This window comes from Shewanella sp. 1311 (genome assembly GCF_059338235.1).
In genome coordinates this window covers 749,728-807,398 of the sequence record NZ_CM181686.1, presented here as the reverse complement: position 1 = coordinate 807,398, position 57,671 = coordinate 749,728, and the positions used below count along the sequence as shown (strand labels likewise).

47 protein-coding genes (1 of these 47 running past the window's edge) are annotated in these 57,671 nt (G+C 46.5%); 25 read left to right on the top strand and 22 right to left on the bottom strand.

Annotation, left to right across the window (positions count from 1 at the left end; all coding sequences use genetic code 11):
- The first annotated feature begins 56 nt into the window (after positions 1–56).
- From AC5YB3_RS03590 to AC5YB3_RS03545, 10 genes are all read left to right on the top strand, one after another.
- Positions 57–266 carry a hypothetical protein gene (locus tag AC5YB3_RS03590; protein WP_006082279.1) on the top strand — a complete coding sequence of 70 codons (210 nt, stop codon included), beginning with the start codon at positions 57–59 and terminating at the stop codon, positions 264–266.
- Positions 267–329: 63 nt separating this feature from the next.
- Positions 330–1,367 carry a tRNA preQ1(34) S-adenosylmethionine ribosyltransferase-isomerase QueA gene (queA, locus tag AC5YB3_RS03585; RefSeq protein WP_259566906.1) on the top strand — a complete coding sequence of 346 codons (1,038 nt, stop codon included), beginning with the start codon at positions 330–332 and terminating at the stop codon, positions 1,365–1,367.
- Between the two features lie 162 nt (positions 1,368–1,529).
- A complete protein-coding gene (tgt, locus tag AC5YB3_RS03580) occupies positions 1,530–2,654 on the top strand; it encodes a tRNA guanosine(34) transglycosylase Tgt (RefSeq protein WP_006082277.1) in 1,125 nt (374 codons plus the stop codon).
- Positions 2,655–2,680: 26 nt separating this feature from the next.
- Positions 2,681–3,013, top strand: coding sequence for a preprotein translocase subunit YajC (gene yajC / locus AC5YB3_RS03575; RefSeq protein WP_006082276.1), 333 nt, complete (start codon positions 2,681–2,683; stop codon positions 3,011–3,013).
- Positions 3,014–3,030: 17 nt separating this feature from the next.
- On the top strand, positions 3,031–4,881 hold the full coding sequence (gene secD / locus AC5YB3_RS03570) for a protein translocase subunit SecD (protein WP_011847205.1): 1,851 nt from the start codon (positions 3,031–3,033) through the stop codon (positions 4,879–4,881).
- Positions 4,882–4,893: 12 nt separating this feature from the next.
- Positions 4,894–5,841 (top strand): protein translocase subunit SecF, encoded by a 948-nt coding sequence (secF, locus tag AC5YB3_RS03565; RefSeq protein ID WP_006082274.1) that lies wholly within the window; start codon positions 4,894–4,896, stop codon positions 5,839–5,841.
- Between the two features lie 234 nt (positions 5,842–6,075).
- Positions 6,076–6,393, top strand: a complete 318-nt coding sequence (locus tag AC5YB3_RS03560) for a putative signal transducing protein (RefSeq protein ID WP_006082273.1) — start codon at positions 6,076–6,078, stop codon at positions 6,391–6,393.
- A gap of 128 nt (positions 6,394–6,521) precedes the next feature.
- Positions 6,522–6,881 (top strand): rhodanese-like domain-containing protein, encoded by a 360-nt coding sequence (locus tag AC5YB3_RS03555; RefSeq protein WP_311906907.1) that lies wholly within the window; start codon positions 6,522–6,524, stop codon positions 6,879–6,881.
- Positions 6,882–6,900: 19 nt separating this feature from the next.
- Positions 6,901–7,812, top strand: a complete 912-nt coding sequence (locus AC5YB3_RS03550; protein ID WP_259480943.1) for a precorrin-2 dehydrogenase/sirohydrochlorin ferrochelatase family protein — start codon at positions 6,901–6,903, stop codon at positions 7,810–7,812.
- A 176-nt stretch (positions 7,813–7,988) separates the two neighbouring features.
- Complete coding sequence (locus AC5YB3_RS03545; RefSeq protein WP_006082270.1) at positions 7,989–8,531, top strand: YaeQ family protein; 543 nt, start codon at positions 7,989–7,991, stop codon at positions 8,529–8,531.
- A gap of 83 nt (positions 8,532–8,614) precedes the next feature.
- Here the strand turns inward: AC5YB3_RS03545 and AC5YB3_RS03540 are convergent, their stop codons facing one another.
- A complete protein-coding gene (locus AC5YB3_RS03540) occupies positions 8,615–11,065 on the bottom strand; it encodes a S8 family serine peptidase (RefSeq protein WP_494526580.1) in 2,451 nt (816 codons plus the stop codon).
- A gap of 1,016 nt (positions 11,066–12,081) precedes the next feature.
- Here AC5YB3_RS03540 and AC5YB3_RS03535 point away from each other — a divergent pair.
- The gene (locus tag AC5YB3_RS03535) at positions 12,082–12,573 is read left to right on the top strand and encodes a GNAT family N-acetyltransferase (protein ID WP_494526579.1); all 492 of its coding nucleotides are present in this window, start codon (positions 12,082–12,084) and stop codon (positions 12,571–12,573) included.
- A 337-nt stretch (positions 12,574–12,910) separates the two neighbouring features.
- Here AC5YB3_RS03535 and AC5YB3_RS03530 read toward each other — a convergent pair whose 3' ends face one another.
- From AC5YB3_RS03530 to AC5YB3_RS03455, 16 genes are all read right to left on the bottom strand, one after another.
- Positions 12,911–13,327, bottom strand: a complete 417-nt coding sequence (locus AC5YB3_RS03530) for a rhodanese-like domain-containing protein (protein WP_494526578.1) — start codon at positions 13,325–13,327, stop codon at positions 12,911–12,913.
- 125 nt (positions 13,328–13,452) lie between these two features.
- Positions 13,453–13,665, bottom strand: a complete 213-nt coding sequence (locus tag AC5YB3_RS03525) for a YgaP family membrane protein (RefSeq protein ID WP_006082265.1) — start codon at positions 13,663–13,665, stop codon at positions 13,453–13,455.
- A 43-nt stretch (positions 13,666–13,708) separates the two neighbouring features.
- Positions 13,709–16,951 carry an efflux RND transporter permease subunit gene (locus tag AC5YB3_RS03520; protein ID WP_494526577.1) on the bottom strand — a complete coding sequence of 1,081 codons (3,243 nt, stop codon included), beginning with the start codon at positions 16,949–16,951 and terminating at the stop codon, positions 13,709–13,711.
- A 36-nt stretch (positions 16,952–16,987) separates the two neighbouring features.
- Positions 16,988–18,001 (bottom strand): efflux RND transporter periplasmic adaptor subunit, encoded by a 1,014-nt coding sequence (locus AC5YB3_RS03515; RefSeq protein WP_494526576.1) that lies wholly within the window; start codon positions 17,999–18,001, stop codon positions 16,988–16,990.
- A 171-nt stretch (positions 18,002–18,172) separates the two neighbouring features.
- Positions 18,173–18,889, bottom strand: a complete 717-nt coding sequence (locus AC5YB3_RS03510; RefSeq protein ID WP_006082262.1) for an SIMPL domain-containing protein — start codon at positions 18,887–18,889, stop codon at positions 18,173–18,175.
- Positions 18,890–19,035: 146 nt separating this feature from the next.
- Positions 19,036–19,422 (bottom strand): VOC family protein, encoded by a 387-nt coding sequence (locus AC5YB3_RS03505; RefSeq protein ID WP_006082260.1) that lies wholly within the window; start codon positions 19,420–19,422, stop codon positions 19,036–19,038.
- 103 nt (positions 19,423–19,525) lie between these two features.
- Positions 19,526–20,836 (bottom strand): OmpP1/FadL family transporter, encoded by a 1,311-nt coding sequence (locus tag AC5YB3_RS03500; protein ID WP_311999742.1) that lies wholly within the window; start codon positions 20,834–20,836, stop codon positions 19,526–19,528.
- A gap of 354 nt (positions 20,837–21,190) precedes the next feature.
- On the bottom strand, positions 21,191–22,642 hold the full coding sequence (gene putP / locus AC5YB3_RS03495) for a sodium/proline symporter PutP (protein ID WP_011847196.1): 1,452 nt from the start codon (positions 22,640–22,642) through the stop codon (positions 21,191–21,193).
- A 157-nt stretch (positions 22,643–22,799) separates the two neighbouring features.
- Entirely contained in the window at positions 22,800–23,504 is a 705-nt protein-coding gene (locus AC5YB3_RS03490) for a DUF3379 domain-containing protein (RefSeq protein ID WP_494526575.1), read from the bottom strand.
- Positions 23,497–24,060 carry a sigma-70 family RNA polymerase sigma factor gene (locus AC5YB3_RS03485; RefSeq protein WP_006085483.1) on the bottom strand — a complete coding sequence of 188 codons (564 nt, stop codon included), beginning with the start codon at positions 24,058–24,060 and terminating at the stop codon, positions 23,497–23,499. The genes AC5YB3_RS03490 and AC5YB3_RS03485 overlap by 8 nt, the downstream gene beginning before the upstream one ends.
- Before the next feature lie 72 nt (positions 24,061–24,132).
- Positions 24,133–25,827 carry a BatD family protein gene (locus tag AC5YB3_RS03480; protein WP_494526574.1) on the bottom strand — a complete coding sequence of 565 codons (1,695 nt, stop codon included), beginning with the start codon at positions 25,825–25,827 and terminating at the stop codon, positions 24,133–24,135.
- Positions 25,821–27,902 (bottom strand): vWA domain-containing protein, encoded by a 2,082-nt coding sequence (locus AC5YB3_RS03475; protein ID WP_494526573.1) that lies wholly within the window; start codon positions 27,900–27,902, stop codon positions 25,821–25,823. Before AC5YB3_RS03475 ends, AC5YB3_RS03480 begins: the two co-directional genes overlap by 7 nt.
- Positions 27,902–28,921 carry a vWA domain-containing protein gene (locus tag AC5YB3_RS03470; protein ID WP_220777847.1) on the bottom strand — a complete coding sequence of 340 codons (1,020 nt, stop codon included), beginning with the start codon at positions 28,919–28,921 and terminating at the stop codon, positions 27,902–27,904. Before AC5YB3_RS03470 ends, AC5YB3_RS03475 begins: the two co-directional genes overlap by 1 nt.
- Positions 28,915–29,571 (bottom strand): DUF4381 domain-containing protein, encoded by a 657-nt coding sequence (locus AC5YB3_RS03465; RefSeq protein WP_494526572.1) that lies wholly within the window; start codon positions 29,569–29,571, stop codon positions 28,915–28,917. Before AC5YB3_RS03465 ends, AC5YB3_RS03470 begins: the two co-directional genes overlap by 7 nt.
- A 2-nt stretch (positions 29,572–29,573) precedes the next feature.
- On the bottom strand, positions 29,574–30,527 hold the full coding sequence (locus AC5YB3_RS03460) for a DUF58 domain-containing protein (RefSeq protein WP_006085478.1): 954 nt from the start codon (positions 30,525–30,527) through the stop codon (positions 29,574–29,576).
- 24 nt (positions 30,528–30,551) lie between these two features.
- Positions 30,552–31,508, bottom strand: a complete 957-nt coding sequence (locus AC5YB3_RS03455) for an AAA family ATPase (RefSeq protein WP_427649077.1) — start codon at positions 31,506–31,508, stop codon at positions 30,552–30,554.
- Between the two features lie 262 nt (positions 31,509–31,770).
- Here AC5YB3_RS03455 and fadI point away from each other — a divergent pair, with 262 nt between their 5' ends.
- From fadI to AC5YB3_RS03440, 3 genes are all read left to right on the top strand, one after another.
- Positions 31,771–33,081 (top strand): acetyl-CoA C-acyltransferase FadI, encoded by a 1,311-nt coding sequence (fadI, locus tag AC5YB3_RS03450; protein ID WP_006082247.1) that lies wholly within the window; start codon positions 31,771–31,773, stop codon positions 33,079–33,081.
- A gap of 5 nt (positions 33,082–33,086) precedes the next feature.
- Positions 33,087–35,207, top strand: coding sequence for a fatty acid oxidation complex subunit alpha FadJ (gene fadJ, locus AC5YB3_RS03445; RefSeq protein ID WP_494526571.1), 2,121 nt, complete (start codon positions 33,087–33,089; stop codon positions 35,205–35,207).
- 368 nt (positions 35,208–35,575) lie between these two features.
- Positions 35,576–35,776: a hypothetical protein gene (locus tag AC5YB3_RS03440; protein WP_006082241.1), complete on the top strand. Its 201-nt coding sequence runs from the start codon at positions 35,576–35,578 to the stop codon at positions 35,774–35,776.
- A gap of 281 nt (positions 35,777–36,057) precedes the next feature.
- On the opposite strand, the gene AC5YB3_RS03435 is transcribed toward AC5YB3_RS03440, so the two are convergent.
- The 3 genes from AC5YB3_RS03435 to AC5YB3_RS03425 form a co-directional block, all read right to left on the bottom strand.
- A complete protein-coding gene (locus tag AC5YB3_RS03435; protein ID WP_006085474.1) occupies positions 36,058–36,489 on the bottom strand; it encodes a hypothetical protein in 432 nt (143 codons plus the stop codon).
- Between the two features lie 109 nt (positions 36,490–36,598).
- Positions 36,599–40,858, bottom strand: a complete 4,260-nt coding sequence (locus tag AC5YB3_RS03430) for an EAL domain-containing protein (protein ID WP_494526570.1) — start codon at positions 40,856–40,858, stop codon at positions 36,599–36,601.
- 283 nt (positions 40,859–41,141) lie between these two features.
- Positions 41,142–43,931, bottom strand: a complete 2,790-nt coding sequence (locus tag AC5YB3_RS03425; RefSeq protein WP_259524299.1) for an insulinase family protein — start codon at positions 43,929–43,931, stop codon at positions 41,142–41,144.
- Between the two features lie 169 nt (positions 43,932–44,100).
- On the opposite strand from AC5YB3_RS03425, the gene sixA reads away from it, so the two are divergent.
- Positions 44,101–44,571, top strand: a complete 471-nt coding sequence (gene sixA / locus AC5YB3_RS03420) for a phosphohistidine phosphatase SixA (protein ID WP_006082236.1) — start codon at positions 44,101–44,103, stop codon at positions 44,569–44,571.
- Between the two features lie 115 nt (positions 44,572–44,686).
- Here the strand turns inward: sixA and smrB are convergent, their stop codons facing one another.
- Entirely contained in the window at positions 44,687–45,217 is a 531-nt protein-coding gene (gene smrB, locus AC5YB3_RS03415; RefSeq protein ID WP_494526569.1) for an endonuclease SmrB, read from the bottom strand.
- Positions 45,218–45,297: 80 nt separating this feature from the next.
- Here smrB and prmB point away from each other — a divergent pair, with 80 nt between their 5' ends.
- The 6 genes from prmB (at position 45,298) to AC5YB3_RS03385 (ending at position 51,021) form a co-directional block, all read left to right on the top strand.
- On the top strand, positions 45,298–46,242 hold the full coding sequence (gene prmB / locus AC5YB3_RS03410) for a 50S ribosomal protein L3 N(5)-glutamine methyltransferase (RefSeq protein WP_006082234.1): 945 nt from the start codon (positions 45,298–45,300) through the stop codon (positions 46,240–46,242).
- 124 nt (positions 46,243–46,366) lie between these two features.
- Entirely contained in the window at positions 46,367–47,461 is a 1,095-nt protein-coding gene (aroC, locus tag AC5YB3_RS03405) for a chorismate synthase (RefSeq protein WP_283628319.1), read from the top strand.
- A gap of 78 nt (positions 47,462–47,539) precedes the next feature.
- Complete coding sequence (locus AC5YB3_RS03400; protein WP_012587326.1) at positions 47,540–48,715, top strand: MFS transporter; 1,176 nt, start codon at positions 47,540–47,542, stop codon at positions 48,713–48,715.
- A gap of 98 nt (positions 48,716–48,813) precedes the next feature.
- Positions 48,814–49,992 (top strand): ATP-NAD kinase family protein, encoded by a 1,179-nt coding sequence (locus tag AC5YB3_RS03395; RefSeq protein ID WP_494526568.1) that lies wholly within the window; start codon positions 48,814–48,816, stop codon positions 49,990–49,992.
- A 5-nt stretch (positions 49,993–49,997) separates the two neighbouring features.
- Complete coding sequence (locus AC5YB3_RS03390) at positions 49,998–50,282, top strand: YfcL family protein (protein ID WP_259212812.1); 285 nt, start codon at positions 49,998–50,000, stop codon at positions 50,280–50,282.
- A complete protein-coding gene (locus AC5YB3_RS03385) occupies positions 50,272–51,021 on the top strand; it encodes an RNA methyltransferase (protein WP_494526567.1) in 750 nt (249 codons plus the stop codon). Before AC5YB3_RS03390 ends, AC5YB3_RS03385 begins: the two co-directional genes overlap by 11 nt.
- 95 nt (positions 51,022–51,116) lie before the next feature.
- Here AC5YB3_RS03385 and mnmC1 read toward each other — a convergent pair whose 3' ends face one another.
- Positions 51,117–53,243, bottom strand: coding sequence for an FAD-dependent 5-carboxymethylaminomethyl-2-thiouridine(34) oxidoreductase MnmC1 (mnmC1, locus tag AC5YB3_RS03380; RefSeq protein WP_494526566.1), 2,127 nt, complete (start codon positions 53,241–53,243; stop codon positions 51,117–51,119).
- 138 nt (positions 53,244–53,381) lie between these two features.
- Here mnmC1 and fabB point away from each other — a divergent pair, with 138 nt between their 5' ends.
- The 4 genes from fabB to AC5YB3_RS03360 form a co-directional block, all read left to right on the top strand.
- On the top strand, positions 53,382–54,593 hold the full coding sequence (gene fabB / locus AC5YB3_RS03375) for a beta-ketoacyl-ACP synthase I (protein WP_494526565.1): 1,212 nt from the start codon (positions 53,382–53,384) through the stop codon (positions 54,591–54,593).
- Positions 54,594–54,753: 160 nt separating this feature from the next.
- Positions 54,754–55,884 carry a 4-phosphoerythronate dehydrogenase gene (locus AC5YB3_RS03370; RefSeq protein ID WP_494526564.1) on the top strand — a complete coding sequence of 377 codons (1,131 nt, stop codon included), beginning with the start codon at positions 54,754–54,756 and terminating at the stop codon, positions 55,882–55,884.
- A gap of 2 nt (positions 55,885–55,886) precedes the next feature.
- The gene (locus tag AC5YB3_RS03365) at positions 55,887–56,903 is read left to right on the top strand and encodes an aspartate-semialdehyde dehydrogenase (RefSeq protein WP_006085463.1); all 1,017 of its coding nucleotides are present in this window, start codon (positions 55,887–55,889) and stop codon (positions 56,901–56,903) included.
- Between the two features lie 178 nt (positions 56,904–57,081).
- Positions 57,082–57,671, top strand: the 5' portion of a protein-coding gene (locus AC5YB3_RS03360) for a FimV/HubP family polar landmark protein (protein WP_494526563.1). The gene runs 2,851 nt beyond the window's last position; the window shows 590 of its 3,441 coding nt (coding positions 1–590); the start codon lies at positions 57,082–57,084; its stop codon lies off the right edge, out of view.

Below are 57,671 nucleotides of genomic sequence, written 5' to 3'. Positions count from 1 at the left end.
CTTAGGAAAGCACGGAAGCTAAAAATGCAGTATTTTTTCACTTTTTAGGATCATGGATGATGTGGAACTGGTTCACCAAAATGCTTGGTAGAGACGAGCAGCCGAAGCGCAAAAAAGTGCTGGTAGAAATCCCCTTTGAACAACACCGTTTTAGCATGGATGATTTCAGCCGTTCACGGCTTAAATTCGATGCCGATGACAATCAGCCCCAAGATGGCGTCAATCCTGTGGATCCCGAGCAAGAAGTGGACGCTGGCAATAAGTAATCTTGATATTCTTGGCCTCTAACCATAGACTAGCCGCCGTTCTAAGCTACCTAGAGGCCAATCATGCGCGTTGCAGACTTTTCTTTCGATCTCCCCGATGAGCTGATCGCTCGTTATCCTATGGCGCAGCGTAATGCATCACGTCTGTTAACCTTAGACGGCAATTCTGGCGCGTTAGGCGACAAACAGTTTACCGATCTGTTGGGGATGATTAATCCCGGCGATTTAATGGTGTTCAACAATACCCGAGTGATCCCCGCGCGTATGTTTGGCCAAAAGGCCAGCGGCGGTAAGTTAGAAATCTTAGTTGAGCGTATGCTCGATGATAAGCGCATCCTCGCCCATGTTCGCAGCTCTAAATCCCCGAAAGTCGATTCGTTCATTCTGCTCGACGGTGGCTATCAAATGAAGATGGTCGCCCGTCACGATACCTTGTTTGAACTTGAACTGTTATCCGAGTTGACCATTCTAGAGGTGCTCGAAGCCGTAGGGCACATGCCGTTACCGCCTTATATCGACAGACCCGATGAAGATGCTGACAAAGAGCGCTATCAAACTGTGTATAACCAAAACCCAGGCGCCGTTGCCGCGCCAACGGCGGGGTTACATTTTGACGATGCCATGCTCGATGCATTAAAAGCCAAGGGTGTGAATATCGCCTTTGTGACTTTGCATGTGGGCGCGGGAACGTTTCAACCGGTGCGTGTTGATACCATTCTTGAGCACAAGATGCATTCTGAGTGGGCCAATGTGCCGCAGGATGTGGTCGATTTAATCGCGCAAACCAAAGCGGCGGGTAAACGCGTCGTGGCTGTTGGTACAACATCTGTACGTTCCTTAGAAAGTGCGGCACGCGCCAGCCAAGGTGAACTCAAAGCCTTTAGCGGTGATACCGACATCTTTATTTATCCCGGTTATCAATTCCAAGTGGTCGATGCCATGGTGACGAACTTCCACCTCCCTGAATCGACCCTCATCATGTTAGTCAGTGCATTTGCGGGTTTTGATCATGTTATGGCGGCGTATCAACATGCTATCGCGCAAAAATATCGCTTCTTTAGCTATGGCGATGCCATGTTTGTGACGAAAAAAGCCCACTAGACCAAGATTTTGTTTTAAAATAGCCGCCCAAAGTGAGTATGGGCGGCAACTTTTTTTCGTCAAAAGGTTGAACCTTTTAACGCTGTCCCCATCTCTATTGTTAATCAAAATGGCATTAGCCATTAAAAATGTAGTCAGACTGTTTATCTGGCGAGGTGAATTATGAAATTTGAATTAGATACTACCGACGGCCGTGCGCGCCGTGGTCGGTTGATTTTTGACCGTGGCACTGTAGAAACCCCAGCATTTATGCCTGTGGGAACCTACGGCACAGTTAAAGGTATGACGCCAGAGGAAGTACGTGCCACAGGCGCGGACATTCTGCTCGGTAACACTTTCCATTTATGGTTGCGCCCAGGCGAAGAAATCATGCGTAAGCACGGTGACTTGCATGATTTTATGAACTGGCAGCGTCCGATTTTAACTGACTCGGGTGGTTTCCAAGTATTCAGTCTTGGCGATATCCGTAAGATCACCGAAGAAGGTGTGCATTTCCGTTCGCCAATCAATGGCGAGAAAATCTTCTTAGATCCTGAAAAATCAATGCAAATCCAAGATGCATTGGGCAGTGATGTGGTGATGATTTTTGACGAATGTACGCCATATCCCGCAACTGAAGACGAAGCACGTAAGTCAATGCAGATGTCTCTGCGTTGGGCGAGACGTTCACGTGATGAATTTGACCGTCTAGAGAACCCTAACTCTCTGTTCGGTATTATTCAGGGCGGTGTGTATGAAGATTTACGCGACGAAAGCTTAAAAGGCTTAGTCGATATTGGTTTTGACGGTTATGCCGTCGGTGGTTTGGCCGTAGGTGAGCCTAAAGCGGATATGCATCGCATTCTTGAGCATATTTGCCCGCAAATTCCTGCAGACAAACCTCGCTATCTGATGGGGGTCGGTAAACCAGAAGATTTAGTTGAAGGTGTACGTCGTGGTGTTGACATGTTTGACTGTGTGATGCCAACCCGTAATGCCCGCAACGGTCATCTGTTTACGAGTGAAGGTGTGATCAAAATACGCAATGCGCGTCATAGAGATGACACGTCACCACTTGATACTAAGTGTGATTGTTATACCTGTAAAAATTATTCACGGGCGTACCTTTACCACTTAGATCGTTGTAATGAGATTCTGGGTGCGCGTTTAAACACCATTCACAACTTGAGATACTATCAAATGTTAATGGAAGGTTTGCGCGGTGCGATTGAGACGGGTACATTAGACGCCTTTGTGGCGGACTTCTATACCAGTCAAGGTCGCGAAGTACCAGAGTTAGTCGATTGATTTTTTGCTAATAAGAAGAGAAAACTATGTTTATTTCAAATGCATACGCAAGCGCTGCCGGCGCACCACAAGGTGGCGGCACGATGGAATTGATTTTCATGCTGGCAATTTTCGGCCTGATTTTCTATTTCATGATTTTCCGTCCGCAATCAAAACGCGTTAAAGAGCACAAAAACCTGATGTCATCAATCAGCAAAGGCGACGAAGTGCTGACCAGTGGCGGGATTTTAGGCAAGATTGCAAAAATCAGCGACGAAAGCGATTACGTGTTACTGAGCTTAAACGACACGACTCAAATCACGATCAAAAAAGACTATATTGCAGCTGTATTGCCTAAGGGCTCTATCCAGTCGTTGTAAGCCAAGAGGGCTCAGGCGTGTTAAATAAATACCCAATGTGGAAAAACATTATGGTGATGCTCGTCATCGCCATAGGTTGTTTCTATGCCGTACCGAACCTTTTTGGTGAAGATCACGCGGTGCAAGTGGTGGCGACTCGAGGTGCTGAAGTCACGGCATCAACCCAAGCCAGTGTGAACGAGCTGTTAGCCAGTAAGGGCATTGCGGTAAAGCGCTCTGAGCTTGAAAAAGGTCAGTTGTTGGTCCGTGTGCAAAATGCGGATCAACAGCTACTGGCGAAAGAATTAATTGCTGACAGCTTAGGTGACAAGTTCACTGTGGCGCTCAACTTAGCCCCAGCGACGCCTAAATGGCTCGAGTCTATGGGCGGCAGCCCAATGAAACTCGGTCTCGACCTTCGCGGCGGTGTGCATTTCTTAATGGAAGTGGACATGGGCGAAGCGATTCGCAAGATGGAAGAGGCTAAAGTTGCCGATTTCCGTTCACAACTACGCGAAGAGAAAATTCGTTATGCTGGTATTCGTAGCAATACCACTGGTATCGAAATCAAGTTCCGTGATGCTGAAAGTCTCGCGAGTGCCGAGCGTTTTCTTAAGTCTCGCAGTAAAGATATGGTGTTCACTGATGCTAGCCGTGGCGAAGATTTTGCCCTGCAAGCTGTGATGAGTGACGTGTATCTTAAGCAGATTAAAGAAGAAGCACTGCAACAAAACATTACGACCATTCGTAACCGTGTAAACGAGTTAGGTGTGGCTGAGCCTGTAGTACAACGTCAAGGCGCCGAGCGCATTATCGTTGAGCTGCCAGGTGTGCAAGATACGGCTCGCGCCAAGGAAATCTTAGGTGCAACCGCATCGATTGAATTCCACATGGTCGATGACAAAGCTGATCCTAATGCTGCGCAATCAGGCCGTTTACCAGCGGGTTCTGAAGTGTACCAGCGCCGCGAAGGTGGCACTGTGATATTGAAGAAAGAAGTTATGTTGACCGGTGATCATATCACGGGCGCACAACCTAGCTTTGACCAGTACAGTCGTCCACAGGTTAGCATCAACCTTGATGCGAAAGGCGGCACCATTTTCTCTGACGTGACCAAAGACAATATAGGCAAGCCTATGGCGACATTGTTCATCGAATATAAAGACAGTGGTGAGCGCAATGCCGACGGCAGCGTTAAGATGCAGAAAATCCAAGAAGTGATTTCTGTCGCGACCATTCAAGCGCGTTTAGGCCGTAACTTTGTGATCACTGGCTTAAGCCATGGTGAAGCTCAAAACCTCGCACTATTACTGCGTGCGGGTGCCTTGATTGCCCCAGTGTCGATTGTGGAAGAACGTACCATTGGTCCAAGCTTAGGTGCTGAAAACATTCAAAACGGTGTGCAAGCTATGGTTTGGGGTATGGCGGTTGTCTTACTCTTTATGCTGGTTTACTACCGTGGCTTTGGTCTTATCGCCAACATAGCGTTAACCGCAAACTTAGTCATGGTGGTGGGCGTAATGTCTATGATCCCTGGCGCAGTGTTAACCCTACCGGGTATTGCCGGTATGGTGTTGACTGTGGGTATGGCGGTTGACGGTAACGTGCTGATCTATGAGCGTATCCGTGAAGAATTACGTGCGGGCCGTAGCGTCCAGCAGGCCATCCATGAAGGTTATGGTAACGCATTCTCCACCATCGCCGATGCGAACATCACCACTTTCCTAACGGCGCTGATTCTGTTTGCCGTAGGTACAGGCGCTGTTAAAGGCTTCGCGGTGACCTTGATGATAGGTATTGCGACTTCCATGTTTACCGCAATCGTGGGTACTCGCTCAATCGTTAACGCGATTTGGGGTGGTAAGCGCGTGAAGACTCTGTCTATCTAAGGGGAAGTGACAATGCTTGAAATTTTATCTTTAAAACATACGGTAAACTTCCTCCGTCATGCACTGCCTATCAGTATTATGTCGGCTGTATTGGTGCTGGGCTCGCTGGTTTCGCTCGCGACCAATGGCATCAACTGGGGTCTTGATTTCACTGGCGGTACCGTCGTTGAAATGGAGTTCACAAATCCGGTCGATTTAAACGCCCTGCGGGTGCAACTGACGACGCCTGATTCTGAAGGCGCCATTGTGCAAAACTTCGGTTCTAGCCGTGACGTATTAGTACGTTTACAGGTGAAAGAAGGCGTTAAGAGTGACGTGCAAGTTAAGTCTGTCATGGAAGCTGCGCAGAAAGTTGATCCACAGGTTCAGCAGAAGCGTGTTGAGTTCGTTGGCCCACAAGTGGGTAAAGAACTGGCTGAGCAAGGCGCTTTAGCAGTATTAGTCGCGCTTATCTGTATCATGATCTATGTGTCATTCCGTTTCGAATGGCGGCTAGCATTTGGTTCAGTGGCTGCACTGGCGCACGACGTGATCGTGACTTTAGGCGTGTTTTCGGTATTCCAATTGGAATTCGACTTGACCGTTCTGGCGGGTCTATTGACGGTTGTGGGTTACTCACTCAACGATACTATCGTGGTATTTGACCGTATCCGTGAAAACTTCCTTAAGATGCGTAAAAGCGACCCTGAAGAAGTGGTGAATACTTCAATTACTCAAACCATGAGCCGTACAATCATTACTACAGGTACAACCTTAGTGGTGGTCGTGGCCTTGTTCCTTAAGGGCGGCACTATGATCCATGGCTTTGCTACTGCATTGCTGATGGGTATTTTTGTGGGTACGTATTCTTCTATCTATGTGGCCAGTTTCTTGGCCATCAAACTGGGTATCAATCGTGAACACATGATGCCAGTTGAGATTGAGAAAGAAGGCGCAGACCAGCCTCCTATGATGCCTTAAAGGTTACATTCGAGTTAAAAAGCCACCGACGAGGTGGCTTTTTTTTAGCTCGAATTTGAGATAGTTCTGACATTCTGCTAGCAAACTCACAAAGTTATAGTCAGTTATGCTGTAAAAATGGAATGTTAATTAAATTAACAACTGGTGTAAAAATCAGCGCTCGACAGGCTCGGCTATTTAGCAGTAGGATGTCGGCAACCCATATTCCAGAGAGTTGTAGCCGTAGGATGTCGCATGGAAGAACGTAAAGTGTTAGTTGCTGGTGGTAATTTATTGCAAGCCCACACATGGAAAGGTTTATTAGAGGCCTGTGGTATTCATGTTGAGCTCAGAGGTGAAGCGCTATTGGGCGGGATTGGTGAGCTTCCGACAGGGATGCAAAACGTCGAGTTGTGGGTGGGCGAGTCCCAACATGCGTCGGCGCAAGTGCAACTGAATGCGTTGGATGTCGAAAGCCCACAGTGGCAATGTGTGCAGTGCCATGAAACCAATGAAGGCAGTTTTGAGCTGTGCTGGCAATGCAGCTCTGAGCGCAGCGAAAGCCACAATTAGCCTTGGATAGGCAATCACCTTCGCTTTGTGCTGTGGCTGAAAGATTGCGTCTACTGGATGAGAAGATTACACTTTGCTGATAAGCTGACATTCATCATGTCATTCAATATCTTATCTAGGAGTCAGTGATGCCGCATCTCAGTGCTTTTTCCGCCCTTGTTGACGCAATTCTGCCTAACATCACCGAAGTGACCATTGAAGCCTATCAGGCCGATGACAGCTGGCATCTTGTGGATGTGCGTGAGGATCGCGAGTGGCTGCAGGATCATTTACCCCAAGCGAAACATTTAAGCCGGGGTATTTTAGAGCGTGATATCGAAGCACGTTTCCCCGATAAGCATACCCCCATATTACTCTACTGCGCAGGTGGTGCGCGCTCAGCCTTGGCGGCCCATAATCTGCAACTCATGGGCTACACCCGCGTTGCCTCTTTGATAGGTGGCTATAAGGGCTGGGTACAGCGTCAACTGCCAGTCGTGCAGGATTAAGCGTTCAGGATCTCATTTAATGCAATATTTCCCCTTGTTTGTCGATACGGTTAACTTAAATGTTTTGCTGGTGGGGGCGGGTGATGTGGCGAGCCGTAAGCTGGCGCTGCTAACACGTACCGAAGCCAGTATCCATGTGATAGCCCCTGAGGTGAATCCTGAAGTGCAGCGTTATGCCGATACGGGTCGTATTCTGCTATCCCAGCGTGAAGTGGTCCACGCCGATATTCAAAATTATGATCTGGTGTATTTAGCCACGGCAAACGATAGTCTTAATGCCGAGTTGGCGACTCTAGCCACCGCGCGCGGTATTTGGGTTAATGCCGTTGATAATCCGGCATTTTGCCGTTTTATCACCCCTTCGATTGTCGATAGAGGCCGTTTAGTCGTGGCGATCAGCACTGCGGGCGCAGCACCGGTATTTGCACGCACGATTCGCTCGCGCTTAGAATCCAGCCTACCGCAATCACTCAAGCCTTTATTCGACTTTGTCGCCGATAGACGCGTCGAAGTGCAAGACAAGCTCGATTCAACCTCGAAACGCCGTTTATTTTGGGAGCGTTTTTTCGATACCAATGGCGACCGTTTCGATAGTCGTACCGCCGAACATTACCATAATGCGTTTAATCATTTAGTTAGCCGCGGCGAAATCCTTTTGCTGGATGATTCAGCCTCTGTGGACTTACTGCCGCTCGCCGCCATGCCATTATTGCAGCGCCTCGATTGGATCTATAGCCAAGGCGATTTGAGCGATGAATTGGCCGAATTAGTTCGCCGAGATGCTAATCGTGGTGAGTTACCCGCACTCAGTGAATTGAGTCAGCAGTACGAGCAGGGCACTCGCATGTTGCTAGTGGCCGATACGCAAAAAATCAGTCTGTTGAAGGCGCATTTCCCGATGGCTAAGCATCTGCGACCCGGCGCGATTTAATTTCTTATCGATTTTGCCTTGGGTTCGATTTAATCTTCTGTCCGATTGCACTTTCTGTTCGATTTGATGGGCGTATCCTATTGTTCGTTTGAGCTAATGCCGAGTCTGAGGTAGACTCGGCAGCCTTATTTTAGGATTTCGCTGTTTCAGGATTTCACTCTGCATTTAGGATGACTATGGCCCTCAAAGCGACCGTGTTTAAGGTCAATTTACAGATAGCCGATATGGATCGGAATTATTACCAAGACCATCAATTGACGCTTGCCCAGCATCCTTCCGAAACCGATGGCCGCATGATGGTGCGTTTACTGGCGTTTATTGTGAATGCCAGCGAAACCTTAAGTTTCAGTAAAGGTTTGTGCGTCGATGACGAGCCAGAGCTGTGGGACAAAACCTTATCAGGCGAAATTGATCTGTGGGTTGAGTTTGGTCAGGCCGATGAGAAATGGCTGCGAAAGGCCAGTGGCCGTGCCAAAGTTGTGCAGTTATTTACCTATGGTGGCCGCAGTGTACCCATTTGGTGGAAACAGAATCAGCAGGCGTTAGAGCGTTATCAGAATTTAAAAGTGTGGAATATTGCCGAAGAGTCAGTCACGGCAATGGAAGCCTTTGTTGGGCGTAATATGGCATTGCAAGTTTCGATTAGTGAAGGCCAAATTTGGTTATCGGATAATGAAACCAGCGTGTTGATCGAACCTGAAATTCTCAAAGATATTTAACGTATCTTGTAAAAAAAGAGCCTGCGATTGCAGGCTCTTTTCATTTATTACTTTCATTTCTCAGTAAGCGTATCGATTTGGATTTATTGGAAGCTCAGTTCCCAGCTATCGATATAACCCACATCACCACGGCCACTGTCTACGGCTTTCAACTTCCATACGCCGTTCGAATTCGCACCCGTCATATCAGCGGTATAGCTCTTGTTGATATTGGCAGCACCTGAACCTGTGTTGCTATGCAGAGTGACGGTTTTACCAGAAGGGCTGATCAACTGCACTTTCAAGTCACCAATGTAAGGGTGGACTATGTTCACTACCGCAGTCACAGTGCCTGAATCACCGGTGCGAGTGACTGTGATTGGGCTAGTGATCCCAGCAGCTTTGTTATCTGGGATGTTGTAGTTATCAGTGTTGCTATAGCTTGCAGGCGTAGTACCGCCGCTAGATGCTGTGTAGCTTGCTGTTAATGACACACCAGTGAAGGCAGAGTAGCCTTTCAGCATGGCGTAGTAAGTGCCTGATTGGACATTGGTGATTGGGCAAGACTCGCTATTGCCACTTTTATATGGACGGCAATCATAGTTAGCTGTAGTCGGCGCTGCACCATATTGCACATACAAGTCCGCATCACCTGTTCCACCGTTCATCACAAAGCCTAAGTTAGTTGCGCCTTGTGGTACGTCAAAGGAGAAGTGCAGTTCTTCACTCGCTGCGCCGCCTAAGCCCGTTTTAGCCACACCGTTAACCAACACGCCATCGGTTGGAGTTGGATCAACAGGACCCGTTGGGCCAGTACAAGAGGCATCTAAGAAGGTTTTCGCGGCAACAGCGTTGACTAAACCATAGCCATAGTAGTTATCACGGCCCGCAGTACCAAGATCTTCGGCGGTCATTTTCAATGCGTTACGAACCTGCGCCGCACTACACTCAGGGTGATAGCTCCACACTAAGGTTGCAACACCTGACACATGTGGCGTCGCCATCGAAGTACCGTTGTAGTACTCGTAATCTTTATTGCCTTGGTTGCTGACTGTTGCTGTCGCACCCAGTTGATTACGCAGTGCTAAACCTGTTGCGCGATCCACTGATACGGAAACCATATTGATTTCACTGTTTGCATCGACAAGGAAGGGGTTTTGTAAGCCAGGTAATGCCGCGTTACTGTAAACAATCGCCGCACTGGCACCGGCATTTTTACAGGCTTTAGCCGCATTGATTTCAGGGTAACTTGTGCCTTGATTGCCAACACGTTCCACTAAACAAATCTTATTGGTCATGTTGCCGCAGTTGAAGCTAGTTCCGCTGACGCTACATTCGGCAAGCGTAGCTGTCGCTGTACCATTGTATGGTGCTGCCACATAGTTGCCGCCCGATGAAATGAGGCGATTATGTGGCACGACACCTGAATCAAAGTAAGACTGACCACCGATAGTAATATCGGCTAAACGGCCTTCGCCACGGGTAACCGTCGACAGAATCGCTTCACCTGGGCCAGATATTTCCACTTGGTTGGTGTATTGGGAAAATGCCGAGTGATCTTTATGATTATCCACAGAGGCAACAGACATCACGCCATCGTAAGATGCAGGGTAGCTGTGAGTGCTGTCACCCGCGTTACCCGCAGCGGCAATCAAGAGCACGCCATTGTTATAATGTGCAGCCAGAGCGTTACGCTCAGTGGTGCTTGACCCCGCGCCACCTAAACTCATAGTGACAACATTAGCGCCGCTGGCAACACAAGTATCTACTGCGGCCACTAAAGATGAAGAGTAACCCCAGCCCGATTCGTTAAACACTTTTACGACATGAATATTGGCAGTTTGATTTGGCATTACGCCGATCACGCCGTCATTGTTAGCAATCGCCGCAATCGTGCCCGCAACGTGAGTACCGTGGGCGTTGTTGTTGCCCGGCTCAAACCAGTTGCCTGTACCTGAGTTATTGGTACCCGTGACATTATTGCCACCTAATTCGCTGTGGCTTCGGTCGTAACCAGAATCGATAATACAAATCGTGCGGTTGCCCGCTTGGCTATCGCTTAGCTGAGTCGCCCCTACAAAGGTTTGGCCCCAAGGTGTGCTTTCACTCAGTAAGTGACGCGGCATGTCTTCTTCAACATATTCCACATCGGCGCGTTTCTTTAAGGTATTGATGCCGTTAGCATCGAGTTTGACCGAGTAGCTGTTACTGCGGCCGATACGTTTCATTTCCTTCGCTTGTACTTTGTTCAATGCAGTGTGTTGAGCACTGATTTCCGCCATTTGGGGCTGATAATTCATTGTGGTTGGCAGCGTATCAGTTGCCGCGTCACTCGATTGCTGATCACTCATTGATTGCACATTACTGGCCGACATTATGGTAGCAGCATCGGCATTTTTAAATTTCACTATGTAACGCTTTGGCAGTGGAGAGGTTTGTGCTTGTAATGCCGCGGCAAAACCTGGTGCTTGTGGTGCTGCTTGTACACCGGCTGAGATCGCAATAGCTAAGCTTGAAAGACTTAACGCTATTTTAGTGGTTCTGTTGATTGTCATGTTCTTCTTCCATGGTCAATTTAGTGTTAATCATTATTATTTTATGTTTCATAAGAATAACTACGACTCAGATGCTACTCGGTTAGTGAATCTATCTGCGACTAAAGTATTTGTAAACTAATTGTTAATAGCATGGCCGCTTGTAAAAAAACCAGGCTTTATAAGCAGTTAATGTGAATATAAATTCAATATGTAACGAGTTGTAACTAGGTTTTATTCAATTTCTTGTTTTTTTATGTGGTAAAAATGAATAAGTGAATACGAATTTACGGTCAATATGAGTACTTTATACTGATTTATCTGTTTATACGTAATTGAAATTTTTACATATATTTTTTTGTGATTACAAATAACTAAATTTAGCTTTAAAGTTTAAGGATAATAATGAGATTTTCTCAAGTGATTGATTATGCGAAATTGTTGCAAAATCCTGTCAAGGGAGTGGCGGTTGCCAATTCATTGACGACGGTTAAGCCATTCACGCTAATTTGTTGACGTGTTTTTTGAAGGGGAATGTGAGCGGCAAAACGAGAAGTGAAAGCATGCGATGTGGCTGATAACGGAAAATACTGAGTGTTACATTATCCAAAATAGCGGTACAGGATATGAGCTACCACTGCAAACTCGTACATGCTTCAATTATGTTTGTGAGGCTAATTATGTCGATAACTTTCAATTAAAAATTTTAAATAATCTGATTTATTTTTCATCGTTAGAACAGTCTAAAAAATATATTCATTTAAATTATTATCACGCCCATTAGTGTGGCGCTTTACTTCTAATAATCTGCATATATAAGTTTGATTTTTCGCATTTTCACAAAATTTAACATATAAGCATTTTGCCTAATAGCGTGTCTATTGGATGGGTGGTAAGTTAAATTAATTCATGAGGTTAAGTTGTTTTCATGTGGCATGGTTTAAGCGAGTGAGTGCACGAATTTAAGGCTGTGCACTATAAATCCTAAATTGGAGTAAATAAAAATTATAAAAAATATAACATCTAAGCGGATCGTATTGATATCTTCTTCAGCTGATCATCTTCATATAGAGCTTGAAACACCACAGTTACTTGCTGAAAAATTAAATGCAATTGTTTCAAATGCTTGGCCTTGTGGCGAATACGATTATGATGCAATGGCGTTTTTCCTTGCTTGCTATGAAAATGGCGGTGAAGCAGCAAAAGGTTGGTATGGCTGGTATGCAATTGATATTAATCCTGTTTCAGGAGAAAGAACGCTAGTTGGCTCTGGTGGTTATTTTGGACCTCCAGATAGTCATGGGATGGTTGAAATTGGTTATTCAGTGCTACCTGAGTGGCAGCGTCGTGGCTATGCTACTGAAATTGTTAATGCACTCGTTTCCCATGCTTACTCTTTTGAAAAAACAAAGAACATTATTGCTCATACTTCAGCGGAAAATGAAGCATCAAAAAGGGTTTTGATTTCCAATGGTTTTAGTGAGACTGGCGTTAATGAAGGTCATCTACGTTTTGAACATGTTAGATAGTTAATTTTTTGCCATACATCAGCTCATTGATGTTACTTGTGTAGCAGCGAAAACGATTACTAATTTTTATCTGAATCGATTTACGCTAATAAGATACTTCAATATCTCGCCATTCGCCCGCCATCTTAGAAGTCTAATGTTGGGGTGGATAAAAGCTTTTTATATAAAGCAATGCTGATTGATAGGCTATTGCGTAAAGTAAGCTTATTCACTTAGAAAATAAAAAAGCGCCAAAGGGCGCTTTTAGCCGTTAAACCTTGAATGACTTGAGCGAGGTGACAGTGCTTAAGTGATTAACACTTGCTTCCCGCACTAGAGCCTAGTCGATGGCGGTGAATTACTTAGCGGGCGTTTTTTGCGCCTCAATTAAGGTGGAATAACCGCCACCATTATAGGTTTGAGTATATCCTGCAGCTACTAAGGCTTCGGTTGCGATACTGCTACGGCGGCCACTGCGGCAATACAAGACAACAGGGGCATCTTTGGCGATGCCGCGCTTAGCAAATTCCTCTGCCACTTGCTCAAAGGGAATATTTACCGCATTGGCTAGATGACCTTCGGCAAATTCTTCAGGCGTTCTGACATCGAGCACTATAGCACCTGCGGCAATTTTATCCCATGCGATTACAGGATCTTGGTTGGCGGCGCTGGCCATCATGGGCATTAGTAGCAGTGGCATGAGTACCAGCGACTGCAGGCTTAACAGGGCTAAGCGCATTAGGCTTTGGCCCCGGGTTACTAGGTTGTGGGTCACTTTATCTCTCCTTGACGACTTTTTTGGCACACTTGTATTAGCCAAGCGGGTACTTACTCACCTAAATCTTAACTCTTAACTCTTAACTCTTAACTCTTAACTATTAAGTAGTGACTTTGTGTGGCTTAGCTTTGCTTGGCAATTTCAGCCTCTGATTTTACACCCAATTTGCGTAAAACCATGGCGGCAGGGCAAAAACCAGTAAAAGCACTTTGGAACAGGTTAGCGCCAACAAATGCGGTTAGCCACAGAAAGTTGTGGTGCACATAGGCGGTTAACACCAGTGACAGTAACACCATAAATCCGGCAAAAGCCATAATGCTGCGTTCTAATGACATACCTTACTCCTTGAGGCTATCTTGGTGATGGCCTTTGTTGTGGTTAGTTTTGTGTTTGTATCTGAACAGTATTCATGCGGTTTTTCATTGCTGTGTAGTACAGCACTGGGATGACAACTAAGGTCAGTATGGTCGAGATAAAAATACCAAAGATCAGACTGATCGCTAAGCCATTGAAAATCGGATCATCAAGGATAAACAGCGCCCCTATCATGGCCGCTAATGCGGTGAGCATAATGGGTTTGGCTCGCACGGCACCCGAGTGGATCACTGCCCGCTCAAAGGGCACGCCGGATGCAGTTTCTTGATTGATAAAATCGACCAATAATATCGAGTTACGCACAATAATCCCCGCCAGCGCTATCATGCCTATCATGGACGTCGCGGTGAATTGCGCTCCGAGCAGGGCATGGCCTGGCATTACACCAATCACAGTTAATGGGATTGGCGCCATGATGATGAGCGGCACGAGATACGATCTAAACTGCGCCACTACCAAGAGATAAATGGCGATCATGCCGACCGCATAGGCGATGCCCATGTCTCTAAAGGTTTCGTAGGTGATTTTCCACTCGCCATCCCACAGCACGGCGACCGAGTCTAGCCCTGTGGGTTGGTGAATATAATGCTGATCAAAGCCTAAGCCATCGGCGCCATCAATTTTGCCCGCCATGTCGAACATGCCGTAGAGCGGGCTGTCCAGTGGCCCCGACATATCGGCGACGACCATGATCATAGGGATCATATTCTTATGGATAATCGGTGCATCGATTTTGCCGCGTTTGATGGTTACCAGCTCAGACACCGGCACGGATTGCCCCGTTTGGCTCAGTAACTTCATATTCAGCACTTGCTCTAAATCGACTTTCGCGCCTTCGTTTAATTGCAGGCGGATCGGTATCGGTTGTTTTTGCTGGGCTTGATGTAAATAACTCACATCTTTGCCGCCTACGGAGGTGGCAACCAAGTCGACAATATTGCTGTAGGGCACGGCCATCAGGCTGGCTTTACTGCGGTCGATCATCACCTGCCATTTTTGCTGGGCAGCGGGCAAGAAAATATCGATATCGACCACATCTTTGGTTTCATGGAACAGCGCCTGCATCTCGTAAGCGGCTTGCTCGCGGATTGCGGGGCTTGGGCCATACACTTCTGCAACCAGCGGCGACCACACTGGCGGTCCAGGTGGCACTTCAACTACTTTGATATTGGCTTGATATTGCTCGCCAATTTGCTGCAGATCGTCACGCACCGATACCGCTATGGTGTGGCTGTCGCGTTTGCGGTGTTTTTTATCCACTAAGTTAACTTGAATGTCGCCAAGCTCTTGGCTGTGACGCAGGAAGTAGTGACGCACTAAGCCGTTAAAGTTCATTGGCGCGTTAGTGCCCGCATACAACTGCAGATGCTCGACTTCAGGGACTGTCGTCAGATAGCGACTCAAATCCTGTAGCACTCTTTGGGTTTGCTCTACGGGAGTGCCTTCGGGCATGTCCACCATGACTTGAAACTCGGACTTATTATCGAAGGGCAGCATTTTCAGCACCACGAGCTGACCCACGGGGAGCGCGACGGCGATGCCAATTAACACAAATACGCCGGCAGCCAGTCCCACTCTTGCCTTACGGGCATTTTTACCCAGCAGGAAAGGGCCAATTAAGTGGGTGAAGAGGCGCACCATTTTAGTTTCGGCTTCATCCTCGTGTGAGGCTTGGGCGCTATCGTGCTTGTCATTGTGTTTCAGCAGTTTACGACTGAGCCAAGGGGTGACGACAAAGGCAACCACTAGAGAAATCAACATGCCCATACTGGCGTTGATAGGGATCGGACTCATGTAAGGCCCCATTAAGCCCGATACAAAAGCCATCGGCAGCAGTGCCGCGATAACAGTGAACGTCGCCAGAATCGTCGGGCCACCGACTTCATCGACCGCCACAGGGATAAGCTCACTAAATGACTTTTTGCCGAGCGCCATATGCCGGTGGATGTTTTCTACCACGACTATGGCATCGTCGACCAAGATGCCGATGGAGAAAATCAAGGCGAACAAAGACACGCGGTTTAAGGTAAATCCCCATGCCCAAGAGGCGAAAAGGGTGATCGCCAGCGTGACAATAATGGCCACACCTACGACTAAGGATTCGCGGGCACCCATGGTTAAAAAGACCAATACGACTACGGCGCTGGTGGCGAAAATCAGTTTTAAAATAAGGGTGTTAGATTTATCCGCCGCGGTTTCGCCATAGTTACGTGACACTGTGACTTCGACATTCGCGGGGATCAACACATTGTCGACCTTAGCAATCCGCTCAATCACACTGTCGGCGATATCGACGGCATTTTGGCCCGCTTGTTTACCAATTGCGATAGTGACGGCGGGATAAATATCGGTTTTATCCGCGTGCCAAACACTCTGCTTAGGAATATCACTTTTTAAGCTGATTTCGGCAATATCCGCCAAATAAATCGGAATATGCTTGCCTTGTTTATTCTGATAGACACTGACAACTAATTGTTTGAGATCGTCTATGGATTGTAAAAATTGCCCAGCCTGAACTTTAATCTCTTGATTACCTTGCACTAAGGATGCAGGCATAGAGACCATATTATTATCATTTAGACTCTGTCTTAACTTGTCGTAGGTCAGATTAAAGCTGTTCATCTTGGCGGGATCGATACGTATGTTGGCCACCATGTCGTGCTGACCTACGGTATAGATTTCGCGGGTACCGGGAATGCGCTTAATTTCGGTTTCTAATCCAAGGGCGACATGGGTCAGTTGCTCGGCAGAGACTTGTCTGTCCTTTGACCACAAGGTCAAACTGACAATGGGCACATCATCGATGCCGCGGGGTTTAATTAGCGGATCGCCCACGCCTGCGCCCCTTGGCAATTTATCCATATTGGAATAAATCTGGTTGTACAGGCTGACGATGGCATCATTGCGCGCGACGCCGACCTTAAAGATGACGATAATCAGCGCGCCATCGGGTTGGGAGAACGAGTACAGAGTATCTATGCCTTTGATTTCGGAGATCACTTGTTCCGCTGGCAAGGTGACTAAGTTTTCAACTTCGGTAGGTGTCGCGCCGGGAAAAGGAATAAACACGTCGGCAAAGGTGACATCAATCTGTGGCTCTTCTTCCTTTGGCGTCACCAAAATAGCGAATAAGCCAAGCAAGAGTCCGAGAAGCGCTAATAGCGGCGTGATGGCGCTATTTTGGAAGGCGGCGGCAATTCGACCGGAAATCCCAAGTGTGGTCTGTGGTACTGGAGCATGTTTCATAAAACAACCTCGACAAAGCTTAAGTCGCTAGGGAATTTATTGCTTTTTGTTGAGCAACACTTGGTAGGCATCAATGGCAACCTTATCACCCGACTTAAGGCCCGCCAGCACTTCGACCTCGCCATCTAAGGGATTGGCGACACGGACTTGGGTGAGTACAAATTCTTCGCCCTTTTTAAGGTAAACGCTGCTCAGTTCGTTCATTGTGAGTAATGCTGAGGTAGGCAGTTGGATTTTTTCTCGCTCGCCATTTTTAAAGGAAGCCTTTGCCCAAGTACCGGGTTGAAGATTGGCTTCATTTTCAGGCAGATTAATGCGTACTTGATAGCTGTGGCTGACGGGATCGGCAAAACTAAAAATAGTGAGATCCTTTGAGATTAACTCGCGGCCATCACTTAAACGGACGAGGAATTCGGGGGCGTTTTTCAACTGATTGATATAACGCTGCGGCACTTGGGTAATTGCGCGCATTTGACTCGCGGAAAACCCTGAAAGTAGTGCTTGTCCTGGGCTCACGGTTTCGCCCAGTTCTACAAAACGCTCTGTGACTACACCACTAAAAGGTGCTGATACCACAGTGTATTTTAAGGATTCGCTGGCTTTGATGACGCGGGCTTGCGCTGCGGTTACGGCTTGCTCTGTGGCCTTAGCATTGGCGGTGGCTTCATCCATCGCGCCCTTAGAAATCGCGCCTTGGGGGAATAACTCTTTATAACGTTTGTATTGCGCCTGTGCTTCAACATTCAAGGCTCTGGCTTTGGCTAAATCGGCCTCAAAGCTTGCGAGTTCAGCGCCTTGTTCTTTACTGGTGATCTCCAGTAGGGCGGCTCCTTCGGGGACAACATCGTTAACATCGTAGTTGAGTTTGACGATACGACCAGAGGTCTGCGCTGACACAGTCGCCGCTTTTACTGCTTCTATGGTGGCATCTAAGGTGACCCAATTGGCGTAGGGTTTAGTTAAGACTTCGATGGTTTCGACTGAGGCAGCCTGAACTTGAGTACTGGCAAGCGCCAGCAGTAAGAAAAGAACGCGAGAAATTGACGTCATAATTCATATCATCCCAGATGTAATTCATGAGTAAATTCTAATGGAGTTATTTTCAATAGGCAATCAATATTTATTAGAAAAATTTAATATAGTATTTTTCCCTAATTTAGGAATAAGGCCCATAAGTGCCTTATTCCCATCGTTTCAGTGAGTTCCGACTAAGCCTAAGATTTAGTCATTTAAATAGTAGGTGAGTGTGGACACAATGCGAATTTGTTTAATGTAAGGCGTGCTGTTATCGCGATCCGAAATAGTAAACTGGCCTTGACTGGCGGTTTTAATTTTTCCGAGGCGAGAATCTGAATCCTTAGCAAATTTTTCCGCCACTTCACGGGCATTTTGAGTAGCTTCTTGTACCATCACAGGTTTGACTGAATTGAGATCGGTAAACAGGAATTCGGTGCGATTGTCATACTCTTGGCTGGCGATCGCTATGCCTTCCTTCACTAAGCTAATCATCTGCTTACGAGTATTGAGCATTAAATCAATCTGCGGGGTATAAACCGATAGGTTCACCTTTGCCGAGTAACGGTATCTGACGTTGGGATCGACATAACCTTGGGCTTGGCGATCTTCAATTGAAGGTAATGAAATCGTAATTTCGCTATCGCTAAAGCCTTGTTCCTTTAAAAACGCCACGACACGGTCGGTTTTTTGCTGAACCGTCTCGTAGAGTTTAGGCAGATTATTATCGACCTCAGTGAAATTGATTGGCCAAATCGCCACATTGGCTTTGACTTCTTTTTCCGCTAAGCCCTTGACTGTCACTGTGCGTTCCATAGCTTTCATCTGCAATAACGCTGTGCTTGCTGTCTGACCAACATACACAAGCCCAGCACAAAGGAAACCGCCCAGCAGCAGGGCAGGAAGGATGTTATTTTTTTCCATAAAAAGAATCTCTTGATTAGATAAACTCAGCCTACGATACCCAATAAACCTAAGTCATGCACTGGGTTTATTCGGGATAGATGCCGCTTAAGATTTGAGGGAGACAAGTTGGCGATATCAGCTTGATGTCGCTTTATTGAGACGGGCTATTTTTCCGGAGGAATAACACTTGGCTGCCATAATTCGACTTTATTGCCGTCGGGATCGATAAACCAACCAAAGCGGCCAAACTCTGAATCTTCAATGCCACCCACGAGCTGACCGCCACCTTGTTCGACCTGCATGAGCGCTTGGGCCAGATCATCAACGATAAAATTGAACATAAAGCTCTTATCTGAAGGCTCAAAATAGTCAGTGCTATGGGCGAAGGGCGTCCAAACATGGTAGCCGAGTGTCGCTTTATCTGTGTGATAAAACGCGGCGCCGCCCCAGTTTTCAATGGGGACCTGAAGATGGGTTTTATACCAAGTTGCCAAGGTAACGGGATCTGCACTTTTAAAGAAAATTCCACCGAGTCCAATGACTTTAGCCATAGCCGTAGCTGCATTTACAGGAGTATGAATTAACTTTAGGCAATAAATGCTTAAGATACAAAAAAGCCGCAAAAAATGCGGCTTTTAGGATTAAGCGTTTAGCTTAGAACTGGTAGCTGTATTGAACTGAGTAGTACACAGCATCAGAGCGAGTATGGGCAATGATTTCACCCATATTTGGGATAGAGCTGTTTTCATGAACTTCAGTATCTTCACCACGAACGAAGGCAAGACCCATATCCACAGTTGAGTGAGTGCTCAGGTTATAGCTCAAACCTGCAGTAAACCAATTACGGTTCGAATCAGGGATTGAAATTGAGCTAATATCATTCACAACACCTTGGTCATGCATGTAACCAGCACGGGCAGTCCACTTATCATTAATTGTATAAGTACCACCTACGCTGAATAACCAAGAGTCATCCCATACGTATTGTTTTAATGGCGCGCTGCTCACGACTGGAGTGCCACCTACAGTGCCATCAGTCACTGTGATCTGATCAAAGTCACCCCAAGTTGATAACTGTGCAGTGTAGTGAATGGCAAATTTCTCTGTTAACTGATGGAAACCAGCAACTTGGAAAATATCCGGTAATGGGATATTGATTTCATCAAAGGAAACCACTTTACCTAATTGAGTATTCAGAGTGTTGATATCGCCAGTCGCTTTGAAATCTGGGCTCAGACGGTAGCTAGCACCAATGCGGTTATCTTTATTGAACTCATATACAGCACCAATAATTCCACCTATAGCAAAACCATCGGCATCAACATCGACTAGGTTAGCATTAACCATAGCGCCGCCAGGACCTAAAGGTAAGTTACCTTCACGGCTAAGTTTGCCTTGGCCATAGATTAAATCCAGACCCGCACCGACACTGAAGTGGTCGTTAAAACGGTAAGATAAGCTAGCGTTGAAGTCCATAGTGACGACTTCTGTGTTACCCAGTAGATCCACTGGCGCAGGTACTGTACCCATGCCTGGTATTGTGACGGCATTATTTGCTAATGCGCTCGTATCAGTGCCTGTACCAAAGTTACTGAAAGCGGCTAGACCAAAAGCCCATTGATCGTTCAGCGGTTGAATGTAGTAAAAGTTAGGGATCACTTTACTGTCGGCAGCATCGTGCTCGCTACCAAAGCTAATTGGCGTGCCCGCTTTTTCAACGTCTTTTACAGTAACGCTGATATCGGCATAGGTTACGCCGAATGAAAGGGCTTTCTCATCAAATAACGCCATAGCTGCTGGGTTACGAGACAGAACTGAGGCATTGTCAGCGATAACAGCATCACCTGAGAATGCACGGCCAATACCTGTTGCAGATTGGCTGTTCAGTTGGAAGCCCGCGGCTAAGGTTTGAGTACTTGCTAATGCGACAGAAACGGCAATGAGTGTCTTGTTGAATGTTTTCATTATAATTCTCTCTATTTTTTATAAGTATTGGATTTTTATTCGGTCCTAGTCAGCCGAAAGCCTTTAAATCCATTTATTAGTCTTCGGCATCTTATGGACTGAATCTAACCTCAACAAGTCCGACCAGATGTGAAAATTGTTAATTTTCAGTTAATTAAAAACCTTTAAAACAGAGGTTGAACTTTAGTACGCTTGAATGGTCTGGCCAGATGCTTGATATGAAGGGCTTTGGGTTTAACGGTAGGTTTCAATTGACGTTAACGGTTTGTAATTGTGTGTTGAGTATTTAAAAGGATACAAAATGTAAAAAGCGCACAAGTGTGCGCTTTTTAAGTTATACAAGCGTGCACTAAACTAGAGTGCAGACTTAAATTGTTCGAACTCTGTTGTTACATTTTCACTTGGTGCAGACAATTTGCTCACCAAAATACCGGCGAATGTGGCGAATACAAATCCTGGCAGGATTTCGTATAGTTCGAAAATCCCCCCCGTCAGTTGCTTCCAAATCACGACCGTTAATGCGCCGACAATAATAGTAGCAATGGCGCCATTACGGCTGTATTGCTTCCAAAATAGCGATAACAAGACCACAGGACCAAAGGCCGCACCAAAGCCAGCCCATGCATAACTCACAAGGCTTAATACACTGCTTTCAGGATTAAGGGCAATGATGCCTGCGATCACGGCAATCGCCAGCACGCCCATGCGACCGACCATCATCAACTCGCGATCATCTGCTTGTGGGCGTAACCATTTACGGTAGAAATCTTCAGTGATCACGCTTGAGCACACCAGTAACTGTGAATCGATAGTGCTCATGATGGCCGACAAAATGGCTGCGATAAGTAGACCACCAATCCAAGGGTTAAACGCGGCTTGGGCTAAATGAATAAATACCGTTTCTGAATTCGCTAGTGGGGCGTTAGCGAAATACAGAGAACCGGCAATACCTGTGGCTAAAGCGCCAATTAAAGATAAGACCATCCAGCTCATGGCAATACGGCGCGATAAGGGCAGGGCATCGGCACTGCCTATCGCCATAAAGCGCGACAAAATATGCGGCTGACCAAAATAGCCAAGGCCCCATGCGAGTAAAGACAACATGCCTATCACTGTGGTTTTGTCGCTAACCAAGGCCAACATCGCAGGATCGATAGTTTCAATTCCGGCGTGGCTTTCAGGGTGAGAGAAAACGGCAAAGGGGACGATTAAGAGGGCGACAAGCATCAAACAGCCTTGAAAGAAGTCTGTCCAACACACAGCAAAGAAGCCACCAATAAAGGTGTAACCGACTATGATGGCTGAGCCAATCACCAGCGCCACTGTGTAATCGAGACCAAAAACTTTTTCAAATAGAATCGCGCCACCGACCATGCCTGAGGAAGCATAGAAAGTGAAAAACACTAAAATAGTGATTGCGGAGACGAGCTTGAGATAGCCCTGGGTATCGTGGAAACGTTTCTCGAAGAAATCCGGTAAGGTGAGGGCGTTATCGGCGAGTTGAGTGTAAATACGCAGTCGTCTGGCGACAAATAGCCAGTTTAGCCAAGCGCCAAAAATTAATCCTATGCCAATCCAAGCTTCACCTAAGCCGCCTAAGTAAACTGCGCCGGGTAAACCCAGTAACAGCCAACCTGACATATCGGATGCACCCACACTGAGTGCGGTCACAGCGGGGCCCATTTTTCGGCCGCCTAGAATATAATCATCAACAGTATCGGTAGCACGGTAAGCCCAAAAACCTATGCCCATCATCAATACTAAGTAACCAACAAATGTGATTAAAATCGGGGTTTCAATCGTCATCTTGCCTTTTCCCATCTTGTTATTATTAAAAGTGGCAAGCATGCTACCAGATGTTTGAACAATCGCCCATTAGCAGATAGAAGTGTGATTAAAATCTAACCTCCGATAGAGTGAAAATATCGGAGGTTAATTTAAAAATAGCCGAGATAAGATGGGGTTAGATAAAGGTGTTCTTGATTTCGTCTTTTACATAGCTAAGGTCTGCTTTATCTTCACCTATAAGCAAAATATACGCATCGGGTGTTTCAAAGCCCATTCCTTGGTATTTGCCATCGGCGAAGGTTTTGTCTAACACCATACGTTTTTCGAGTGGCACGATAAAGAGTGTGACCTTGCTTTGCTCGCCCTGTAGCACTAAGTGCAGGCTTTTCACCCCTTGAAAATCACAATAGGAGGTGTAATACACTTTGCCCGGTTGTTGAGTGAACTTGGCATTGCCAAAGTCTTTCATCGACGCGAGCTGCGCATTGACCTGATTAAAGTTGACGTTTTGATCCACCTGTAAAGCAACACCTTCATGGTAGACATGGGCGAGTGCATGTTCAGCTAAATCGATTGGCCCTAAACGCAATAGACTAAAACTGATCCCCACCACAAATGCTACCGAGGCCGCCATCGCCACTAAAAAGCCCGTCTGACGGCGGTGTTTATGGTGTTGTTGTAACTGCTGACGCAAAATCAGCTTATCGGCGAGATCGTCCGCCACTTCTACTTTCAATGCATTTGTCAGTTTGGCATCAAGGTTTTTGAGCTCATTGATTAAGGCTTGGTTTTCTGGCTTAGCAGTAATTTGCGCCAGAAAATCAGCATCTTGATTATGAGGATCTTCATAAGCTTGACGTCTAAATTTAAGCTCATCCATTGGATTGACCTCTCACATCATTCTTCTCAAGTAGTTCTTTCAATTGGCTCCTCGCCCGAAATAAACGCGTCATTACGGTGTTGCGATTGAGCTCCATCAGCTCGGCAATTTCATCGCCGCTAAAGCCACCAATCAGTTGGAGTAAGAGTGGCTCGCGGTATTCGATATCCAGCTTGCCTATTTGCCGACGGATCAGATATTGCTCGGTCTGCTCTTCACTGCTATTGGAGATATTGTCTTCTAAGGTATCTTGCTCAACGTCGGAATAATCGAACTGTTTACGCTCGAAACGCCGTGCATTCTCACGCCTAAGAATCGTGATTAGCCAAGCTTTCGCCGCTTTATCATCCTTGAGGGAATCCAAAGAGCGCCACGCCCGCAAGAAGGTTTCTTGGGTAATGTCTTCAGCCACGTGTTTATCGCCGCACAACCAGTAGGCGTAGCGGAAGATGTCTGCATGTAGCGCCTTGACTAGGCTGTTGTATCGTCGTTGTTTACTTAGCATGTCAGAAGAGACCGCGGGCTCGACGGATTTCTTACGCCAGTTAGCAAACATTTTTATTTTTTCGGCTTGTTGGCTGAATGTTTAGCATAGTTGAGCTCGCTTCTCTGTCATTAAACCCATAATTTACTTAGGATTCAGTGGGCTTAATGGCGCCGATTTTGGGTTTGAATGTTTATGCTCACAGGCCTTAACCGCGTTAAGCAACGCGGCGCACTCTACGGTCAGCTTGTTAGTATCCGCACTGTCAGTATGGCTGTTGGCATCGGCCTTCGCACTATAGGCGGCAATTTGCAGTTGCTGTATCGCCTGTGCGAGTTGCGGTGACTGCTCGGCAATCTTATCGAGTGTCATAGGCGCTTGCTGTAACTCGCTGAAGTAGCGCTGTAACTGCAACATAATGCGGCTCACATCGCCACTGGCGCAGGCTTGCTCCAATCCCTGTAAGCCCGCAACATTTACTGATTGTGCTGAACTCATTGAAGCGTTAATTGCTGTCGGGGCGGCCGATTGGTTTTTTAAAGCGCGGCGCCAAGCGATTAAAGTGATGATCCAAGCGATGAGAGTGGTCAACCATAGCGCAGCAAACACCTTAATCATCCAGGAGTCATTGTTATCGGCCGCTGAATTGGCTTGCCAAGCGGCTTGGGCGGGCGCATCTGTGACGGCACCGCCAGTTACCACTATGGTGCGTGCAGGGAGCGTCGCGGTTTCTTGACGTTTAAGGTGCGGATTCCACCAAGGCACTTTGACTTCGGGCAGGGTAAATGTTCCCGCTTTGCTGGGAACGATTGCCGACGTAATACTGTACTGGGAGACAATTTGTGCATCGCGTACAAAGGTTTGTCGCTGAGGTTTCTCTGGGTATGACTTCAGTTCATTAGGAAGGGTTTGCACTATATCTGGCAGGCTATTTTCATCGGCATTGGAAGCCAATAAAGTCATAGTGCGAGTAATAGGGCTACCGACGGTAAATTCTTTAATATCCTCAGGGAAGTTTTCTTTTAGCACCACTAAATCGGCAACCAGCCATTGGCCTTGGAAACTTGTCGGCGCAGGATTTACTTGCACCGTGAGTGAGGGCGCGCCCGCTTGCATGGGGCGGCTTTCATTAAAGCCAAACATGCCGCCGCGGCGTTGGGATTCGACGAGCACATCGCCCGCAAAGGTTGCGCCTTTGATGTTCACTTGGCCGGGTAAGTCCGGAATGATGCCATAGGTGCGTTCAATCACGCGGTAACGGCGGCCATCGACTATCTCAGAGCCATCCTTATCTTCGCCGATTTGTTTGATCTGCGCGCCTTCGATGACAGGTGCGCTCAATACGCCCCTTTGTAATTCCACTGCTAGATAGAGTTTTACCTTGTAGGTAATGAGCTGCCCGACATAGGCCTCGTCAGTTGACACTTTGGCATCGATAAATAGGTTATTCATCTGTGCGGGCTGGCTACCCGTTTCGACCACTTTGAGTGGGATCGGCGCCGAGCTGATGCCATCAATAGTAAAGGCTGGAATGGTTAACTGGCCTTTTTGTTTTGGCGCGAGCAACACTTGCCAGCGAGTCTCTTTGACCGCATCGAAGTTCATGATCTGTGTGCTGCGACTCACGCTAGTGCGGCCAACAATAAAGTCTTTCAGCAGGGCGGACGTGTCTAGCTTACCGGTATCGATTTCATCATCGACGCTGATGTTGAGCACAAAGTATTCGCCCTCCATCACAGGATTGCGATCGACCGATGCCTCAATTTTGCTGAGTGCAAAGGCGGGATGAGCCACTCCGATGGCAAGGAGTAGCAGGATAAAAAATTGTCTGATCACCACTGTTCGTTATCCTTTGATATTTGGCCATTTTGACGGCGTTTTTGATATTCCAACTGCATTTTATTGCGAAGTAACACTTGGGGGTCTTCACTCACGCCCCTCAGTGCTCGCTGCATTTCTGCGGGAAGCGCTTCGCTATTAGTTGGCGGCGCTTCGACCGATTCACTCATAGCGGCTTCTCGTTTATCTTGCGCATCTTTCTCAGGAGCTTCCTTGGCGCCAACGCTTTGCTTTGCTTGCTCAGCTGATTTTTGCTCCTCGGCATCGGTGTTAGCCTGCGCTTGCATCTTAGCTTCATTATCTACAGGCTCATTTTCCTTTGTATCCTGCTTGGCTTGTTGATCCTGTTGCGCTTTATCTTGATCTTGCTGAGCTTCATCTTGCTTGTCCTGAGCCTTGCCATTTTGCTTATCTTGCTCAGACTCTTGCTCATTCGCTTTTTGCTGCTCAGGGCTTTGATCAGGGCTTTGCTCAGGATTGGCATTGTCCTGTTGATCCTGAGACTCTTGTCCCGCTTGATCTTGCTTATCTTTCTGAGCGCTATCTTGGTCAGATTGTTGTTTATCCTGCGACTGCTGATTACCGGATTGTTGGTCGCCAGATTGTTGGTCACCTGAATTGGAATCACCGGACTGCTGATCGCCTTGTTGATCTTGGTTCTTATCCTGTTGATCGTTTTTACCTTGCTGCTTTTGCTGCTCTTTCAATTGCTTTTCAGCCAGTTCAAGGTTGGCCTTTGCCGCAGGAAAATCGGCTTGTTTTTCAAGTGCAGCTTGATAGCGCTCCTTTGCCTTATCGGGTTTACCGAGTTGCATTAGCGCATTGCCTTGATTGTAGAGGCCTTGGGCTGAGCTATCTTGCTCGAAGGTTTTCAGCGCTTGCTCATAATCACCGGCCTTATATTGGGCGCTGCCACGCCATTGGGGTGACTCAAACTGCTTAGCGGCGTTGGCATAATCTTGGGATTGATAGGCCTGCATCGCTTGCTGATCTGGCGTTTTCCACACATTGTCCCAGGCATTGTCCCACACACTGGCATGGGCTGGCTGAGGCGCGGCCGCGAGCAGTAAGCCACCCGCAAGAGTGGCAAATCCAACGCTTGCCACGATTCCTTGCCTAAAGCTGAAAAGGGCGGGCAGCAGTAATAGCAGGGCGAGATAAGGGCCGAGATCCTGCCAGGTTTCACCGTCAAGATCTGTGGCTTTGGCATCGCCCGTATCACTTAACCAATGTTGTAATTGGGCCAGATCATTGCCGTCGGTACGATTTTGGATCAACACGCCTTTGTTATCCGCTGCTAGTTTTTGCAGCAAGCCAAAGTCAGTGCTGGCAACAACGACCTCGTTGCTACTGTCGCGCTGCAATTGTCCATCGGGTAGACGAATTGGCGCGCCTTGGCTGGTACCAAAAGCGACGACCGCAAGGCGATATTGCGTGCCACTTAATGCCGAGTTAGCGTCATCAAATTGGGCTGCGGTTATGCCATCTGTCATCACGATAATATCACCGCGAATATGCCCACCCTGAGCCAGTAGCGTTTTAGCTTGGGTTAAACCTGCCGCTAAGTTTGAGCCACGAACGGGCATGATTTCAGGGCTTAAGGTCGGCAATAAATTGAGTAGCGTGCCGGTATCGCGCGTTAACGGGCTGATAGTAAAGGCATCGCCAGCAAAGGCGACTAAACCTGTTTCACCTTCTTTAAGATTACGCAGCAGATCCGTAGCCCTAAATTTAGCTTGGGTTAACCGGTTTGGTGCAAGATCGGTAGCGAACATAGACACAGACATGTCCATCACCAATACGCGGCCTTGCTCGGCGGCAAACACAGGTAAGGACTGTTTATTAACGGCAGGTCCGGCGAGCGCAAAAGTCGCCATCAGCCAAGTGAAAGCTAATAAATGCAAAGGACGACGGGATTTCTTGCTGCCTTGGGTGACCAATATTTTGGCTAAGTGCGGCGCAATATAACGATTCCACGCGCTGTGGCTCTCGTGTTGTCGCCATAAACTCAACAACACTAAAGCCAGTGGCACTAGGGCGAGTAGCCATTCGGGGCGAATAAAATGTAGGCTCATTATTTAATGTTCCCCTGTGAAGTGGTTGCGACAGAGGGTTTAACGCGGCGCGCTGCAAACAGCGGCAATTGACCTAAGGCAATCCACAGGCTCGTCAGTAACGCCAGTGCCAGCGGCCAATAGAACAAATCTGCCTGCGGACGATAGCTTAATTGATCGCGACTCACTGGTTCGAGTTTATCGATTTCTTGGTAAATCTGGTCGAGCTCTTGGCTGTTGCGGGCGCGGAAATAACGGCCGTGGGTGACTTCGGCGATATGCTTAAGCTGGTTTTCATCCAGATCCATCGAGGGATTAACCCGCTCGCGGCCAAAGAGTGTGCGGCGCTCCATCACATCGGCACCGACACCGACAGTGTAAATGGTAACTTTACGATTAGCGGCAATTTGTGCCGCCTGCTCTGGCTCAATATTGCCCGCGTTGTTAGAGCCGTCGGTCAATAAAATCAACACTCTGTTACTCTCGTCCATTTTATCGAAGCGTTTTACCGCCAGCCCTATGGCTTCACCTATGGCGGTTTGTTTACCGACTAAGCCGATTTGCGCTTCTTTTAAAAATTGGGCCACTGAACGTCTATCTTGGGTGAGCGGCGCCTGCAAATAGGCGTGATCGGCAAAGAGAATTAAACCGATACGGTCGCCTTTGCGGCGCTCGATAAAGTCACTGACGACGTGCTGAATTAAAGTGAAACGGTCAACGGTTTTACCATTTACCACCATGTCTTCAATCTGCATACTGCCGGATAAATCCACCGCCATCATCAGATCGCGGCCTTGGCTCGGCAGTTCGATCGGTTCGCCAAGCCATTGAGGACGAGCAATAGCGAGCACTAATAGGCACCACATCAGCCAGTAGCGTTTGCGACTCTGACGCGTGTTGGCCGCTAAGCTTTGTTTACCTGTTTGGCTTATTCCGGGGAGTTGTAGCCGGCCACCATCCACTTGTACGGTTTGTTGGCGCCAAAAAATCAAAGGTAAAGGCAGTAATATCAATAGCCAAGGCCATGCAATTGTTAACATTGTGCCTCCGGTAGTTTGGTGTCAGCTGGCTGGATTGGCGCTTGGCTTTTAGCTTGAGCGTCGCCACTAGCTTGAACGTAGCCCTTAGCTTGAACAAGAGTCGGCTCAGGCGCACTCAGTGTTGCTTTCGATGCCAACCAAGCTTTTGCGAGTTCATGTAACTCATTGGCTTCAGCTAAGGTCAACGGCGTTGGCTGGTGACGTTTGGCCAACAAGGGGCCAATACGTTGGCGTTTTGGCGCGGGTAAATAGCTGTCTAGCCACGTCGCCCAAGCTTCACCATCTAAGGAGGCTATTGCATCTCTGCTGAGGTAACTCATGGCGGTACGCTTTAATAGGCTATTAACGTCAGAGACATAGGACGGTGCTTGTTTATCGAGCTGATTAAGTAACTGTTTCGCGGCTTTTTTCGGCGCGAAGTCACGGGCGCGTTTTCTTAGCCAGATAACTAAGAATGTGATGAGAGCAATCACGAGCGCGAGGACCAACCAATAACCGATTGCCCAAGGCCATGCGCCGATTGGATCGGGATGAATGATATCCTGCAGATCCGCCAGCGCTGGGTTTGGCGCTGTAGCCATAGGAACTGCAGCCTGTGGATTTGCTATCACTGGTGTCACTATTTCTGAATTCACTGTTGCTGGATCCATAGTTAACGCAATAATTCCAATTGATGGGCTAGGGGAGCACCCGCATCGATGAGCTGGGTGCGCACGCGCAGTTGCTGCATCATGGCGATAAAGTCCCTTTGCTGACGCAGCTGGATATCAAGCCAAGCCTGATAACTGTGGCGGGTGAGCACTAAGTCCTCATCCCCATCACGTACCGGCAAACTAAAGTTGTGCGGTAACGGCAGTGTCCCTTGGCGCAGGGGATCGGTAATCAGGTAGGCGCCCACATCACAATGACGTTTAAGCTCGGTTAATGGCGCGATACATTGGGGGCTAAAATGGCTGCCATCTGTCACTATCCAAACCAAGGAGCCGGGTTTGGCGATGCGTTGTAATCGCTGACACGCGCGCAGGATATGGTCGGGATCGCGCTGGCCGCTGCCAACATGATTGAGTTGATTCTCATGCACACGGCGCAGGCCTGAGATCAATTGCAATATGCCCTGACGACGGCTGCGGGGTTTAAGCTCCAGATGCTCAGACTCGCACGCGATCAAGGCACCGAGTCTATCGCCATGGTTAATGGCATTCCAACCTAAGGTGGTCGCAAGGTGTCCTGCTTGCACCGATTGCAGCAATAAACTTGAGCCAAAATAGAGACTTTGGCTCAAGTCGATCAACAACAGAATAGGGCGCTCACGTTCTTCGACAAATAACTTAGTGTGGGTTTTGCCCGTGCGAGCGGTCACGCGCCAATCAATGGTGCGCACATCGTCACCCTGTTGATAGTGGCGCACCTCGGCAAACTCCATCCCGCGGCCTTTGATTAAGCTGCTGCGATGGCCCGCTAAATTAGCGCGGGCACGGCTGTAACGTTCAGGCATAGCACGGGCGATATTTTGGCACGCCAGCAGCTCTTGCTCGGTTAAATGCAAGCCATCGGCAAACAGCGGCAAGCCATCGGCCGAGGCTGAGAGTCGCGCAGTGTCACTCATCTTATTTCACCTTTATCTTCACCGTTAAGGTACTGCTACTTGACTCAAGATGTGGCTGATCACGTGATCGCGGCTTACACCTTCGGCCTGCGCTTGGTAGCTCAGTAATAATCTGTGTCTTAGCACATTCGGTGCAACGGCTTGAATGTCTTCCGGTGAAACAAAGTCTCGCTCGTGCAGCCAAGCGCGGGCGCGGGCACAGCGTTCTAACGAAATAGTGGCGCGTGGGCTTACACCGTACTCAAGCCATTTCGCTAAGTCTTCGCTGTAACGTAAAGGCTCGCGGGTCGCCATAACGATTTCGACTATGTATTTTTCGAGTGGTTCGGCGAGATAGATTTCCATGGCTTCGTCACGGGCGGCAAACACATCGGCCTGAGCAATCGGCTCAGTGGTCGGCAATTCGTGGGTGAGTGCTTCTTTACGGGATTGGCGCAGAATTTCGATTTCAGTCTCGCCGCTCGGGTAATCAAGATTCAAGTGCATGAGAAAACGGTCAAGCTGTGCTTCGGGCAGGGGATAAGTGCCTTCATTTTCTAATGGGTTTTGGGTTGCCATCACTAAAAACAGCGGTGGCAGCTTATAACTGTGCTTACCGACGGTAACTTGACCTTCGGCCATGGCTTCTAATAAGGCCGATTGTACTTTGGCGGGGGCGCGGTTAATTTCGTCTGCCAAGATTAAATTGTGGAAAATCGGTCCGGCTTCAAATTCGAAGGTGCCGGTTTGCGAGCGATAAATATCTGTGCCGGTTAAATCGGCAGGCAGCAGATCTGGGGTAAATTGAATGCGGTGGAAATCGCCCTCAACCCCGTCACATAAGGCTTTCACCGCACGGGTCTTGGCCAGTCCCGGCGGACCTTCAACTAATAAGTGGCCATTGGCAATTAAGGCAATGAGCAGATTTTCGGTCAATACTGGCTGCCCTAAAACAACCTTATTTAGGTAAGTGCGTAATGCATGGAAGCGACTCAAAGGCATGATGCTACTCGTTTTATTATGTTGAAAATTCGTGTGTGGGCTATAGACAACGGATATGGTAAAGAATTCCCTTAGGGTTTGGCTAGTGTTAAAAAAACAAACAGGTGTTTAAAACTTGCTGACAAGAAGTTAGAATCAGATCACACTTTAATGGTCAGACCTGTTATTGGGCGTTTTTTGCCGTAAAACAATGGGTCAAACACGGAAATAGCTAGCGCCGCCTGAAATCTCTCAGCGATTGCGCACATAAAGAGGGTGACAAATGAGTGATAGACAACAGGTTACGAACGCCAAGGGTGAGCGTATCGCAATAGTAGCGGGTTTAAGAACGCCATTTGCAAAACAAGCCACGGCATTTCACGGGGTATCGGCGCTCGATATGGGCAAAATGGTGGTCAATGAATTATTGGCGCGCTCTGAACTGGACCCTAAACTGATTGAGCAGCTGGTCTATGGACAAGTGGTGCAAATGCCCGCTGCACCTAACATCGCCCGTGAAATCGTACTCGGTACTGGCATGAATGTGTCGACCGATGCCTATAGTGTCACTCGTGCCTGTGCGACTAGCTTCCAATCTGCCGTAAACGTGGCCGAATCTATCATGACGGGCAATATCGAAATCGGTATTGCGGGCGGCGCCGACTCTTCTTCTGTATTGCCTATCGGTGTGTCGAAAAAATTAGCCCATGCGTTAGTCGATCTGAATAAAGCCCGTAGCTTTGGGCAAAAATTACAAATTTTCCGTCGTTTAGGCATTAAAGATTTATTACCTGTACCGCCTGCAGTTGCCGAGTACTCAACGGGCTTGTCCATGGGACAAACCGCTGAGCAAATGGCAAAAACCTACAATATTAGCCGCGCCGATCAAGATGCCTTAGCGCACCGCTCACACACCTTAGCGAGTGAAACTTGGGCTTCAGGCCATCTTCGTGACGAAGTGATGGTTGCCCATGTGCCGCCTTATAAACAGTTTATCGATCGCGATAACAATATCCGCGAAAACTCGGTACTGGAGTCATACGCTAAGTTGCGCCCTGCTTTCGACAAACAGCATGGTACTGTGACGGCGGCCAATAGTACGCCGCTAACTGACGGTGCCTCAGCGATTATCCTGATGAGCGAAGGTCGAGCGAAAGCCTTAGGTTATCAACCAATTGGTTACATTAAGAGCTATGCCTTTAGCGCCATTGATGTGTGGCAAGACATGCTGATGGGACCGTCCTACGCGACGCCACTGGCGCTGAAACGTGCTGGAATGGAGCTTGAAGATCTTACCCTGATTGAAATGCACGAAGCTTTTGCGGCGCAGACATTAGCGAACATGCAGATGTTTGCTTCGAAAAAATTTGCCGAAGAAAAACTTGGCCGTAACCGCGCCATTGGTGAAATCGACATGAGCAAGTTTAACGTGCTCGGCGGCTCGCTTGCCTATGGTCATCCTTTTGCTGCAACGGGAACCCGTTTGATCACGCAAGTGTGTCGTGAGCTTAAGCGCCGTGGTGGTGGAACTGGCCTAACAACAGCCTGTGCGGCTGGTGGTTTGGGTGTGGCAATGATAGTGGAAGTGGAGTAATCGGCATGGAAAAGACATTTAATTTAACCCGCCGCGACGACGGCATTGCCATCTTGACTATGGATGTTCCTGGCGAAAGCATGAACACCCTAAAAGCGCAGTTTGGCCCTGAAATCAGTGAGATTTTAGCCGAAATCAAGAGTGATACTAGCATACGCGGTTTAGTGCTGATCTCAGGCAAAAAAGATTCTTTCGTCGCGGGCGCAGATATTTCTATGCTCGATGCCTGTAAAACGGCGGGCGATGCCAAAGCCTTATCCCAGCAAGGCCACGTGGTTTTCAATGAGCTAGAAGCCTTAACTATTCCTGTAGTTGCCGCAATCCATGGTGCCTGTTTAGGCGGTGGTTTAGAGTTAGCCTTAGCTTGTCATCAAAGGGTATGTAGCGACGATGGCAAGACTATGCTCGGCGTTCCGGAAGTTCAACTTGGCTTATTGCCAGGTGGTGGTGGCACTCAACGTCTGCCACGTTTAGTCGGCATTACCACCGCCTTAGACATGATGCTGACCGGCAAACAAATTCGTCCTAAACAAGCCTTGAAAATGGGCCTAGTGAATGATGTTGTACCACAAACCATTTTGCTGCAAACCGCAGTTGAGATGGCACTTGCGGGGAAACGTGCACCAAAACCTGTTAAAAAATCACTCGTTAATCAAGTGCTTGAAGGCACGAGTTTCGGCCGTAACATTATTTTCGATCAAGCGACTAAGCAGGTCGAAAAGAAAACCCAAGGTAATTATCCTGCGCCTGCCAAGATCATTGACTGTGTGCGTCAAGGGATTGCTAAGGGCATGCAAAAAGGGCTAGAAGTCGAAGCCGGTCATTTTGCCGAATTAGTGGTATCGAAAGAATCTGAAGCGCTGCGCAGTATTTTTTTCGCGACCACAGAAATGAAGAAAGAAACCGGCGCTGAAGGTGCAAGCCCGCGTAAAGTGAAAAAAGCGGTGATCTTAGGTGGCGGTTTAATGGGTGGCGGTATCGCATCTGTCACAACGACCAAGGCTAAAATCCCCGTTCGTGTCAAAGATATCAGCGAAAAAGGTTTAAGCAATGCATTAGCTTACGCCTACAAGCTGTTGGATAAAGGGGTTAAGCGCCGTCATATGACGCCTGCTGCCCGTGACAACCTAATGGCACTGATGACCACAACGACTGAATATAAAGGCGTTAAAGATGCCGACATCGTTGTGGAAGCGGTATTTGAAGACCTAGCGCTTAAGCATCAAATGGTGAAAGACATCGAGCGTGAGTGTGGTGAGCACACCATTTTTGCGTCAAACACCTCATCTTTGCCTATTAGCCAAATCGCCGAAGCGGCAACGCGTCCTGAGAACGTGATAGGTCTGCATTATTTCTCGCCAGTAGAAAAAATGCCGCTGGTGGAAGTGATTGCCCATGCTAAAACGTCGCCAGAAACCATTGCGACCACGGTCGCATTTGCCCGTAAGCAAGGTAAAACACCGATAGTGGTGCAAGACGGCGCGGGTTTCTACGTGAACCGTATTCTTGCGCTTTACATGAACGAGGCTGCGCAATTATTACTTGAAGGCCAAAGTGTTGAACATCTGGATAAAGCCTTAGTGAAGTTTGGTTTCCCTGTGGGCCCTATTACTTTACTCGACGAAGTGGGTATCGACGTGGGCGCTAAGATTTCACCAATCCTCGAAAAAGAATTGGGTGAACGTTTTAAAGCGCCAGCGGCTTTTGACAAGCTATTGGGTGACGATCGTAAAGGCCGTAAAAATGGTAAAGGTTTCTATCAATACGGCGCATCGAGCAAGAAAGCTAAAGCTGTCGATGAGAGTGTTTATGGCGTGTTAGGCATTAAGCCTGGCACCAATAAAGACGCAAAAGCGGTTGCCGAGCGTTGTGTTGTACAAATGCTCAACGAAGCGGTGCGTTGTTTAGAAGATGGTATTATCGCATCGCCAAGAGATGGTGATATTGGCGCCATTTTCGGTATTGGCTTCCCGCCATTCCTCGGTGGCCCATTCCATTATATTGACACTCTAGGCGCCGCAAACTTAGTGCGAATTCTTGAAGGTTATCAAAGCCAATTCGGTAACAGATTCGAACCTTGTGAGCGCTTAAAAACCATGGCTCAAGAAAACGCGCACTTTTTCTAAGTTTCAGTGAATCTAAGTCATAGTTAATCTAGGTCTTAGTCAATCAGGGTTGAACAAAAAAGCGGCAGAATATTGCCGTTTTTTTATTGCCATGAGGCATGTTTTTGCCTAAAAAATGTTCATAACTTAGATGTGGATCTTGTATAATCCGAGCGCTTGATCGAGAGAGCCGTGCTCAGTGCTGTGAGCGTAGCGATGAATGAGTGCTGCTCGTTTCTGCACTGTGCGGAGTACATTTATCCTGCTGTTAAAACGGCGTATTTAACATGTGCATCAATCAGCAAAATTAAGCGAGTCGTATCCGCATTTTGATGGGGAATTAGTTTCTCTACATTTATGATTTTTAGTTGTTTTCAAAGAGGTGGTTTGTGGTTTTGCTGGTTATCTTTATCGCATTAATCTCTGCTTGGTACTTCGGCTTAGCTGCATTTACCGCAGGCCTTTGTGTTACGCATTGGGCATTACTGGGTTTTGTGCTCGGGCCTTTGGCTTATCCGCTCTTTACGACACACCGCCATTTAGCTTTGAGGAAAATCCGTTGTAGTGAGGAAGGGATATTAAATAGCTAATCTATCAATATGTAATGCTATGTATTTTCATACTTTTTTACTTATGTAAAACTAAAGGGAGCTAATGCACCCTTTATTGTTTCTAGCCTAATTTTCTATAACAAAGCATGAGTCAGACTCATGGCTACAGGACTTAAATTAATTCCACCAACCTTTCGCAGAAATCACTTCAAGGTGGTTTAAGCCTTCTGGCAACTTAACTTTTTTACGCGCTGGCTTGGATAAACCGAGTGCTTTTTTGATTGAATTTAGCATAGTCACTCTCCCTAACCTGATTAATGTTATGCAACTTCAGAGTTAATAAATTTAACGTAAGGATGTCCTGCGACTTCGAGAGGTTTGAACTTCACGTAAGGATGCCCAGCGATTTCAAAAGGCTTGAACTTCACATAAGGATGCCCAGCGATTTCAAAAGGTTTAAACTTCACGTAAGGATGTCCAGCGATTTCAAAAGGTTTAAACTTCACGTAAGGATGTCCAGCGATTTCGAAAGGTTTGAACTTCACGTAAGGATGTCCAGCAATTTCGAAAGGCTTAAACTTCACATATGGATGCCCAGCTACTTCTACTGGAGCAAGTTTAACTGCAGGTTCTTCTGAAGTAATTGACTTAGCTGCTGGTTCTAATTTTGTGTTATCTTCAAGTGCATAAGTATTTACTGCAAAACCAATTGAAGATAATAAAGTAACGGCGGCAAGGATTCCTTTCATCATTCTAATTCTCTCTCAGGGTAGTTGATATTGATTTATTATTGACACTGATAGTGCTACTGCACTTGTTGTGCCAATGTTGTAAACCGCAATCAAATTGAGATTTAAATGATTAATTAATGTTACTTTGGGTGTTTGGCTTTATCATGTCTTCTTGGAGTAATAGGGTAAATTCGGTCTCTTTTATGGCCTTACTAAAAATATAGCCTTGAATTTCTTCACAGTTAAGTGCTCGTAAAATGTTTAGTTGCGCAGTCTGTTCTACTCCTTCACCCACAACAGAAAGCCCCATGTTATGGGCGATAGTGATAATAGAATCGACCATTTTGAGATCGCGATCAGACTTATCAATATCGTCAACAAAAGCTTTATCAATTTTTAAAGTATGAATCGGGAAACGTTTTAAGTATGAAAGGGACGAGTACCCAGTGCCGAAATCATCGAGTGCCAAACTAACGCCCATTTTAGCCAGTTGCTGCATGACAATAATCGCCGTTTCCGGCTGCTTAATGACAGTACCTTCAGTTATTTCTAATTCAAGGTGACAAGCGGGGAGTTTGGTGAGTCTTAAAATTGACTCTATTCGTTGTTGGATATCGGGGAGTGCAAATTGACGTGACGATAAATTGACGGCGACTCTGCCGCTGAATATTCCTTGTTCACGCCATTTCTGCGCTGCGAAACAGGCTTTGCGTAAGACGATTTCACCAATTTCAACAATTAAACCGTTTTCTTCAGCAAGTGGAATAAAATCATTTGGGGGTATCAAGCCATGTACTGGATGATTTAATCTGACTAAAGCCTCCATGCCTGCAATTTTACCGCGCTTAAGATCAACCTTAGGCTGATAATAAACTTCAAATAGATCATCTTTTAAGCCTTCACGTATGAGATTCTCTATTTCTAACTGCCTAATCGCATGTTGATTTAATGACTCTGAATAAAACTGATAGCAATTACCTCCTGCTGACTTTGCATGGTACATAGCAATGTCAGCTTTCCTCAGTAATGCTTGCTCGCTTTGCTCATCTTCTGGGAATAGTACTATACCAATACTTAATCCTAGGACTAGTTGTTCATTACTCACTTCAAAAGCGGGTTTTAACCCTTCGATAATACGGTTAGCAATCGCAGCGCTGGCGCTTATATCTGAGCCTTTATCTAATACAATGGCGAATTCATCTCCGCCTAGACGGTAAATACTGGTGTTTTTGGGAAGTAATGACTTAATGCGAGCAGCAACGAGCTTTAATAATGTATCTCCAATCTGGTGACCCAAGGAATCATTTATACGTTTAAAATTATCAAGATCAAGTACCATTAACGCATGGGCTATTTCTCGATTCACTAGGTTACTTAAGGTCACTTGTAAGTTGGAGCGATTTGGGAGTCCGGTTAAGAGATCATTATTGGTTAGTTTTCTAAGCTCTTCTTCTTGCTGTTTCCGTCTCGAAATATCCGAAAAAACCCCGACATAGTGTGACAATTCGCCTAACTCATCATAGATAGCATCGATAGTGAGCTCCATGTGGAAGTGACTTTTATCTCCTCTTGCGGCTTCGACTTCATTTGCCCAGCGACCTTGTTGCTTCAACATGGTCCTGATTTGGGTGGAGAAGGTTTCAGGATATAAATCAAATGTGAGTACGTTGCCAATAAAATCAGTTCTGTTACGTAATGAAATCTTACAGCAAGCTTCATTAACTTCGACAAAACGGTATTCACCGTCGAGGATAAACATGCCTTCAGAAATATTTTCAATGGCTTTTTCAAAGAGTTTTAGTTGCTCTTCTTTTTGTTTAAATTGACTAATATTTTTAATCGTACCTGTCATACGCAGGGCATTATCTTTGTCATCACGTTCTACAATTTTGGCGCGGTCTAAGATCCATACCCAATTGTCGTCTTTACCTTTTACTCGGTATGCGGCTTCAAAATGATCTGTTTCACCATAAAAATGCTTATTGAGCGCTTCTCGAACACGCTCTTGATCCATTGGATGTATATTACTCTCTTCATCTGATTTACCAGAACGGTGTCCATCACGGGGGAATTCAAGTGCTCCCCAGATATTTGAGCGGAAAATGTTGCCAGTTTCTATATCCCAGTCCCACATTTCATCACCACTTCCCCATAGTGATAGTTTTAATCGTTCTTCACTGAGTACAATCTGTCTTTGTGTTTCTCTACGACGTAATATGGCTTTTGTCACAAGGTAGGAAATAAATAATACAATAGCAGCATAAATAGATTTTGCTTGAAATGATGACCACCAAGGAGGTGTTATAATGACAGTAAGCTCTTTTGTTGCTGCTTTTTCACCGGAAAGTGAATTAACAGAATAAACTTGAAAAGTATAATTTCCTGGAGATAGGTTTGTATATGTTGCTGAGTTTGTTCCATTTGCAGGTATCCATATATCAGAAAGACCGAACATTCTATAGTAGTAGTTAGTTGATGAGTCGTCTGACATAGGTGATATAAAGTTGAACGAAAATGGATAGTCAGAGTATTTCAATGATATTTCATTAGATGCTGCGATTGATTGTACTAGATAGTTGCTTTCTTGATTTTGAACTATATTAAATACTAAGAAATCTGATATTTCTGTTTTATTTACCTTGCTTTTCTTTACATAACTTACAACATCTTTAGGAGATACTAGACTAATCCCACTAATCCCCGCAAGTAGAGTGTTACCGTTTATATTGATACCATTGGGAGCGTTGTACTCATATTGACTCCCATTTGATGTTTTTAAGATATAAGATACTTTACTGTTTTTTTCAAAAATAATGACTTCACTTAGTGATGAGGCTGTTATAAAACCATCATTATCTACAATGGCGTAGATCTCTTTATTGTTAGAAAGTATTCTCGAAATTTTTTTATTGGTATCATTATAAAGCATCAGTGATGTTGATGTTCCGAAGTAAATGCCATTATCACTTTTTTCGATGCTGTAAGTTATTTCATTGCTTAAGTTTTCTAATAATCCATTTTCATATTTTTTTAGTCCATCTTGTCCAGCTATATATATTAGGTTGTCAGATTTTAACTCTACGTCAAAAATTGGCTCATTCTTTTTTGTATCAATGCTGTTAGTAATTTCACCATTTTTGATGATTAAAACTTTACCATCAGGTGTGCCAGCAGCAATTGTCAAACTATTTTCATTAATAGAGAGTGATGATATTATATTTTTGCTAATCAACTTGGATGAATCATCTTTCTGTAAAAACAACCCTGTATTAGTACCAAAATAAAGCCCATCGTCACTTAGAACTGCGTATTTGTATCCTTGAGTATGAGTGTTGAAGCTTTTTATTAGGTTCAAATTTTCATCAAAAAGTTTTATTTTTTCAGAGTCAGATGAAACTAGAAATCCTTTAGTGTTTTTTGTAAGATGCCATGTGCTATCTGTCGTTAAGTTAGTTTTTTGCACTAAATTATTTACTTTTTTTACAATAGTGATGCCTTGATCAATACTTCCTAATACAAACATATCTTCGGTTGCAAAAAATGAAGATGTTTTGTCTGGTCTATCTGGAGATAAAAGTCCAATAGTAGTGTTGTTGGAAATATTAACAACATTTTCATTTGTGAAGCCATATATGTTTTTTTTATATTTTGTAAGTAATGAAAACGCTCGATTATCGACTTTTACTATTTCATTGCCTTCGTATTCATATAATCCATCACTGAATGATATTAGCATTGTCGTGTCATTCTTTTGCTCGAAATCCATTGTTTTTCGAGCTATCTCTTTTAACTCACTCCCGCTTAGTTCAAATAATGTACCTGCATAGTCTCTTATATAATAATCGTCGCCTACTTTTATCGTTTTTTTAATTTCACTTAGGCCTTTCTTTGAAAGTTCATAAGTTTGCTCTTTGTTACTTATATCAATAATTGCTTTGTTGGTTCCAACAATTAAACTCTTATCACTTGAGTTGAGGCTCCAGACTGGGGAGTCATTTACCGATAGGCCATAATGAGAAAATGATTCTTGCAGTTTATCATATACGACTAGACCACTATCGGTTCCAACATATAACACGCCTTGTTCATCAATGAGTAAACTTCTGATAAAAGAACTGGGAAGGCCTGTTCTGGCATCATTAGCATAAAAATGCTTAAAGTTTTTCCCATCAAATCGATTAAGTCCATTAAATGTTCCAATCCATAGATAGCCATCATGGTCCTGGACTATAGACGTAACTGTGCTTTGGGAAAGTCCTTGTGGGACACCAAAAGATTGTGATTGGAGAATAATTGGAGATTTATCAGAAAAGGGAGATGCGTTTACGTCTTCGAATGCATGCAAGCCAAAGAAAGCGAGCAAGACGATTTTAAAGAGTGCTTTAGGCATAGTGTTTATTCTTATTATCCGAGGATGCCATGAAACAATTGTGTTACATCACTTTTCCAGAAAGTGAGGGCTTTGTCAAAGCGGAGGCGGCTAAAAATCCTTTTAACAGCATGTAGATGCAGCAAAATTGTCCGCAGTAGAAGGGGTAGAACATGGACTCGCCATGTTTTACATTAGTATTACGCCCAACCGTGATAGATACAACTATAGTTGGGCCAATTTGTAGCGGTTTTGTTTGTTTGTCCAACTTTGTGAACAAATGTGTGTGTAAAAGTGTTTTTGTTTAGAAATTAAACTTCTCTGCCGTTTGCTTAAACGTTTTGAGATCTGTGATCATTTTTTCTGACTGCAACGCCGCTTGGGTTCTGTGCTGTTCACCCGTGCTAAATAAGACTAAGCGGTCACTGTGTTTGGTGCGCATTTTACGCATCATGAATTTGAGTAAATCAGTGCGGGTGAGCTTAGTGATTTCGTCTACGACCAGTTCTCTTTGGTTAAATTGATAATCTCTGTTGCCGACACTGACCCAATATCGTTGGCTGCGAGTTTTGAGGTTCGCATCGTGCTCCATGATCTGACTAATAAGACCGACCTTAGTGCTTTCCCATTCTTCGTTGGTGATTTGCATCACGGCATAATTAAAGTCGGCAATAAACTCGTCTATCGCCTCTAATAAATGCAGTGGTCCAGTCGTAGGTGACTGGATATAAAAAATGAGTCCTGGATGGCGATTGAGCGGCAGATAACCTGTGCCTACCATGTAGCCCAACTGTTTCTCGGTGCGCAGTTCATGGAAGAAGGTGGACGACATAGTGTGATTTAGTAAGCTAAACAGTGCCATTTTTTCTGGCGTTGCTACTGCGGATTGGTAATACACAATGATCGCGCTATCTTGATGATCTATCGCAAGTTCTCTAAGTAAGGTCCCTTGGCCCGTTAAATTCACTAACTCTCTGGTGGACTCGGCGCTTGGCGTCGAAACCAAGGATAAAATGTGCTCTAAGCGTTTACCGAGAGCTTGTGCTTCAGAGACTAACCAATCCCCATAAACTAACCCTTCAAGATAGATCTTCTCGTAAAAGGCGCGTACATGGTTATGCAAATCTTCAAGGCTTATGTTTTCGAGCATTTGAGCCATGCGGGCAGGTTCATAACTGCTTTTTTGTAGCGTGACAGTCAGACTAGTAAACAATTGCGAAATAGGTTTAGCCTGCGCTAGATTCTGCCAACTGCGCAGTAGTTGAGATTTAATTAGGGCAAAACGTTCTTCAGTAAAATTACGCTCTCTGGCTTTGTGGATTAACAAGGCCAAAAGGGTTTCTTGATTACCGGTAAAGCCCGATAAATGCAGGGTTATACCACCTTGATGCGGATAAATATTGTAGCTTAAGCCCGCGACTTCGGCCTGATAGGTTGGTTCTGTCAGATAATCGAGCAGCATTTCAACATACAAGCGGGTGAGGGCGGCATGTTTTGGTGTTTTACTCGCCTGCTCTGAGTCCAGCGACAAATACATGTGGCCTTTGGGCACATTAAACTCATCGTCTTTCTTGTGCCAAATACGGTATCCCGTCGATTCTGCAACGATCACTGGTACCTCGACATCGCTCTTATCTGGTCGAGGAATGGAGTCGGCGACGATAAATGGGTTTGCAGCAGGTAATTGTAATTCAGGGCGAATACTGCTCACTTGCCAACGAGCAAGTGATTGAGGTGCAATAGGGCGCACTTTATAGGGTGTGTGATACCAGTTAGCTTTACGATCCGTTTTAACCGATTGCGCGATAAGCTGCAGACGCATATTGTGGGGTGTCATTAGCTCGAGTAGGGCTATGGTTTCTGGAATATCCAGCCCATCCATTCGATAGTCACCAAAGACCAAATCTTCGACTTCATAATGATGCATATTGATGCTGAGATGACTGGCTAAATCGAGTGATTTAACTTGCTCTTGGTAGCGAAATGCCATTTTGAGCAGGTTTGCGCGTTCTAAATAACGCCACTCATCTAAACCTTGGGTTTTGATGAGCTCAATATACTCAAAACAGCAGCTGATAATCTCATCAAGATTCGCAAGTCCCTTATCGGTTAACTGTAAACCGATACTGTAATCTTTGAAGTTATAACCATTTACGCCGCCGCCCGCGGACAAGTTATTCACCAGTCCCTGCTCTTTAAGAAAGGACAACAGGCTGCCATGGCTCTCATTACCTAAAATATGGCTGATATAAGTCAAAGGCTTACGTTTGTAGTAGTGGTCAATGCCAGGGAAATTAAAGCTGATGCTTAAGCGTTTTTGCTCCTTAAGCGGTACGATATCAATTTGGGTTAACAGCTCATTTTCTGAAAACAGCGGCACTTGAGGATAGTTTTTCACTAAGTTCAAGTTTTGGATCCCGCTAAAATAATGGCAGGCTAAATCTTCTAATTCGTCGAGGGAAAGCGGCGCGACTAAGCACAAGGTCATTAAGTTGGCGCTGTAGTGGCTTTGATAGAAATCGAGTAATTCGCTACGTACCTGTGCTTGCTCTCCGCCTAAGGTGACTAGGTTACCGACTGAAAATTTTGAGAAAGGATGCAGTGGATTAACTGTCTCTTTGAGCACTTGATAGGTACGGCGAATATCGTCTTTCAGTTTTAAACTAAATTCAGATTCAATAGCTTGGCGCTCTCTGTCGACCAGTTCTAAGTCAAATTTAGGCGCAATAAAAAATTGGCTGAATCTGTCTAAGGAGTCGGCAAACACGTCTTCATTGATGGTGAAAAAGAAGTTGGTGTGCTCTGTGCCCGTCCAAGCGTTATTGCTGCCGCCATGTTGGTTGATAAAGGCGTGGTACTCGCCTGAGTCGGGAAATTTTTCGGTACCAAGAAAGAGCATATGCTCTAAAAAGTGCGCCATGCCGGGTCTATCTGCGGGATCATCAAAATGACCCACGCCTACAGCCATAGATGCGGCCGCTTGGCTGGCATCTTGATCTTCAACCAATAACACCCTAAGCGCGTTATCTAACACAAGATAACGATACTGACGGTGATCATTTGGACTTTTATAAATGGACTGAGAGGCTTGCAAAGAGACACTCCGATAACGATAGCTTGTTATATATTGATAGTCTTAATGGTTTTTAGCAAATATCTCTTGTGTTTATCGACTAAAGATTAAGTCTTACAAGGTTTGTTGAAATGGATTTTAGGGCTACAATTGGGATAAAACAAAAACAAGTTTGAGTCGCGAGAGAAGTATGCAGCTATTTTTGATGAGACATGGTGACGCCGGATTTAATGCTCAGTCTGATAGAGACAGAACACTGACCGATGTTGGAAGGCACCATACTGTGTTGATGAGCAACTGGTTGGCTCGCAGTGTGACTGATTTCGATCTTGTTTTGGTGAGTCCTTACTTACGTGCACAGCAAACTTGGCAGGAGCTGAGTCAGCATTTTCCGGAACCGCGTAAGTGGTTAGTTGCTGATGATCTTGTTCCTTCTGGTGATCCCGCCAATGTAGCCGCTTTAGTTGTAGCCTACGCTGAGTTATACAAGGCGGATAAAGTGCTAGTGATTGCTCACATGCCGTTATTGGGCTATTTAGTCAGTGAGTTAGTTGCGGGTGTTGAGCCGCCGTTATTTGCCACTTCGGGCATTACGCTTATTGATAAACATGCCGAGCAAGCTTCAATCGTGTGGCAGCACGCGCCCCACAGCATTAGCTAGTCTTGATTGATATCCTTTTTACAAACGAAACGGCCCACTGAATGTGGGCAGTTTGTTTTCGGTAAATCACTAAATCGCCAAATCGGAAACGTTAATGTTTAAAGCCGATAGCGAGTTAACGTTTATGCGGCTGCTCACCAATATCAATCAGCACTAATAACGCCGCATCGCCGCCCCATTCTTTAGGGGCCTGATGGAAAGCCTTCACCATAGGATGCTGCACTAACCACATGGGGACTTGTTGTTTCAATATGCCACTGCCGTAACCATGCATAATGCAGCAACACAGGCTTTGCTGTTTAACGCAGGCTTGGATCAGTGCCGCTAGCTCAAGTTTGGCTTCCGATTGGCGATAGCCGTGCAAATCCAGCAGCAAATCTGGCTGGTAATCTCCACGTCGCAGGCGTTTGAGTTCTAGGCTATCAACCCCTTCCTCTAACCAACGCATCGGTCCTTGTACTGGCAGTAGCGGCTGATAAGTATCTGAGAAATAACTGTTAGCATGCAGTTGCTGCTCTTTCAGTTCTATTTCCTGTTTGGTTTTTAAGGGCGTGCGAAAGTGTCGCTTATTTTGCGTGATGGGTTTAATACCATCGATAAGCGCTGAGAACATCGCCAAGCCTTCTTTGTCGTCGTCTTTATTCATGGCGGGTATTCTATTGAATCCTATGGTTTCTGAATAGAGTTCAGTTACAATGTTCGCGAACAAACTAGCGGGAGCACGTTTTGGATAAGATCTTTGTAGATGAAGCTGTGACAGAATTACGCACTATTGGCGATATGTTACGTTGGGCCGTGAGCCGTTTTAACGACGCCAATGTGTATTATGGTCATGGTACTGATAACGCGTGGGATGAAGCCATCGCCTTAGTTTTCCATGCTTTACACTTACCCGAAGAAATCGGCCAGCAAGTGATTTTAAGCAACTTGACCAGCAGTGAAAAGCATAAAATTGTCGAGTTGATTATTCGCCGTGTCAGAGAGCGCCTACCTGTGCCTTACCTGACCAACAAAGCGCGTTTTGCCGGACTTGAATTTTACGTCGATGAGCGTGTGTTAGTGCCACGTTCACCGATTGCCGAAATGATCGCTAACCGTTTTAGCCCTTGGTTATATGGCAAACCAGTAACGCGTATTTTAGATTTATGTACTGGCAGCGCTTGTATCGCGATTGCCTGTGCCTACGAATTTGAAGACGCCGAAGTCGATGCGCTGGACATCAGCGAAGATGCCTTAGATGTGGCGCAAATCAATATTGAAACCTTAGGCGTGATGGACCGAGTATTCCCGATGCAATCGGATTTGTTCTCGGCAATCCCAGAAGGTCCACAGTATGATTTGATTGTCTCAAACCCACCTTATGTTGATGCCGAAGACATTGGCGACATGCCAGATGAATATCATCATGAGCCAGCCATTGGTTTAGCCTCAGGTCGCGACGGCTTAGATTTAACCAAACGCATACTGGCCAATGCCGCGCAATACCTCACACCAACGGGTTTGCTCGTAGTCGAAGTGGGTAATTCTATGGTGCATTTGATTGAGCAATTCCCAGAAGTGCCATTCACTTGGATTAACTTTGAAAATGGCGGCGATGGCGTATTTGTATTGACCCGCGATCAATTGGTCGAAAATCAGTCAGTGTTCGGCATTTATCGCGACGCAGAATAACCTAAGATAGCAAATTAGGTTGAGACTTTTCCCGCTGCCAGTTAGGCTTGCAGCGGGAAAATAAATTGTCCAGTGGTCGCTGGACACGGAGCGATGAACAAATAACCTAAGGTGTACAAAGCGGATGTCTGGAAACAGTATTGGTCAAAATTTTGTAGTGACGACGTTTGGTGAGAGTCACGGTGTTGCACTGGGTTGCATTATTGATGGTTGCCCACCAGGGCTTGAATTAACCGAAGCCGATATGCAGCATGATCTTGACCGCCGTCGCCCAGGGACATCCCGATATACCACGGCCCGCCGTGAGCCAGACGAAGTGCGGATTTTATCCGGCGTTTTCGAAGGTAAAACCACGGGTACCTCAATTGGACTCTTGATCGAAAATACCGATCAACGCAGTCAAGATTACTCTAATATCAAAGATTTATTCCGCCCTGGACACGCCGATTATACCTACCAGCAAAAGTACGGTATGCGTGACTACCGTGGTGGTGGCCGCTCGTCTGCCCGTGAAACCGCGATGCGCGTTGCGGCGGGTGCTGTGGCTAAAAAGTATTTGAAGCAAATTCACGGTATCGAGATCTATGGGTTTATGTCACAGCTGGGTCCTATTTGTGCGCAGACTATTGATCTTGACCAAATTGAGCAAAATGCCTTTTTCTTCCCCGATGCCAGCAAGCTTGAAGCGCTTGATGAATACATGCGTGAGCTGAAAAAATCCGGTGACTCCATTGGCGCGAAAATCTCCGTTATCGCGACAGGCGTGCCAGTAGGTTTAGGTGAGCCAGTATTTGATCGATTGGATGCTGATATTGCCCACGCGCTAATGGGCATCAATGCCGTTAAAGGTGTTGAGATTGGTGATGGTTTTGGCGTAGTGACTCAAAAGGGCTCCGAAGGTCGTGACTTAATGTCGCCGCAAGGCTTTGAATCTAACCATGCGGGCGGTGTGCTCGGTGGGATTTCATCGGGCCAGCCGATTATTGCCCATATTGCGTTAAAACCCACATCAAGCATCAGTGTGCCGGGCCAAAGTATGACGGCGCAGGGTGAAATGGCCGAAGTCGTCACTAAAGGTCGTCACGATCCCTGTGTTGGGATCCGCGCTGTACCGATTGCCGAAGCTATGCTTGCTATTGTGTTGATGGATCACTTGCTAAGACACAGAGCGCAAAATCAGGATGTACGCAGTCACACGCCCGTTCTCGGAATGAGATAGGGGTATGAGATAGGCGCATGTGATAGATGGTATGCGATAACGATACAACAAGTGGCATGAGATAAAGGGAATGCGTTAATGTCAACTTCTTCCAGCACAAGCCGGCAATTACGCTGGCTTTGTGCCTGCTATTTTTTCTTCTTTTCTATTCTTGGTACTATGGTCCCTTATCTTGGGGTCTTCTTCGAAAATCGCGGTTTTAATCCTCAAGAAATTGGCTTTTTACTCGCCATCCTGATGGCAACGCGTATCGTTGCCCCGAATGTGTGGGCCAAAGTAGCTGACCGAACCGGGATGCGTGCCGAGCTTATCAAAATGGGCGCGGGAGCCGCCGCTCTGGCGTATTTGAGTTTCTTCTACCATGGCGGTTTTGTGTATATGGCGCTGAGTCTGGCCCTCTATACCTTCTTTTGGAATGCGATCCTCGCCCAGCTTGAAGTGATCACCTTAGAAACCTTAGGCGAGAATGCCAGTCGCTACGGCCAAATTCGCAGTTGGGGCAGTGTTGGTTATATTTGCCTCGTTGTCGGTGCGGGCTTTGCGATTGGCCAGTGGGGCACTGAAGTGCTGCCTTATATCGGTTTTTCATTGTTTATCGGCATGTTAGCCAGTGCGTTGCCATTACCAGCAAATCGTTTAGTGCGTGACACCAGTCAAGTGCGGCCGCCATTACAATGGAATCGGGCGATTATTTGGTTCTTACTCTCGGCCATGTTGCTGCAAATGAGTGCGGGACCTTTCTATGGCTTCTTCGTCTTATATTTAAAACAAGCGGGTTACTCAGAATCATCAGCGGGGATATTTGTCGCCCTTGGCGCTATGGCCGAGATTGTGATGTTTATGTTCGCGCCGCGTTTACTGGGCCGCTATGGTGTTAATACCTTATTAATTGTCAGTATCGGCATGACTTGCTTGCGTTGGTTGTTGGTCGCCTTTGGGGTGGACAGCGTATTGTGGCTTGGTTTTAGTCAGTTATTGCATGCCTTTACCTTTGGCTTAACCCACGCCGCATCGATTCAATTTGTGCACAGGCATTTCGATGCGAGTCACAGAAGCCAAGGTCAAGCCCTGTATGCCAGCTTAAGTTTTGGGGTTGGCGGCGCGCTCGGCACTTGGATTTGCGGCTATATTTGGGGCGATGGTAGCGGGGCAGTTTGGTCTTGGGTATTTGCTGCTGGATGCGCCTTTGCCGCTATGCTGGCGGTATTCTTTATTCCTAGGGATAAACCTGGCGTTGCCGCCCATGCGGCCTAATAATGTCAATCTAGCAATATCAATCACGATTAAAAGCATCTATTAAGATACTAAAATATAAAGATAAAATACCAAGGTTGCGTTAAGTGAGGTAAAAGGTGATTCGGTTTCGTTTAGGATTAGTGATCAATCCATTGGCTGGCTTAGGTGGCAGTGTTGGCCTTAAGGGCAGCGATGGCGTTGCCGAAGAGGCGCTCGCCTTAGGCGCCGAACCCAAAGCCGCTTTGCGTATGATGCAGGCTCTTGAGGTTATCCGTGATTATGCTGATGACATCGAGGTTATTACCGCATCGGGCATCATGGGTGAAGACGCGGCTAAGTCACTGGGTTTTACCACGCGAGTGGTGTATCAAACCCCAGATAAAACACAGGCACTGGATACGCAGGCCGTTGTGCGTGCGCTGCTGGATGAACCTCTGGATTTACTGCTCTTTGCCGGTGGTGACGGCACGGCCCGCGATATTTATTCTGTGTTTGAGCAAGCCACTATCGACGACAAACTCCCTGTGCTCGGCGTGCCTGCTGGCGTGAAAATTCATTCCGGCGTTTACGGTATTACGCCCCATGCCTCTGGCATGGTGGTCAAGATGTTACTCGATGGCGAACTCGTCAGTTTGATGTCCGCCGATGTGATGGATATCGACGAAGTGGCCTTTCGCCAAGGCACAGTGCGTGCAAAACGATTTGGCGAGCTTTTAGTGCCCGCCGAGCCGCGTTATGTGCAAGCAGTGAAGATGGGCGGCAAGGAAGTCGATGAACTCGTGCTGGCCGATATCGCCGCCGATGTGATTAATCAAATGGAAGATGAGCTGTACATCATGGGCTCTGGCAGTACGGTTGCCTTTGTGATGGAAGAGTTAGCTCTGGACAATACCCTGCTAGGTGTTGATATCATTCAAGATAAAAACCTTGTCGGCAGTGACTTAACCGCGAATGAATTACTTGAACTGACCCAAGATAAGCCGACTAAGTTGGTGATTACTTTAATTGGCGGCCAAGGCCATATCTTAGGGCGCGGCAATCAACAGTTGTCGCCTGAGCTCATTCGGCGCATCGGAAAAGACAATATTATTATCCTCGCCACAAAAACTAAGCTAAAAGCACTTGATGGACGACCACTAATTGTGGATAGTGGCGACCCTAAATTAGATAGCGAGCTTGGCGGCTATTATAAAGTGACGACGGGCTACCATGATTACGTCATGTATCAGGTGGCCAATCCAGATTTATTGGTCGCAGCAGATGTGTCGGCCAATCCAGTATTAATGGAGAGTTAGACCCAATGTTAGAGCATTACGAAGACGCATTAGAACAGTGGATCGCCAGTGTAGTCAGCCATGGTGATGACGATGCTTTGTTTGCCTGTGGCTATTTACAGGGTCATGTCGCCGTTGTGTTATCGCAACTTGAAGCGCAGGGTGCAACCGACCTCGATGCCCTGATGTCGAAAATGACCGACTGTTTAGCGCTCGCGCGCCAAGAATTAAATGATGCCGATTATGCCTTGGTTGAACAGGCATGGGCACAGCTGCATGCATGGATTGTAGGCGAATTTGATGTTGCCTAGCGTTATGCCTATGACTGACAACGAGCAAGTGACTAATACTGCAGTGACTAGTACCGAAGTAACGAGTACAGAAATGCCGAGTGCTGAATTAGCCAGTGAGCAAACGATCGATGCCAGCGCAGTGTTTATCGGTTTAGTGAATCCTAAAACGCCCGTTAATGTCGGCGGTATTATGCGCGCATCGGGTTGTTATGGCGTTGACGGCGTATTTTATACCGGCAGGCGCTACGAGTTAGCCGCGCGTTCGGGTGCAGTGCAATACCATGTCGATACTAAGGATGCTGGAGAGCGCATTCCGCTCACGGGTGTGACTTCATTACTCGCCTCGATTCCGGCGGACACTAAGCTTATCTGTGTGGATTTGGTGGTTGGCGCGACGCCGCTGCCGGATTTTGTCCATCCAGCGAAAGCCTTTTATGTGTTTGGTCCTGAAGATGGCACTATTGGCCAAGAGATTATCGATAAAGCCGATGCCGTAGTGTATGTGCCTACGGTCGGTTGTATGAATCTTGCTGCGTCGGTCAATGTGTTGTTATACGACAGATTGGCGAAATCTCACCGTGAGGCTGCAAGCCTAGCATCGAACATAAGCGGTGATGAGCTGATCCGCCAGAGTCGCGATAACAACAATCGTACTCGGGTAAAAGTGCCCAGAGCGCCGCGAAAACCTCGACATGTTAAATCCAGTAGTGTTGAGCCTAGCTGTAGTGACAACGCAATAGTCATCACAGCCGCTTAAGTGGTTTACAGAAAACATTTAAAAAAGGGATTAAGCCATGGCTTAATCCCTTTTTTATAGTGCTCAAAAACGTTATTTTTCTAGCGATTGATTGCCTAGAGCGCTTTACCCTTAAGTAACTTACGCAGCCACATACGATTGGGGTTGAGTTTACACAGAGTTTCTTTATCGAGCGGTATTGGCTCGCCGCAAAGCTGCGCCGCGAGACATTCGGCGGCCAGTGGCCCAGAACTGAGTCCCCGTGAGCCTAACCCTCCAAGAATATACAGTCCTTGATGCACGGGTGCTGGCGTGGTTTGCCAGTAGTGGCGACTTTCTTTAGTGAGTTGATGTTGTTCATAATCCTCAAGGATTTTCGCCACGTCTGGCGCGCAGCCCATCATAGGGAAATGATCCCGCGTCACCATACGCACGCCGACGCGGGCATTGTTGCCACTCATGTTGATATCTTCAAGCCAGCTTTGGTTCGGATAACTCTCGTGCATTTTTATGAGGTTTTCTTGTTGTTCATGCGGGCAAAAGTCTAAATGCTCGGGTTCTTTAACGTAACTCGCGCCAAGGCAGTGGAGTCCTTGGTGACTTGGCGTTAAATAACCGTTGGCGCACAGCACAGTTGCGAGCTGACTCAATTGAAATTGAGCGGGCACATGGCTGACTTGACCGCGAAAGGGGCTAATTTGTAATTTGTTACTGGCATCAAATTGTGTCAATTCAGCGCCATTGGCGAGTACAAGTTGCGCGAAGGGCCCGAAACGTTCCTTTTCAGTTAACAAAACCCAGCCATCGCTTTGGCGTTCAATGGCAAGGATGTCGGTATTGAGCGAGACGCTCACATCGGCCAGTTGCATCGCTTTTTGTATCGCAGCTTCGGCATATTCAAATGGACACACCCAGCCACCTAAGGGATAAAAAAAGCCTGGCTTATCGAGATTGATCTTGGCAATGGCATTGGCTTGCTCAGCATCGACGGCGTAGGCGATTTCACTTGGCCAAGGTTGGCCTTGAATGATTTTATCGAGTCGTAATTGGCTGCGTTCATCGTGGGCGGTTTGCAATACGCCGCAAAAATCATGGGAAATCGGCGTCTGATTGCCGGCGGGGGCGGATGTCAGCGCCTGCACTCGACGTCGGCTAAATAAAAATGCCTGTTGGAAAAAGCGGCTTAATTCGTCATTTTCTGGGGTCAGCAGCGGATAAATGGCTCCTTGGCGATTGCCCGATGCGCCTTGGCCTAGCTCGGCATCTTTACAAAATACCTGTGCACCTTGGCCGCGCTCAGCCAAAGACAGCGCCAAATGCGCTGAGGCTAAGCCGCCGCCTATAATGGCAATTGAGCTTTGCGTCGCCGAGGATAAGATTGCAGCCATAGGATTAAAAGCATAGGCTTTAGCGTCTTGCTGACGTAAGACTTGGCGCTCGTGTAGCAGTACGGTATCAAGCTGGTGGTTAATCAATGTGACTGGCTGATGGATACCCAGAGCTTTGGTAGCAAGTTTATTGATATCGCTCACAGTAAAGCCACAGGCTTGGAAACGGTTGACTGTTGTTTTGCTTAATCCGCTTGATTCGCTTAATCCAATCGTGGCAATGGTCGCGCTATCGTCACTGAGTTTTGCCATCTGCCAGTGGCTTTGATGATGTAGCGCCTGTAGCAGGTGAGGCAATATCAACCAGTGTTGAACCGGATGCATTGGCGAATGGCTGAGTGAACTGAGCTGGGTTTGAATATCACCAAAGTGCAGGTCGATAGTGGTACGACCGTCATCAAAAATTAATCTCTGGCAACCTATAATAGCCGTCGGCTCAGCATCGAGTAAAGTTTGAGCAAGTTGGCTGAGCTCAGATTTACACTCCAACGCTGACGCTTGCTTTGATTCAAGATTTGGCTCGAATGGGGTTTCTTTCACAAGAGCGAGTGATTGATCCCAAAGTGATTTAAGTTCGTACGCATTAATCGGATTGGGTTCGAACACCTTAAGGAGTAAACGTTGGCTAGGATTCGCCTGAGTGCGCCACCAAGATAAGAGTTCAAGCCCGTTACCTAAACCAATTTGGCCTAATATTAAGAGTTTTTGCTGTGAATGAGCCTCAAATACCCGCTGCTGATAAATGCTCAACTTGCTGAGATAGTGTGCATCAGTGTCAGCGGTTGCGGGATAAAGGTTGATTAATTGCTGGTAATCACGCTTAATTTGGCAAGGTTTATTGGGCTCTGCAGTCAAAGAAATTTACTCTCGGTCTCATAATTGGCATTATTTTACTCGCCTTTATGGAAAGCTGACCACTTAATTGAGTCAAAACAGATACTATTGGCTCAGCGAAAAGTAGGTACTGACATGTACACAATGGATAGCAATAAAATGAAAAGAGTCGTGATCACCGGAATGGGTGTTGTTTCAAGTATCGGTAATAACAAGCAAGAAGTGACCGAGTCACTGAAAGCGGGCCGCAGTGGTATTACGCATTCAGCTCAGTTTGAAGAGATGCAGTTACGTAGCCACGTATGGGGTAACATCAAGTTAAACCCAGCTGAGCATATCGATCGTAAAGCGCTACGCTTCATGGGCGATGCCGCTGCCTATGCTTACATTGCGATGCAAGAAGCCGTTAGCGATGCCAATTTAACTGAAGAGCAATATTCAGATCCGCGCGTCGGTTTGATTGTCGGTACAGGCGGTGCATCATCGTCTAACCAAGTGCAATCTGCCGATACACTGCGTGAAAAAGGCGTTAAACGTGTTGGTCCGTATATTGTGCCTCGCATCATGTCGAGCACGGCCAGCGCTTGTTTGGCTACGCCATTTAAAATTAAAGGCATGAACTATTCTATCAGTTCAGCCTGTGCAACCAGCGCCCACTGTATTGGTCACGCCGTTGAACTTATCCAAATGGGTAAGCAAGACATGGTTTTTGCCGGTGGTGCTGAAGAAGTGGATTGGACGCTGACCATGGGCTTTGATGCTATGGGCGCACTGTCAACTAAGTACAATTCCACACCAGAAAAAGCCTCTCGTACCTATGATGCAGACCGTGATGGTTTTGTGATCTCTGGCGGCGGCGGTATTTTAGTGGTTGAAGAGTTAGAGCATGCTCTGGCTCGCGGCGCAAAAATTTACGCTGAAGTGATTGGTTATGGCGCGTCTTCAGACGGTTATGACATGGTAGCGCCATCTGGCGAAGGCGCAGTGCGTTGTATGCAAATGGCGATGATGGATGTCGATACCCCAATCGATTACATCAACACTCACGGCACTTCAACGCCAGTGGGCGACGTGCGTGAATTAGAAGCGCTACGTGAAGTATTCAAAGACAAGTGCCCACCGATTGCATCGACTAAGTCTATGACAGGTCATGCTTTAGGCGCTGCTGGTGTACATGAAGCGATTTACAGCTTAATCATGATGGAAAACAGCTTTATTGCCCCAAGCATCAATATTGATAATCTGGACGACGCGGCTAAAGATATGCCTATCGTTCGTGAATATCGCGATGCTGAGCTGAATACAGTCATGAGTAACAGCTTTGGTTTTGGCGGTACAAACGCCACGCTAGTGATGCGTAAATTCAAATAAGTTTGTTTATCAAACGCGATAGAAGGGAAGCTTAGGCTTCCCTTTTTTATGGGCGTTTTATGTGAACCTGTTGCAGAGGCAGGGATTTATCCAATTAGTCTTGTTAGAATACCGAGCATCTTGATGCCTTCCATTCCCACTTTTATCCGATCAGGTGCCCATGAAGATTTTAGTCGATGAAAATATGCCCTATGTTGAACCGCTATTTGGCGATCTCGGGGACATTATTCCTGTTAACGGCCGCACGTTAACCGCAGAGCAAGTGCGCGAGGCCGATGTGCTATTAGTGCGCTCGGTCACCAAAGTGAATGCCGAGTTGCTCTCAGGCAATAACAAGCTGAAATTTGTCGGCAGTGCCACCATAGGCACAGATCATGTGGATTTAACCTATCTTGCTGAGCGAAATATTCCCTTCTCTAATGCACCAGGTTGCAATGCGACTGCGGTTGGGGAGTTTGCTTTTATCGCTATGCTGGAGTTAGCGCAGCGCTTTAATTCGCCGCTTAAGGGCAAGGTCGTCGGCATAGTGGGCGCGGGTAACACTGGCACTGCGACGGCAAAATGTTTGCAAGCCTACGGTATTAACGTGTTGCTTAACGATCCTATTAAAGCTGCAGAGGGCGATCCGCGCAGTTTTGTGAGCTTAGAAACCATCATGGCGCAGGCCGATATCATCAGTTTACATGTGCCCATCACGCGTACTGGCGAGCATAAAACCAAGCATTTGTTCGATGAGGCGCGCTTAAAGGCACTCAAACCCAATACATGGTTAGTGAATTGCTGCCGCGGTGATGTGATAGATAATCAGGCGCTTATCAAAGTGAAGCTGCAACGTGACGATCTTAAATTAGTGCTCGATGTGTGGGAAGGCGAGCCAACACCTTTGCCCGAGTTGGTACCATTGGCAGAGTTTGCTACGCCGCATATCGCAGGTTATAGCTTAGAAGGTAAGGCGCGTGGCACTTTTATGCTCTACCAAAACCTGTGTCAGTTGTTGAATATTACTGCTGATAAAAGCCTGCTGGATCTCTTGCCAACCTTTAACATTAAGGCGGTCGAACTTGCGACAGCGCCGAATGAAAAAGCGTTATTGCAGCTCGCGCGTTTTGTCTATGATTTGCGCGACGATGATAAGATGTTCAGAAATACATTCTTAAATGAGAATGGCTTCGACACTATGAGAAAAAATCACCAACATAGACGCGAATTTAGTGCATTGGCGCTGGCTTATGACGGTCAATCTGAGGTAGATTGGTTGTCCAATTTAGGTTTTTCAGGAGTCGGTCAGTAGCTATGTCACAGGAATTTAATGTTGTCGTTTTAGGTGCATCGGGCGCAGTGGGTCAAACAATGATAGAGATCCTCGAAGAGCGTAATTTCCCGGTTGCCAATTTGTACCCTTTAGCCAGTAGCCGCAGCGCAGGTGAAACGGTCAGCTTTCATGGCAAACAAATTACCATTCTCGACGTAGAAACCTTCGATTGGACCCAAGCTCAAATTGGTTTCTTCTCCGCAGGGGGTGATGTTTCCGCCAAATGGGCACCGATTGCCGCTGAAGCGGGTTGTGTTGTTATCGATAACACCTCGCACTTTAGATACGACATCGATATTCCTTTGGTCGTACCCGAAGTGAATCCCCATGCTATCGCTGATTTCCGCAATCGCAATATCATCGCTAACCCAAATTGCTCAACCATTCAAATGCTGGTGGCGCTTAAGCCTATTTATGATGCCTATGGTATCAGCCGCATTAACGTGGCAACGTACCAGTCAGTTTCGGGTACAGGTAAAAAAGCCATTGAAGAGTTAGCGCATCAGTGCACTAAACTGCTGCAAGGTTTGCCTGCTGAAGCCGAAGTTTATCCAAAGCAAATTGCTTTTAACGTATTGCCGCAAATCGATAAATTTATGGATAACGGCTATACCAAAGAAGAAATGAAAATGGTCTGGGAAACCCAGAAGATTTTCGGTGACGATGAGATTTTAGTGAATGCAACCGCGGTACGTGTACCTGTGTTTTATGGTCACTCGGAAGCCATTAATATCGAAACTCGTCAGCCTGTCGATGCAGAAGACGTTAAAGCTTTACTGCGTAATGCCGAAGGAGTGGTATTGTTTGAGTCAGATGATGACTATCCAACGGCTGTAACCGATGGTGCTGGTACCGATCCGGTTTATGTTGGCCGCATTCGTAAGGATATCTCTCATTCTCACGGAATTAACCTGTGGGTGGTGTCAGACAATATTCGTAAGGGCGCAGCCTTGAACAGTGTGCAAATTGCCGAGATCTTAGTGAGAGATTATTACTAAGCACGAGATTGCATTTCATGCCCATTGAAAAAGCCTGCTGTCAGCAGGCTTTTTTTGTTTTACAATTGTGAACAGTAGCAGGGCAGGGATTTCTGGTTTATAGTAATCTCAATAAATACAATTGCCTAAAGCCTGTTATCAGCGAGATAACTTTATAGCGCTTCAAAGGGAAGGATTGATGAAATTTCGCACTTCGTATCTTGTGGGTCTAATGGCCACTGTTTTAGCTGTTTCTTCTACCGCTTATTTTATTGATCCCGCCGTTGCAGCAGATACGCCAAGATTAAAACCCTTAAAAATCATGGGTCCAGACGGACAGATCCGTCAAGTTAATCATCAATATGGCCCAACGACATCCAGAGACACTTTTTGGAGCATAGCGCAAAAAGTCCGTCCCGATGCCAGTGTCAGCGTCTATCAAGTGATGGCCGCGCTATATGATGCTAACCCCCATGCGTTTAACTCTTCCAGCTACAACAGTTTAGAACGTGGCATGATCCTGCTGATCCCGTCTAAAGAAGTCATGCTGTCGATTCCCAATAGTATGGCGATAGCAAGAGCAGAGCAAAGCGACAGACAATCCCGTGCGCCAGCGAAAGCGGTGCAGAAACCTGCAGCTAAAGTGACCACGCAAGCGCATGTTACTGCTCCTGTCGTGATTGCTGAAACCAAAGTGATCACTGAAACCAAAGTGACGCCGCCCAAAGTGCCAGTGGTAGAAACACCGGCGCCAGACAAGCCTAAGATGCTGAGCTCTGATGTAACGTC

What these genes read in the sequence shown, in the direction of transcription:
- AC5YB3_RS03590 (WP_006082279.1), top strand. Translation starts at nt 57, where the DNA reads ATGATGTGGAACTGGTTCACCAAAATGCTTGGTAGAGACGAGCAGCCG.
- queA (WP_259566906.1), top strand. Translation starts at nt 330, where the DNA reads ATGCGCGTTGCAGACTTTTCTTTCGATCTCCCCGATGAGCTGATCGCT.
- tgt (WP_006082277.1), top strand. Translation starts at nt 1,530, where the DNA reads ATGAAATTTGAATTAGATACTACCGACGGCCGTGCGCGCCGTGGTCGG.
- yajC (WP_006082276.1), top strand. Translation starts at nt 2,681, where the DNA reads ATGTTTATTTCAAATGCATACGCAAGCGCTGCCGGCGCACCACAAGGT.
- secF (WP_006082274.1), top strand. Translation starts at nt 4,894, where the DNA reads ATGCTTGAAATTTTATCTTTAAAACATACGGTAAACTTCCTCCGTCAT.
- AC5YB3_RS03560 (WP_006082273.1), top strand. Translation starts at nt 6,076, where the DNA reads ATGGAAGAACGTAAAGTGTTAGTTGCTGGTGGTAATTTATTGCAAGCC.
- AC5YB3_RS03555 (WP_311906907.1), top strand. Translation starts at nt 6,522, where the DNA reads ATGCCGCATCTCAGTGCTTTTTCCGCCCTTGTTGACGCAATTCTGCCT.
- AC5YB3_RS03550 (WP_259480943.1), top strand. Translation starts at nt 6,901, where the DNA reads ATGCAATATTTCCCCTTGTTTGTCGATACGGTTAACTTAAATGTTTTG.
- AC5YB3_RS03545 (WP_006082270.1), top strand. Translation starts at nt 7,989, where the DNA reads ATGGCCCTCAAAGCGACCGTGTTTAAGGTCAATTTACAGATAGCCGAT.
- AC5YB3_RS03540 (WP_494526580.1), bottom strand. Translation starts at nt 11,065, where the DNA reads ATGACAATCAACAGAACCACTAAAATAGCGTTAAGTCTTTCAAGCTTA.
- AC5YB3_RS03525 (WP_006082265.1), bottom strand. Translation starts at nt 13,665, where the DNA reads ATGTCATTAGAACGCAGCATTATGGCTTTTGCCGGATTTATGGTGTTA.
- AC5YB3_RS03520 (WP_494526577.1), bottom strand. Translation starts at nt 16,951, where the DNA reads ATGAAACATGCTCCAGTACCACAGACCACACTTGGGATTTCCGGTCGA.
- AC5YB3_RS03515 (WP_494526576.1), bottom strand. Translation starts at nt 18,001, where the DNA reads ATGACGTCAATTTCTCGCGTTCTTTTCTTACTGCTGGCGCTTGCCAGT.
- AC5YB3_RS03510 (WP_006082262.1), bottom strand. Translation starts at nt 18,889, where the DNA reads ATGGAAAAAAATAACATCCTTCCTGCCCTGCTGCTGGGCGGTTTCCTT.
- AC5YB3_RS03505 (WP_006082260.1), bottom strand. Translation starts at nt 19,422, where the DNA reads ATGGCTAAAGTCATTGGACTCGGTGGAATTTTCTTTAAAAGTGCAGAT.
- AC5YB3_RS03500 (WP_311999742.1), bottom strand. Translation starts at nt 20,836, where the DNA reads ATGAAAACATTCAACAAGACACTCATTGCCGTTTCTGTCGCATTAGCA.
- putP (WP_011847196.1), bottom strand. Translation starts at nt 22,642, where the DNA reads ATGACGATTGAAACCCCGATTTTAATCACATTTGTTGGTTACTTAGTA.
- AC5YB3_RS03490 (WP_494526575.1), bottom strand. Translation starts at nt 23,504, where the DNA reads ATGGATGAGCTTAAATTTAGACGTCAAGCTTATGAAGATCCTCATAAT.
- AC5YB3_RS03485 (WP_006085483.1), bottom strand. Translation starts at nt 24,060, where the DNA reads ATGTTTGCTAACTGGCGTAAGAAATCCGTCGAGCCCGCGGTCTCTTCT.
- AC5YB3_RS03475 (WP_494526573.1), bottom strand. Translation starts at nt 27,902, where the DNA reads ATGAGCCTACATTTTATTCGCCCCGAATGGCTACTCGCCCTAGTGCCA.
- AC5YB3_RS03470 (WP_220777847.1), bottom strand. Translation starts at nt 28,921, where the DNA reads ATGTTAACAATTGCATGGCCTTGGCTATTGATATTACTGCCTTTACCT.
- AC5YB3_RS03465 (WP_494526572.1), bottom strand. Translation starts at nt 29,571, where the DNA reads ATGGATCCAGCAACAGTGAATTCAGAAATAGTGACACCAGTGATAGCA.
- AC5YB3_RS03460 (WP_006085478.1), bottom strand. Translation starts at nt 30,527, where the DNA reads ATGAGTGACACTGCGCGACTCTCAGCCTCGGCCGATGGCTTGCCGCTG.
- AC5YB3_RS03455 (WP_427649077.1), bottom strand. Translation starts at nt 31,508, where the DNA reads ATGCCTTTGAGTCGCTTCCATGCATTACGCACTTACCTAAATAAGGTT.
- fadI (WP_006082247.1), top strand. Translation starts at nt 31,771, where the DNA reads ATGAGTGATAGACAACAGGTTACGAACGCCAAGGGTGAGCGTATCGCA.
- fadJ (WP_494526571.1), top strand. Translation starts at nt 33,087, where the DNA reads ATGGAAAAGACATTTAATTTAACCCGCCGCGACGACGGCATTGCCATC.
- AC5YB3_RS03435 (WP_006085474.1), bottom strand. Translation starts at nt 36,489, where the DNA reads ATGATGAAAGGAATCCTTGCCGCCGTTACTTTATTATCTTCAATTGGT.
- AC5YB3_RS03430 (WP_494526570.1), bottom strand. Translation starts at nt 40,858, where the DNA reads ATGCCTAAAGCACTCTTTAAAATCGTCTTGCTCGCTTTCTTTGGCTTG.
- sixA (WP_006082236.1), top strand. Translation starts at nt 44,101, where the DNA reads ATGCAGCTATTTTTGATGAGACATGGTGACGCCGGATTTAATGCTCAG.
- smrB (WP_494526569.1), bottom strand. Translation starts at nt 45,217, where the DNA reads ATGAATAAAGACGACGACAAAGAAGGCTTGGCGATGTTCTCAGCGCTT.
- aroC (WP_283628319.1), top strand. Translation starts at nt 46,367, where the DNA reads ATGTCTGGAAACAGTATTGGTCAAAATTTTGTAGTGACGACGTTTGGT.
- AC5YB3_RS03400 (WP_012587326.1), top strand. Translation starts at nt 47,540, where the DNA reads ATGTCAACTTCTTCCAGCACAAGCCGGCAATTACGCTGGCTTTGTGCC.
- AC5YB3_RS03390 (WP_259212812.1), top strand. Translation starts at nt 49,998, where the DNA reads ATGTTAGAGCATTACGAAGACGCATTAGAACAGTGGATCGCCAGTGTA.
- AC5YB3_RS03385 (WP_494526567.1), top strand. Translation starts at nt 50,272, where the DNA reads ATGTTGCCTAGCGTTATGCCTATGACTGACAACGAGCAAGTGACTAAT.
- fabB (WP_494526565.1), top strand. Translation starts at nt 53,382, where the DNA reads ATGAAAAGAGTCGTGATCACCGGAATGGGTGTTGTTTCAAGTATCGGT.
- AC5YB3_RS03370 (WP_494526564.1), top strand. Translation starts at nt 54,754, where the DNA reads ATGAAGATTTTAGTCGATGAAAATATGCCCTATGTTGAACCGCTATTT.
- AC5YB3_RS03365 (WP_006085463.1), top strand. Translation starts at nt 55,887, where the DNA reads ATGTCACAGGAATTTAATGTTGTCGTTTTAGGTGCATCGGGCGCAGTG.